Annotated in this window: 52 protein-coding genes and 5 pseudogenes (1 of these 57 running past the window's edge); 32 read left to right on the forward strand and 25 right to left on the reverse strand. The window is 63.4% G+C overall.

The genetic code is table 11. The features are described from left to right. The 5 genes from CAF53_RS21430 to CAF53_RS21455 form a co-directional block, all read right to left on the reverse strand. Positions 1–286, reverse strand: a 286-nt coding sequence (locus tag CAF53_RS21430) for a hypothetical protein (RefSeq protein ID WP_157801336.1), incomplete at its 3' end; no start/stop codon positions are given. Continuing rightward, positions 279–701 carry a hypothetical protein gene (locus tag CAF53_RS27200; RefSeq protein ID WP_157801337.1) on the reverse strand — a complete coding sequence of 141 codons (423 nt, stop codon included), beginning with the start codon at positions 699–701 and terminating at the stop codon, positions 279–281. The genes CAF53_RS27200 and CAF53_RS21430, both read right to left, overlap by 8 nt. Before the next feature lie 12 nt (positions 702–713). Beyond that, positions 714–1058, reverse strand: coding sequence for a hypothetical protein (locus CAF53_RS21440; RefSeq protein WP_014194368.1), 345 nt, complete (start codon positions 1056–1058; stop codon positions 714–716). A gap of 432 nt (positions 1059–1490) precedes the next feature. After that, a complete protein-coding gene (locus CAF53_RS21450) occupies positions 1491–1682 on the reverse strand; it encodes a hypothetical protein (protein ID WP_100239603.1) in 192 nt (63 codons plus the stop codon). Continuing rightward, positions 1679–2191 carry a hypothetical protein gene (locus CAF53_RS21455; protein WP_197707529.1) on the reverse strand — a complete coding sequence of 171 codons (513 nt, stop codon included), beginning with the start codon at positions 2189–2191 and terminating at the stop codon, positions 1679–1681. Before CAF53_RS21455 ends, CAF53_RS21450 begins: the two co-directional genes overlap by 4 nt. A 228-nt stretch (positions 2192–2419) precedes the next feature. On the opposite strand from CAF53_RS21455, the pseudogene CAF53_RS21460 reads away from it, so the two are divergent. Both CAF53_RS21460 and CAF53_RS21465 read left to right on the forward strand, forming a co-directional pair. Next, positions 2420–5376: pseudogene (locus CAF53_RS21460) on the forward strand (Tn3 family transposase). 119 nt (positions 5377–5495) lie between these two features. After that, positions 5496–6229, forward strand: a pseudogene (locus CAF53_RS21465) (IS5 family transposase). A gap of 180 nt (positions 6230–6409) precedes the next feature. Here the strand turns inward: CAF53_RS21465 and CAF53_RS21470 are convergent. Together CAF53_RS21470 and CAF53_RS21475 are read right to left on the reverse strand one after the other, a co-directional pair. Further along, a pseudogene (locus CAF53_RS21470) lies at positions 6410–7071 on the reverse strand (integrase); the annotation flags it as partial. A 70-nt stretch (positions 7072–7141) separates the two neighbouring features. Further along, complete coding sequence (locus tag CAF53_RS21475) at positions 7142–8434, reverse strand: integrase (protein WP_232307637.1); 1293 nt, start codon at positions 8432–8434, stop codon at positions 7142–7144. A 262-nt stretch (positions 8435–8696) separates the two neighbouring features. On the opposite strand from CAF53_RS21475, the gene CAF53_RS21480 reads away from it, so the two are divergent. Then, complete coding sequence (locus tag CAF53_RS21480; RefSeq protein WP_157801338.1) at positions 8697–9893, forward strand: hypothetical protein; 1197 nt, start codon at positions 8697–8699, stop codon at positions 9891–9893. A gap of 290 nt (positions 9894–10183) precedes the next feature. On the opposite strand, the gene CAF53_RS21485 is transcribed toward CAF53_RS21480, so the two are convergent. The 4 genes from CAF53_RS21485 to CAF53_RS28305 form a co-directional block, all read right to left on the reverse strand. Continuing rightward, entirely contained in the window at positions 10184–11488 is a 1305-nt protein-coding gene (locus CAF53_RS21485; RefSeq protein ID WP_046765158.1) for a TniQ family protein, read from the reverse strand. After that, complete coding sequence (locus tag CAF53_RS21490; RefSeq protein ID WP_046765159.1) at positions 11485–12327, reverse strand: TniB family NTP-binding protein; 843 nt, start codon at positions 12325–12327, stop codon at positions 11485–11487. The genes CAF53_RS21485 and CAF53_RS21490 overlap by 4 nt, the downstream gene beginning before the upstream one ends. Continuing rightward, the gene (locus tag CAF53_RS21495; RefSeq protein WP_046765160.1) at positions 12324–13997 is read right to left on the reverse strand and encodes a Mu transposase C-terminal domain-containing protein; all 1674 of its coding nucleotides are present in this window, start codon (positions 13995–13997) and stop codon (positions 12324–12326) included. The genes CAF53_RS21490 and CAF53_RS21495 overlap by 4 nt, the downstream gene beginning before the upstream one ends. 224 nt (positions 13998–14221) lie before the next feature. Next, positions 14222–14485: a hypothetical protein gene (locus tag CAF53_RS28305; RefSeq protein WP_226870530.1), complete on the reverse strand. Its 264-nt coding sequence runs from the start codon at positions 14483–14485 to the stop codon at positions 14222–14224. A gap of 153 nt (positions 14486–14638) precedes the next feature. On the opposite strand from CAF53_RS28305, the gene CAF53_RS28310 reads away from it, so the two are divergent. Further along, positions 14639–15103 carry a hypothetical protein gene (locus tag CAF53_RS28310; RefSeq protein WP_242443564.1) on the forward strand — a complete coding sequence of 155 codons (465 nt, stop codon included), beginning with the start codon at positions 14639–14641 and terminating at the stop codon, positions 15101–15103. Positions 15104–17041: 1938 nt separating this feature from the next. Here CAF53_RS28310 and CAF53_RS21505 read toward each other — a convergent pair. The 4 genes from CAF53_RS21505 to CAF53_RS21520 all read right to left on the reverse strand — a co-directional run bounded on the left by CAF53_RS21505 (position 17042) and on the right by CAF53_RS21520 (position 20906). Beyond that, the gene (locus CAF53_RS21505; protein WP_020819382.1) at positions 17042–18172 is read right to left on the reverse strand and encodes a replication initiator protein A; all 1131 of its coding nucleotides are present in this window, start codon (positions 18170–18172) and stop codon (positions 17042–17044) included. Between the two features lie 80 nt (positions 18173–18252). Then, complete coding sequence (locus CAF53_RS21510; RefSeq protein ID WP_025160828.1) at positions 18253–19323, reverse strand: ParB/RepB/Spo0J family partition protein; 1071 nt, start codon at positions 19321–19323, stop codon at positions 18253–18255. Further along, a complete protein-coding gene (locus CAF53_RS21515) occupies positions 19320–20516 on the reverse strand; it encodes an AAA family ATPase (RefSeq protein WP_015460581.1) in 1197 nt (398 codons plus the stop codon). Before CAF53_RS21515 ends, CAF53_RS21510 begins: the two co-directional genes overlap by 4 nt. Before the next feature lie 207 nt (positions 20517–20723). Continuing rightward, positions 20724–20906, reverse strand: coding sequence for a hypothetical protein (locus CAF53_RS21520; RefSeq protein WP_020819384.1), 183 nt, complete (start codon positions 20904–20906; stop codon positions 20724–20726). Positions 20907–21077: 171 nt separating this feature from the next. Between CAF53_RS21520 and CAF53_RS21525 the strand changes: the two genes are divergently transcribed. Next, positions 21078–21926: a toprim domain-containing protein gene (locus CAF53_RS21525; protein ID WP_066521295.1), complete on the forward strand. Its 849-nt coding sequence runs from the start codon at positions 21078–21080 to the stop codon at positions 21924–21926. Next, the gene (locus CAF53_RS21530) at positions 21923–22366 is read left to right on the forward strand and encodes a hypothetical protein (protein ID WP_020819387.1); all 444 of its coding nucleotides are present in this window, start codon (positions 21923–21925) and stop codon (positions 22364–22366) included. The genes CAF53_RS21525 and CAF53_RS21530 overlap by 4 nt, the downstream gene beginning before the upstream one ends. A gap of 39 nt (positions 22367–22405) precedes the next feature. On the opposite strand, the gene CAF53_RS21535 is transcribed toward CAF53_RS21530, so the two are convergent. From CAF53_RS21535 to CAF53_RS21550, 4 genes are all read right to left on the reverse strand, one after another. Next, the gene (locus CAF53_RS21535) at positions 22406–22699 is read right to left on the reverse strand and encodes a type II toxin-antitoxin system RelE/ParE family toxin (protein ID WP_020819388.1); all 294 of its coding nucleotides are present in this window, start codon (positions 22697–22699) and stop codon (positions 22406–22408) included. Beyond that, positions 22696–22965 carry a ribbon-helix-helix domain-containing protein gene (locus CAF53_RS21540; protein ID WP_020819389.1) on the reverse strand — a complete coding sequence of 90 codons (270 nt, stop codon included), beginning with the start codon at positions 22963–22965 and terminating at the stop codon, positions 22696–22698. Before CAF53_RS21540 ends, CAF53_RS21535 begins: the two co-directional genes overlap by 4 nt. Positions 22966–23329: 364 nt before the next feature. Further along, the gene (locus tag CAF53_RS21545; RefSeq protein WP_020819391.1) at positions 23330–26779 is read right to left on the reverse strand and encodes a YhaN family protein; all 3450 of its coding nucleotides are present in this window, start codon (positions 26777–26779) and stop codon (positions 23330–23332) included. Between the two features lie 3 nt (positions 26780–26782). Continuing rightward, complete coding sequence (locus tag CAF53_RS21550) at positions 26783–28036, reverse strand: DNA repair exonuclease (RefSeq protein ID WP_020819392.1); 1254 nt, start codon at positions 28034–28036, stop codon at positions 26783–26785. 298 nt (positions 28037–28334) lie between these two features. On the opposite strand from CAF53_RS21550, the gene CAF53_RS21555 reads away from it, so the two are divergent. After that, positions 28335–28688: an NAD(P)H-dependent oxidoreductase gene (locus CAF53_RS21555; protein WP_079640273.1), complete on the forward strand. Its 354-nt coding sequence runs from the start codon at positions 28335–28337 to the stop codon at positions 28686–28688. A 33-nt stretch (positions 28689–28721) separates the two neighbouring features. Beyond that, complete coding sequence (locus tag CAF53_RS21560) at positions 28722–29333, forward strand: PAS domain-containing protein (protein WP_020819394.1); 612 nt, start codon at positions 28722–28724, stop codon at positions 29331–29333. Between the two features lie 204 nt (positions 29334–29537). Here the strand turns inward: CAF53_RS21560 and CAF53_RS21565 are convergent, their stop codons facing one another. Then, complete coding sequence (locus tag CAF53_RS21565) at positions 29538–30404, reverse strand: arginase family protein (protein ID WP_021222983.1); 867 nt, start codon at positions 30402–30404, stop codon at positions 29538–29540. 152 nt (positions 30405–30556) lie between these two features. On the opposite strand from CAF53_RS21565, the gene CAF53_RS21570 reads away from it, so the two are divergent. Both CAF53_RS21570 and CAF53_RS21575 read left to right on the forward strand, forming a co-directional pair. Continuing rightward, positions 30557–32671: a ParB/RepB/Spo0J family partition protein gene (locus CAF53_RS21570; RefSeq protein ID WP_020819396.1), complete on the forward strand. Its 2115-nt coding sequence runs from the start codon at positions 30557–30559 to the stop codon at positions 32669–32671. 81 nt (positions 32672–32752) lie between these two features. After that, on the forward strand, positions 32753–33814 hold the full coding sequence (locus tag CAF53_RS21575; protein ID WP_081796477.1) for a zincin-like metallopeptidase domain-containing protein: 1062 nt from the start codon (positions 32753–32755) through the stop codon (positions 33812–33814). Here CAF53_RS21575 and CAF53_RS21580 read toward each other — a convergent pair. Then, a complete protein-coding gene (locus CAF53_RS21580; protein WP_020819407.1) occupies positions 33703–34629 on the reverse strand; it encodes a cysteine synthase family protein in 927 nt (308 codons plus the stop codon). The genes CAF53_RS21575 and CAF53_RS21580 overlap by 112 nt on opposite strands. Positions 34630–34793: 164 nt before the next feature. On the opposite strand from CAF53_RS21580, the gene CAF53_RS21585 reads away from it, so the two are divergent. The 4 genes from CAF53_RS21585 to CAF53_RS21600 all read left to right on the forward strand — a co-directional run bounded on the left by CAF53_RS21585 (position 34794) and on the right by CAF53_RS21600 (position 36802). Beyond that, complete coding sequence (locus CAF53_RS21585) at positions 34794–35405, forward strand: hypothetical protein (RefSeq protein WP_067738952.1); 612 nt, start codon at positions 34794–34796, stop codon at positions 35403–35405. A 32-nt stretch (positions 35406–35437) separates the two neighbouring features. Beyond that, positions 35438–35644 (forward strand): hypothetical protein, encoded by a 207-nt coding sequence (locus CAF53_RS21590; protein ID WP_020819411.1) that lies wholly within the window; start codon positions 35438–35440, stop codon positions 35642–35644. 118 nt (positions 35645–35762) lie between these two features. Next, entirely contained in the window at positions 35763–36242 is a 480-nt protein-coding gene (locus tag CAF53_RS21595; RefSeq protein ID WP_020819412.1) for a hypothetical protein, read from the forward strand. A 53-nt stretch (positions 36243–36295) separates the two neighbouring features. Beyond that, complete coding sequence (locus CAF53_RS21600) at positions 36296–36802, forward strand: thermonuclease family protein (protein WP_020819413.1); 507 nt, start codon at positions 36296–36298, stop codon at positions 36800–36802. A gap of 35 nt (positions 36803–36837) precedes the next feature. Here CAF53_RS21600 and CAF53_RS21605 read toward each other — a convergent pair whose 3' ends face one another. Continuing rightward, a complete protein-coding gene (locus tag CAF53_RS21605; protein ID WP_020819414.1) occupies positions 36838–37332 on the reverse strand; it encodes a hypothetical protein in 495 nt (164 codons plus the stop codon). Positions 37333–37360: 28 nt separating this feature from the next. Between CAF53_RS21605 and CAF53_RS21610 the strand changes: the two are divergent. Further along, positions 37361–38032, forward strand: a pseudogene (locus CAF53_RS21610) (hypothetical protein); the annotation flags it as partial. A 76-nt stretch (positions 38033–38108) separates the two neighbouring features. Here the strand turns inward: CAF53_RS21610 and istB are convergent. After that, positions 38109–38969: an IS21-like element helper ATPase IstB gene (gene istB, locus CAF53_RS21615; protein ID WP_067739292.1), complete on the reverse strand. Its 861-nt coding sequence runs from the start codon at positions 38967–38969 to the stop codon at positions 38109–38111. After that, complete coding sequence (istA, locus tag CAF53_RS21620; RefSeq protein WP_067739295.1) at positions 38966–40228, reverse strand: IS21 family transposase; 1263 nt, start codon at positions 40226–40228, stop codon at positions 38966–38968. The genes istB and istA overlap by 4 nt, the downstream gene beginning before the upstream one ends. 137 nt (positions 40229–40365) lie before the next feature. Here istA and CAF53_RS21625 point away from each other — a divergent pair, with 137 nt between their 5' ends. The 3 genes from CAF53_RS21625 (at position 40366) to CAF53_RS21635 (ending at position 43058) form a co-directional block, all read left to right on the forward strand. Then, complete coding sequence (locus tag CAF53_RS21625) at positions 40366–40746, forward strand: hypothetical protein (RefSeq protein WP_347337869.1); 381 nt, start codon at positions 40366–40368, stop codon at positions 40744–40746. Between the two features lie 61 nt (positions 40747–40807). Beyond that, entirely contained in the window at positions 40808–41452 is a 645-nt protein-coding gene (locus CAF53_RS21630; RefSeq protein ID WP_020819416.1) for a hypothetical protein, read from the forward strand. Between the two features lie 262 nt (positions 41453–41714). After that, on the forward strand, positions 41715–43058 hold the full coding sequence (locus CAF53_RS21635) for a hypothetical protein (protein ID WP_335339766.1): 1344 nt from the start codon (positions 41715–41717) through the stop codon (positions 43056–43058). Positions 43059–43291: 233 nt separating this feature from the next. Here the strand turns inward: CAF53_RS21635 and CAF53_RS21640 are convergent. Beyond that, positions 43292–44289: pseudogene (locus tag CAF53_RS21640) on the reverse strand (IS110 family transposase). 87 nt (positions 44290–44376) lie between these two features. Here CAF53_RS21640 and CAF53_RS21645 point away from each other — a divergent pair. From CAF53_RS21645 to CAF53_RS21705, 14 genes are all read left to right on the forward strand, one after another. Further along, a complete protein-coding gene (locus CAF53_RS21645; protein WP_067738861.1) occupies positions 44377–44601 on the forward strand; it encodes a hypothetical protein in 225 nt (74 codons plus the stop codon). Next, positions 44594–44869, forward strand: a complete 276-nt coding sequence (locus CAF53_RS27210; protein ID WP_025160948.1) for a hypothetical protein — start codon at positions 44594–44596, stop codon at positions 44867–44869. Before CAF53_RS21645 ends, CAF53_RS27210 begins: the two co-directional genes overlap by 8 nt. 4 nt (positions 44870–44873) lie before the next feature. Then, a complete protein-coding gene (locus CAF53_RS27215) occupies positions 44874–45044 on the forward strand; it encodes a hypothetical protein (protein WP_020819421.1) in 171 nt (56 codons plus the stop codon). 98 nt (positions 45045–45142) lie between these two features. Beyond that, positions 45143–45409: a hypothetical protein gene (locus CAF53_RS21655; protein WP_025160949.1), complete on the forward strand. Its 267-nt coding sequence runs from the start codon at positions 45143–45145 to the stop codon at positions 45407–45409. Positions 45410–45601: 192 nt separating this feature from the next. Further along, positions 45602–46942, forward strand: a complete 1341-nt coding sequence (locus CAF53_RS21660; protein WP_020819423.1) for a ferric reductase-like transmembrane domain-containing protein — start codon at positions 45602–45604, stop codon at positions 46940–46942. 81 nt (positions 46943–47023) lie between these two features. Then, entirely contained in the window at positions 47024–47419 is a 396-nt protein-coding gene (locus CAF53_RS21665) for a hypothetical protein (RefSeq protein WP_020819424.1), read from the forward strand. Positions 47420–47482: 63 nt separating this feature from the next. After that, positions 47483–49627 (forward strand): TonB-dependent receptor, encoded by a 2145-nt coding sequence (locus CAF53_RS21670; protein WP_020819425.1) that lies wholly within the window; start codon positions 47483–47485, stop codon positions 49625–49627. 3 nt (positions 49628–49630) lie between these two features. Next, positions 49631–50317 carry a TonB family protein gene (locus tag CAF53_RS28315; protein WP_242443565.1) on the forward strand — a complete coding sequence of 229 codons (687 nt, stop codon included), beginning with the start codon at positions 49631–49633 and terminating at the stop codon, positions 50315–50317. A 78-nt stretch (positions 50318–50395) separates the two neighbouring features. Next, positions 50396–51097: a VIT family protein gene (locus CAF53_RS21680; RefSeq protein WP_020819427.1), complete on the forward strand. Its 702-nt coding sequence runs from the start codon at positions 50396–50398 to the stop codon at positions 51095–51097. A 71-nt stretch (positions 51098–51168) separates the two neighbouring features. Continuing rightward, complete coding sequence (locus tag CAF53_RS21685) at positions 51169–51903, forward strand: cytochrome b/b6 domain-containing protein (RefSeq protein WP_020819428.1); 735 nt, start codon at positions 51169–51171, stop codon at positions 51901–51903. An 85-nt stretch (positions 51904–51988) separates the two neighbouring features. Further along, entirely contained in the window at positions 51989–52666 is a 678-nt protein-coding gene (locus tag CAF53_RS21690) for a response regulator transcription factor (RefSeq protein ID WP_020819429.1), read from the forward strand. Next, positions 52663–53679, forward strand: coding sequence for a HAMP domain-containing sensor histidine kinase (locus tag CAF53_RS21695; protein ID WP_037485648.1), 1017 nt, complete (start codon positions 52663–52665; stop codon positions 53677–53679). The genes CAF53_RS21690 and CAF53_RS21695 overlap by 4 nt, the downstream gene beginning before the upstream one ends. A gap of 58 nt (positions 53680–53737) precedes the next feature. Further along, complete coding sequence (locus CAF53_RS21700; RefSeq protein WP_037485649.1) at positions 53738–54850, forward strand: efflux RND transporter periplasmic adaptor subunit; 1113 nt, start codon at positions 53738–53740, stop codon at positions 54848–54850. A gap of 9 nt (positions 54851–54859) precedes the next feature. After that, a protein-coding gene (locus CAF53_RS21705; RefSeq protein ID WP_100239605.1) for a CusA/CzcA family heavy metal efflux RND transporter crosses the window boundary here: on the forward strand, positions 54860–57671 show its 5' portion. It continues 260 nt past the right edge of the window; 2812 of the gene's 3072 nt are visible here — the first part of the coding sequence; it begins with the start codon at positions 54860–54862; the stop codon falls past the right edge of the window.

Consider the following 57671-nt stretch of genomic DNA (forward strand, 5'->3'; position numbering starts at 1 on the left):
GATGTTCGCTGGGGCTGGCCGTGGTGATGTAGCGATCATCCCACGGCGCGGCCCCTGCCAGCGCCAAATCGACCGGCCCCCCGATCTGTTTGGCGATACGGCCCGCCTTCGCCCGCGCGGCGCTATGGCTCGCCATGCGCTCGGTCGTAATCGTCGGTTGCGCCGCGATCACGCCGGATTCGTCCCCGCCATAGGCATGGAACTCGAATTGCAGCATGGGAGGAAAGCTAGTCTTACCCCCGCCGTCGCGCCGAAAACGGCCGGTGTGGCCCATAGCGTCACTCATCCCTTGATCCCTTCGGAGCATCATTGCTCGCCATTCTCTCCGGCCTGCTTCTTCGCCGCGCGATCCCACTCCCACGCTTCATCAAGCATGATCGGGGCAGGCTTGCCCCAAAGGCTTGCTCGATAGCCTTGGTGGCGGTGCCTCGATCGACGGCACCGGCATCGCCAGAATCGGAAGGCGGCCGATCGCCGGGGAAGCCCTGCTTCGCCAGCTCCTCGCCTATGATGATGCGGGCGCGGTCGCGCAGCTCGGCGGGCAAGTCGCCCATAATGGCCGTGAGGGCTTGCGAGGCGGCGAAGGCCCGCGCGACCTCGCCCCGCATTTCCGTGAGGGCCTTCGTCTCGCCAGATTCCGCAAGGCGGACATACAGCAAGCCGATTTCGCCCCATGTCGGCGTCAAGTCGATGGTTTCCATAGCAGGCGCTCCTTATCCGTGCCGCGTTTCCAGCTTGTCGGCTTCGGCCTTCGCCCCCGCCAGCTCGCTTTCAAGATTGGTGGTGTAGTCGCTCATCACGTCCCAACCTTCGTTGCCGTAGATGAAGCGGGCATAGCCCTGCCGCTCCATCTTCCCGGCCTCGTCGGGCTTCATGGCGAATAGATAATCCTCGTCGGTGGCGAACATGGCGGCCATGATCGCCTTAACGTCCGTGGACGCCTCCAAGGCGATTTCCTCGCCGTCATAGACCGACACGGCATAGCCGCCCGCAATCAGCCCCTCGGCCGCTTTCCGCGCAATCTGGCGCTCGATCGTCTGCCGCGTCTCAACCTTCATCGCTCTACCTTCCTTCGCCCTGTCTATAGGTCCAGCTCGCCTTGTCTGAACTCGGCGGGTTCCTCGCCCTCGCGCCCCTGCCAGAGAATCTTGTCACCCGGCCCCAGATGGTGACAAAGCCTTGCCCGCTGGGTCGATAGGCAGGCGGCGGCTTCGCCTCGTAGTTATAGCAACTGCTCCGGCCCATCGTGCCCGAAAATGAAAGCGGGCCTCCGGGCCTGTGCATCACGCGGAAGCAATGGCCGCTCGGCTCCTTCACGCGCCGCCCGCGCCCCGTCATTGCCCAATAGCGATAATCGGATTCCTCCCGCTCGCTGGGCGGCGTCCAATGGATGCAGCGCACGCAGGCGGCATCATAGGGCAAACGCGGCGGAGCTGGCGGGGTATCGTCCAGCGCCGGGCCTCCGTTGTGGCCGAAAGGCGGGCGGCCCGTCACGCGGCCTCCCTCTCCGCCAGCTCGCGACGGGCGCGGCGCTTTTCCAGCACGCGGCGCGCGGCGTGCGTCGACTCTAGATCGGGGTGGCCATTGGCGATTTCCTCAAGGGTCGCGCGAGGCGGTGCAATGATCGTTCCCGCGTCGATCGCCGCTTGATAGAGGCTCGCGGTCCTGCCTGCCTCGATCAACAGGCGGCGCGTTTCGCTCTCATACCATCTGCGGAAAGTCTTGGTCGTCGGCGCTGAACGCAACCCGGCGTGGATATGGCCCGCGCCTCGGCCATCGTCACCAAGCCGCGCTCGCGGGCGAAGGCATCAAGGCTCTGGACGGGAACGGCCCCGGTCGTGTCGCGGTCCACGGCAAGCCAGCGCCGCAACTGCTGCCGGTGGATGCCGATCCCTCCGCCGTCCGTCTCTGCGATGCTCGGATGCTGGCCGATCGCGCGGCGCATCGCGTCCCGGTAAATGGCACCCCCTGCGAGGAGGATTCTATCAGCGCCCCGCGCCGCTTCCGCGAAGGCCGCATGATTGGACGTTGGGAGCCGGAGCAATTCAGCGGCCCGGCTCGGCGTCATGCGCTGCTCATAGTCAGCGATCCGCATATCTGCCGGATGAAAGCCATAGCGGGCGGACAGGAACCAGATTTCGGGGCGGCATCTTCCCCCAGCTCGGCCAGCGCCGCGCGCAGCGTGCGCCACATCGGACCATCATAGCGATCTATGGCGGGCATCGCCTCCTCGCCGGGGCGTTTGGTCGATGAACAGCCATCACGATAAGCGCGGTCATGGTTGCGTGCCTCTTGTGTCCGTTTTCTGTCCGTAAATCTAATGTGTCCGTAAACTCATTGCAAGCAATAAAAGGCGGACAAAATGCGATTGTCCGTAAAAGGACCGTCTGACGGACAAGGACGCGGAAGGAGATAGTGCTTGGCGAGACGGCGACTGGTGAGCGCGGAAATCTGGGCAGGGCATTATGGCGCGCCGCTCGATGAGCGCGAGATTGCGCGGCACTATACGCTGACCGGTGACGACCTGGAAATTGTCGGCCGCCGTCGCGGCGATGCCACCCGGCTCGGCTACGCGATGCTCCTACTCTATATGAGATGGCCTGGCCGTGCGCTGGAAGCGGGTGAAGTCCCGCCCGCTCCTGTGCTCGCCTATGTGGCGCAGCAACTCGGCGTCGCGCCCGAAGCCTTCGCGGACTATGCCCATCGGGACCAGACCCGTCGCGAACATCTCGTTGAAATCCGACGATCGCACGGGTTCAGGATTTTCGACCGCAAGGCTTTCCACGAAGTTGTCGCATTCTCGATCCCGATCGCACAGACCATCGTCCACCCCGGCCAGATGGCGGGGTCATCGTTGACGAACTTCGGCGCCGGCAGATCCTCCTGCCTTCTTCATCGGTTCTCGAAGCGGTACTCCGGCGTGCTCGCCAGCAGGCCGAACAGCTTACCTATGAAGTGCTCACGAACGGCCTGCGGCCCGATACGCTGCAGGGGCTGGACGATCTGCTGGCCCGACGAACAGGGCAAGCCGCGACATGGCTATCCTGGCTGCGCAATGCACCACAGTCGCCGGCAGCGCGCAACATCCTACGCCTGATCGAACGGCTCACTCATATCCGCGCGCTGGATCTCGATCGCGCCCGTGCCGACATGATCCCGGCTTTGACTTTTGACAGGCTGGCGGACGAAGGCAGCCGGATCACACCCCAGCACCTTGGCGAACTCAATGCCCTGCGCCGCCATGCGACGCTGGCGGCGCAGGGCATCCGTCTTGAGGAAAGCCTGACCGATGCCACCCTGACGATGTTCGACAAGCTGTTGGGCAGCATGTCGCGTCGCGCCGAGAACCGGACCCGTGACAAAGCCCTCAAGACGGTGCGCGAGTTGCAAGGCCATCTCCGGACGCTCACAGGGTCTTGCCGCATTCTCATCGAAGCGCGCACCAACGGTGTGGACTCTCTGGCGCAGATCGAGGCGCTGGATTGGCAGCGCTTCGCCGTGGCGGTCGCGCGGGCCGAAGTACTCGGGCGACCGGAAACCGTCGATCGCACCGCTGAATTGATCGAGCGGCATCGCACGGTGAAGCTCTTTGCCGGTGCCTTTCTCAACACCTTCGAATTTCGCGGCGCCGGTGCGGTGCAGGGACTCCTGTCGGCGCTTACCATCATCGCGGAGCTATACCGGACCGGCAAACGGCGCTTGCCTGATCGCGTGCCGCTGCGCTTTGTGCCCTCCGCATGGCGGCCGTTCGTCCTGCGGGACGGCATCGTCGATCGCGCCGCCTATGAACTATGCGCCTTGTCCCAGCTACGGGAGCGGTTGCGAGCGGGAGACATATGGGTCTCGGGAAGCCGCCAGTTCCGCGATTTCGATAGCTACCTCATCCCGCCGGCCACCTTCGACGCGCTTCGCGAGAAGGGGCCGTTGCCGCTCGCCATCGAAACGGACTTCGATCGTCATATCGAGGAAAGGCGCGCCAGGCTCGACACGGCGATCGAACAGGTGACGGTCCTCGCCCGACAGGGCGAGCTGCCCCAGGTCAGGCTTGACGAAAGCGGCCTTATCATCTCGCCGCTGAAAGCGGCAACGCCACCCGCCACCGAGATTGCCCGTCGCGCTGCCTATGACCGACTGCCGCGCGTGAAGATCACCGATCTCCTGCTTGAGGTCGATGCCTGGACCGGGTTCAGCGAATGCTTCATCCATCGGCGTTCGGGCCGGGAGGCCGACGACCGCAATGCGCTGCTCACCGTCATCCTTGCCGATGGCATCAATCTCGGCCTCACACGCATGGCGGAAACCTGCCGAGGCGCAAGCCTGCGCCAGCTCGCCCATCTCCACGACTGGCACATCAGCGAGGCCGCCTATGGTGAAGCGCTGGGAAGGCTGATCGACGCCCATCGCGCCATGCCGCTCGCCGCGCTGTGGGGAGACGGCACCACCTCGTCGAGCGACGGACAGCAATTCCATGCCGGGGGCCGTGGCGCCGCAATCGGCGACATCAACGCGCGCAGCGGCAACGAACCGGGCGTTGCCTTCTACACCCATGTCTCGGATCGATATGACCCCTTCGCGACCCGGGTAATCGCGGCGACCGCCGGCGAAGCTCCCTATGTGCTGGATGGCTTGCTGTATCAGCAGACCGGCCTGACAATCGAGGAGCACTACACCGATACAGGCGGTGCATCGGACCATGTGTTCGGCCTTATGCCCTTCTTCGGCTACCGCTTCGCGCCGCGCCTGCGCGACATCAAGCAGCGTCGTTTGCACCTCCTTCCCGGCCAGGAAGCCGGCCCCTTGCTTGCCGGCATGACGGCCGAACCGATCGCATTGGGTCATGTCGCGGCGCATTGGGATGAACTGCTGCGGTTCGCCACATCGATACGCACCGGCACCGCCACCGCTTCGGCGATGCTTCGCCGCCTGTCCGCCTATCCGCGACAGAACGGACTGGCCCTCGCGATGCGCGAGCTGGGCCGCCTCGAACGCTCGATCTTCATGCTCGACTGGCTGCGCGACATTGATCTGCGCCGGCGTACCCAGGCGGGCCTCAACAAGGGCGAGGCCCGCAACGCGCTCGCACGCGCGCTCTTCTTCAACCAGCTCGGCGAATTGCGTGATCGGCGGTTCGAGAACCAGACCTATCGCGCCTCCGGCCTCAACCTGCTCGTCGCCGCCATCATCCTGTGGAACACCCGCTATCTCGAAGTGGCGCTGGCTGATATCGGCACGCCCGACGAAATCGCACGTCACGTCGCGCCATTGGGCTGGGAACATATCTCGCTCACCGGCGACTATAGCTGGAATGTTGAAGATCGGCCCGATCCGGATGTCCTGCGGCCACTGCGCGCCATCAGTTCGTTGCTCGCCGCGTAACGTTCACCATACGTTCGCGCTTAGCGTGCGGATGCGTCACTTTCGTGTAGTCACCCCTTTTGGAGGCAGGCTTGAGCCGGGGCGATCTGACTGAAGCGGAATGGCGTGTTTTGAAGGGTTTGCTGCCTATTGAGCCAGCGAACCGAGGGCGCGGACGCCGTCCTGAAGAGAGCCGCGCGATCATCAACGGCATACTCTGGCGGCTTCGCTGCGGAACTCCGTGGCGTGATGTTCCGCCCAAATACGGCAACTGGAACACGATCTACCGGCGGTTCCGGCGCTGGAGTGAGGCCGGGGTCTGGGAGGCCGTCTCAGTGACGCTGGCCGAGATCATGGCCGACAGCGGCCACTACAGCATCGATAGCACAACGGTTCGCGCCCATGTCTCGGCAGCGGGCGGAAAAGGGGGGCTTGTCGACGAGCTCTTGGCCGCTCGCGGGGCGGGTTCACCAGTAAACTTCACTGTCTGGCTGATGGACGAGGACGACCGCTCGCGTTCCACCTGACTGTCGGCGAAGCTGCTGACTGCAAGGCTTATGACACCCTGATCGCCTTGCCGGAACAGGCACCCAAGGCGCTTCTGGCCGATAAGGGCTATGATGCAGATGCTATCCGCGTCGACCTTGCAAAACGCGACATACAGGCCGTCATCCCGGGACGATCCAACCGCCGCGTGAAGATCCACCACGACCGCGAACTCTACAGGCAGCGCAACCAGATCGAGCGCTTCTTCGGACGCCTCAAAATCAATCGCGCCATTGCCACCCGCTATGACCAACTCGCAGACAGCTTCCTGTCCATGGTCCATATCGCGTCAGCAAAATACTGGCTCAAATTTGTCCACGCCGCCTAGAGGCGCGTGGCGATCACGGCCTTGTCGCGTAAAAGCGATGACCTCCCCGTCGTCGATCGTATTTCTGGGTGACAATCACCCGATCCCGCCGGCTTTGCCGTTACCCAAATCCGATTCTATGATCGACAAACCAGTTTGTGTGCAGAAGATGATCATCAATTGGGCCGGAGCGAACAGACCCTATGCCAGCTTCGCCATGAGCCGCCCGGCGGCCCCCTGTTCGGCGGCGAGATTGCGATTGTAAGCGAGCGGCATGCGCGGGCTTTTCCAGCGCAGCGCGTCCATGATCCCGGCCAGCTCCTCACCGCTGACGAACAGATCCTGGTTCAGCCCCACCCGCGTCGAATGCGCGCTGATCCCCCGGAGCAACCGTGTCAGATCGTCGGCGGTGAGGTCGGGCAGCGCGCCGCGGTCGAACGCCCGGCGGATGATCGTGCGCCAGAGCGGCCCGATCGATCCGGGATGCAGCGCCGCCGCGCCAACATCATAGGCGGTGCGCGCCGGCTGCGCAGGCTTACCCTCCCCTCGCATCAGCACCAGCCTGCCTTCCGCGTTGAGCCGGGCGATCCCCTCCCCGCCACCGCCGCGCGTGCCTTGATCCGCCGCACCTGCACCCGGCGAAACAGCGGCCCTTCCGCAATGTCCGCCGCCTCGAGCCAGGCGGTGATCGCGCGTACGCTGCGCGCGCTGAGAAATGCCGTCGCCCCCTCCCCTTCGGGATCGCCCTTCGAACGCGGGACCCGCAGCAGCCGCGCTTCGGGATCGGTCGCCTCGAGAAGGTGCTCGACCTGGATCGCGACCAGTTCGGAGGCGCGCAGCCCGGTGTCATAGGCGGTTGTGACCGGACAAAGAAGACTGCATCCGGCCCCATTTCCCCGTTTTGCCGGACGGACAGAATTCGCTGCAGCGGCCTCACTTTCTGACGCCCTTCAGCATGCGCGCCGCGGCGTTGGAGGACGGCGCCAGCTTGCGGCCATAGCGTAGAGCAGTCGCGGTAGAGGTCCAGCGCAACGCCTGCGCAATCGGCCCCGCGTCCTCGCCATTGGCGAACAGGTCCTGGGTCAGCCCGACCCGCAGCGAATGCGTGCTCAGGGCATTGATCGCCTCGGCCAGATCGGCTCCCATGAGATCGACCAGGCCCTGATCGGCGGCTGCGAGCGCCGTCCGCTTGATGATCAGACGCACAGCGGCGGGTGTCAGTGCGTCTTCCCCAATTTTGTATGTCGCGGTGGCAGCGCGCGCGGGCCGCGCGACCATGCGGTCGCGATCGACCTGGGCATGATAGGCCAGATCGCTGATGGTACGTTCGCGCCGGGCTTCGCTTGGCTTTGTCCTGGTCACCGCCACCCTGCGGAACAGGACGCCCGCGCGTATGGAGGCTGCCTCCCGCCACAAAGCCACACGCCGCATCGTATCGGGCGAGAGCCACACCAAGGCCCCTTTCCCGTCCTGGTCGGTTTTCGAGCGTGCCAGCTCGAGCAGAGCTGAGCCGTCCTCTTGCCCTTCAATCTGTTCGAGCGCGACCGCCGCCAGTTCCGACACCCGCAGACCGGCATCATAGCCCAGCGACAGGATTGCCGCATCGCGCAGTCCCACGACATCGCGCCCACAGGCATCAAGCATGACCGCAAGCGTGAACCCCTTGACCGGCTCCGGCCCGACTCCGTCGCCGAACCGCAAGGGGCCGGCCTGGCGCTGCCTGACCCCGGCCCGGCGCCGCAGGCCACGAAGGGCATCGCGGACCACCCCGGCACCGACGAGATTGGGAACACCCAGAAGGTGATGGGCCACCGCCAGCGAAGACAGGCGCCGGGACACGGTGGCCGGCTTGAACTTACGCGTCTCGCAATAGTCGACATAGGCCACGAGCCGAGCTTCGCTGGCGGGCAAACCGATCCCGCCCTGCCCTGCCGAAAAGTGCGCGTAGCAATCCAGGTCGACCGCGAGCGCCTTGATGCTGGCGGGCGCCCGCGCCTCGAGACTCTTCTTGAAATTGAGTTCGACCAGACCAGCGCCTTCACCCGTCAGTTCCTGGAGCAAGGCGACGAGCTGGGCTTCGCGATTCCGCGCGGACCCGGAACGCCGACGGGGCAGTTTGGTCTCGCCCGGCGGCAGGATCGTCACGATCTCCCCGGCAACCGCCGCCTTCGGTTGTGCCAGGCGCGGCGCCGGCGCAGACATCGGCAAATCTGATTTCTTGCTCATGGGCCAACCCGGCCTGACGCTGCGGGACAGCCTCCGGCAGGCCAGTCCGGCGTTATTGGCAAGAATCCGGTGTTATTGGGAAAAAAATATCGCCCAAAACCGCGGGCAGCGTGGAGTCCGGTCTTATTGGGAAAACGACACATGGACGGGATTATAGCTGCGAAAATGTGGCTGTCACTATCGATAACAACTCATTATCGTTAGTTCGAAAAAAGGCTGATCAAGGCTGGTGCAGTTAAGTCGATTTAACTAGACTTGGTGGATGGCAGACCCCTCGCCCCCCTTCCATCCGCTCCAGTCAGACGAGGATGCGCCCCTCGACGCGCTCATGGCGGCGCGGGTGCAGGCCACGCTTGCCTGGGGCCAACTACAAGGCAAATTATCACATGTGCCTCGCCAAGTGGCCCATCATTTTTGCGCCGCGCTCGTCCGCCTCATGCTCATCGAGGCCCTCGCCCAGTCTGGCTTTTCCGGCGCCGAGGGCTGGTTTTCCGCGTGGTTTTCCGGCCTCGCCCCCGTGCCTGACGTCACGACCCAGATCACCGCCCCGGCAGCGTTGGTCGCCGACACGCTGCTGTCTGAGCTATCCCTGTCCACCTGGGAACCGCTGGGGCAAGCGACCGCGCAGATCCGCGCCGCGGCGCGCTTCGATCAGGACAGGCACCATGCTGAGCCTGAAATCCCGCCGGCGTTCGCCGTCGAGGAAGCCACCAGGCTGTCCGAGTCCCTCGCATTGGGTCCCGAGGAAAATTGGCCGCTCGCCGCGCTGGATCGCCTGCACGACGCAGCCGCAGGCTCGCCGCATTTCGCGCCTGTCGAGCGGAACCGCCAGTTGCTTGCCCTGCCATCCGGGCCGATGGTCTTCGAGCAGGCAAGGTCCGCCATGCCGCTATGGGCGCTCGATCTTGTCGCCGGTCGTCTGATCGCGCAAAGCAACCCGGGCTCCCCTCCCCTCCCCTTACCCGGCACCGTGCGGGCCGAAGCGCTCCGGCCCGAATTGTGGCCGCGCGAGCGTGCCATTCTAGTGGCTGAGGCCGCCGGAAATGCCGCGCGCCGTGTGAGCGAACAACTGGATGCGGCCTATGCGCGGGTGCAGGTTATGCAGGCGGCTATTTCCCGCCTGCGCTCGACGTCGCGCGCGCCGCATCTGTACCGGCTGCTCGCCGGCTTTGGCCCGCTGCGCCCGCTGCAGATCGAGCAGGCCCTGGGCGTATCGAAAAACGGCGCGCGCGATCTTGTGGCAGCGCTCGTCAAAGCGGGCTTGGCCGAAACAACCGCTCCCCGACATCAGGCGGTCATTCGCGCCCTGCCGCCCCCACGCACTTATAATGTCCCGGCAGCAGAGGACGACGTCAGTGCCGACAGCCCTTATGCCGAACATGACGCGATCATGGCCGATATCGACCGCCTGCTCGCCCGCGCGAATGCCTCCTGTCGAGGAAATGATCTGGACGAGTGAGCCGGCTGCAAAACTCCAGGGCGAATGGAAATTTTCGCCTTGGATCCGCTGTTCAAGCAGCGTTGCAGGCCGCTCAGTCGGCAGATTTCAGGCAAATAATTGATTTTGAACCATAAAATAAAAGTGCCCGCAAAGGCCCCTAGAGCGCGAAAACGAGGCTCGGATAGGCCAAGGGTGCTCGGAGACCTTCAACACGCCCTACGAGGCTCTGAGGGCAAAATTGAGCCAAATGTCCTGTGGCCGGCATGTGTCGGCCGATTTTTGCATCGTGCGGCAGCGCAAGCTCCGTGTCATGCGCCCTTAAACGTCAATCCTGTCAGAAACGCCGCCGCTTTCATCTGGATCGGCGCGAGGCACTGTGTCCCCTCCAAAGCGTCGAAGCCGACGGGAAGACTTGGCAGATGGAGCAGGACGCGAAAGTCTGGATCGGCGAAGCACGCGGCGAGCCGCGCCCGCAAGCGATGGACATCCTCGTGGCAATCGTCCCAGCGATCGCCATCGCAACGCGCGACAGGATCAGTACCGTCCGCCAACCCGGCTTCCTGCAGATACACCAGCGCCTCCTGGAAGCCCCGCAAACAGGTCTGCGCGGAAATCTCACCACCAGCCATCTCGGCGGCGCGGCGGAGACTCACCTCGTGCGCCAGCGCCGCACGGCCCTTTCGCCACACACCCTGCCAATGCACAAAGCTGTAGTTCTCCTTGGCCCGCTCCAGTCGCTTGCAGACCTTGCCCAGTTCCCGGCACTTGCGCTCAAGCTGCCGCAGGCCGATCCTCGCGATCGTCTTCGCGAGGTCCGGGAGTTTGGGGCCAGACGCGCCCCGCGCCCTGCCCGTTGGCGCGCCGCGTCCGGGCCGCGTCGTGAAGCCGAAAATCTGCTCCCATTGGCCGGCTTGGAGTCCGTCTTTACTGTGGAGGGCCGCCAAGAGCAGATGACGGGCAGGTGCGATATGGAAGCAGTTGCCGACCAGCGCCGCCCGATAGCGTGCCGGCATAGCCCCGAAACTGGGGTCACTCCCGCGAACATGGGCGCGCGCAATGGTCCCATTCCAGGCGAGGCGGGTTTTGACCAAGGTAAAGCGGGCCATTTGCGCCCGGGTCCGATCCACATTCTCCTCAAGCAGCTGCCGCGCCGCGTTGCCATGCCCCCGGACCATGATCCCCCGCAGATCGGTCAGCAACAAGGCATGGGTTTCGCAACAGGCGGTCACGCGCAAAATCCAGCTCCGCTCGATCCGCCATGGCTCGGCGGACGCCAACCAATCGCGCCAGCACTGGGCGCAGCCGATCGAACGCAGCGGCAAAGGCAACAGATCGGCCTTCGGGCAGCCCACGAACGTCCCGGAAATCGCCTTCTCCGGTACCATCGTCGCCCAAGCCAACCGCTCAACCATGGCGTGACGCGGTTCCGCCGCGCCAGCGGCTGAGGATGCCAGATCGCGATCGGCCAGCGCCGCGTCGATCCCGAGATGGCGAAACAGTGCCTTGGGAGTGGTGTCATGACACTCGGCCAAGCGCCGCAGCCAGGATTCGAAACATTCTTCGGGCAGCGGCTTCACCCGAAACGCCAAGGGTTCGATGTCCCGGCCGCTCATTCCGGGCTGTAGGGCATGAAGAGCTGCAACGCCTGGCTGATGTCGTCCTGCGTCACCAGCGCACGGTCATGCCGCTTGGCGACCTTTCCTGACCAGCGCAGGATCCGCTTGAAATTTCCGGTCACCCCGCCGCTTTCGCGCCAAATGCGCTCGGCAAAGGCGGGGTCGGCCAGATGGTCGGGCTCTTCCATCCCCATGCCGCGCGCCAGCGCCCTGATCAGGCGCTGCGAGGGCTCGCCTGGCTCCCATAGCGGCAATTTGAGCATGATCGAACGGTAGGCCAGCTCGACATCGTCAGCAAAGATCTGCCGGGCGACATCGAGGCCCGCCACGACCAGGGGCACATTGCCCGCGCTCATCAGGAAACGGAACGCATCGAGGGTGTCGCGCCGCGCGACGCCGCTGGCCGTCAGCATCACGTGGACATTATCGATTGCGACCAGCCTCGTACCCTGTGCGGCCAGGAGATCGACCACCTTCAAATCGGCGGTTTTGTGCGTGTTCGTGCGGATCGGCCAGCCCTGTTTCCAGAGCAAGGCGAGGTTGATCTTGAGCGAGGTCGGACTCGAGGGAATGACCGTCCGCAACACTGGTTGATAGCGCGCCTCGCCCCAATGGGCAGGCTCGGGAAAGGCCTCGGTCAGGCGCCGCTGGGCTTCGCGCAAGATCGAGGTCTTCCCCATGCCGGACTGGCCGGTGAGCACGATGCAGGTCGGGCGTTCCTCGGGGTCGTCATGGGCGACTTCGACAATCGTCTCCACAGCGTTGTGGGCTTCTTCGAAATCGATCCAGAATGGGGATGCGGGCGCCAAGGAAGGCGGTGGTGCAGCCACGCTCATGTCCGCTCCTGCAACCAGTCATCCTCGCCCAGGTCCGCGACCGGTTTCCAGTCAACCGGCGGCCGTTCGGGCTTTCGGGCAACGCGCAGGTCCGCCAGTGTCGTCCCCTCCCCTTCCCGGCGCTTGGCCTGGCGCCTCGCCTCCTTCGTGCGGGCGCGCGCGTCGTGGATTTCCTGGTTGGCGGCAGCAACCGCCCGTGCGGTCGCGGCGCGACCGCCATCGGCCTGATAGGCCCTGCCCAAGGCCCTGACCCTCGCTCTGCCGGCTTCCCAGTCCGCCTCCCAAACGTCTGGATACTGGCCGATGACCGGCAGTTCCACATAGCTGCCGTCCAGGTCGGCATAGACATGCTGGATCGTCCGCTCATCCCAACTGATCTCGACCTTTTGGCCGATTCGGGCGGCGAGCGCCTGATGCCAGTAATGGCGATATTTGATCCGAACGCCCTTGGCATGGACCGTCAAGGACGTCGACGGCAGGAACTGGCGGAAGAGCTGCTCCGCATCGACCGACAGGGGCAGCAGCCGGCCGCGTCTGGCCGCTTCCCGCTCCCACATCTGAGCGGGGCAGAGGCCGCCCAGCGCGCTGTGCGGCGTGTGGTGATAGATCGCGATCTGGCACAGGAGCCATCGCTCGAATTCAGCCAGCGTCATCGCTGCTTCCGCTTCGGCATCGTACCCGTCGCGCGCCGAGACGTTCGATCCCGTCGCACCGGGCAAAAGTCTCAGTTTTCCGACCATTGTGCCGATCAGCCGCTCGATATGCCCGCCTAGATGGGCAGGCCCAGGCTTGCGGACATCGGGGTCTATCCCGTTGCGCACACAGGCCCGTCTGAAGCCCTCCGACCGATGCGGTTTAGCCTGGTCCGCATGCAAGCGGCTGAACAGGCCATACATTGGGTAGCTGACGTCCACTCCCAGATGATTGAGGATCGGCTCCTTGGGCAACATGGCACTCGCAACCGCCCGCCCGCACCGGAATATCGAAGGGTCGCCGAAGCTGACATAGTAGCCGAGGATCGATCGGGTCCAGATTTCGATGAGGAAGGTGATCCAAGGTCTTCCGAGCTGTTCCCGCCTCAGGCTATCGACCAGGATGACATCACCCCTGGTATGATCCATCTGAACCAGGTCGAGAAATCCGTCGCTGCAATATTCGCCGGGGTGTGGCTCATGGGCACTTCTGGTCTTTGATCCCATCGTGGCTTTGGCCCAGACGCGGCTCGGAATTTCACACAGCAGCCGATCGATCGTTTTCTCGCTTGGGATCAGATCGGCGGAAAACCCGTGATTTCCATTATCCGCGTGCAACAGGCCCCATATCTGCCGCGCCGCTTCCGCCCGCGACGGCGACACCATCTTGAGCGCAATTTCCTCGATCAACGTCTCGATCGCAGCCATCACCTCCGGATCAATCCGGTGCGATCCGAGAGTGGGTCCCCGCGGTTTTGGAGCAAGCGTCTCCGCGACCGGATGCGCCCTAAATCGCGCAGCCAATGTCCGTATCTGCCGCTCCTTCAAGCCTGTTGCCTCGGCAATCGCCGCGACCTGAGCTGCCGTCACCGGGCCGGAAAGGGAGATATGTTGCCGGAAGTGCGGGTATAGCGCCAAACCCGCCTCGAGCGATTTGAGACTTCGTCGGGGCGCGGGAGACGGCTTGCGCTCAATCATGGATGGACTCCACAACGATTTCTGCGTCGATGAAAATGTAGCTTACTTTGTCGACCACCGCGACGGACAAATCGAGCGAGACAGAATTGCTTGCAGTATCGTCGCTATAACCTTTTGATTTGACGATGAAACAGCAAAATGCAGTCTACTTTGTCCGCTGACACCTGGATGCCCGAATTTCCGTCAGTTCCGCCGCCTCGGCATGGAACCGGCGGGCTACCTGGTCAGGCTATGCGCGGGCGCTGCAACTGCAATCGGCCGAGGTCGACGAAATCGACGTATTTTCCTGGGGTTGCGGGCTCCAGATCCCCGGCCGGCCGCTGCGCTCGACCACCCTCGACCTGTTCGACCGCTTCGATGCGTGGGCCGCGGCGCTCGCCGATCCCGACCCGCTCGCCTGGCGCGATACGCTGCCCACCGCCATCAGCGCGCCGGCGGTTGCCACGCAGCACCCTGCCCTCGTCCGCGCGCTCGATCAGGTCCGCCAACACGCGCTGGCGGATGGCGGCATCCTGCCCTGGCTCGGCCTGCCGTTCGCGCTACGCGATAGCGGCCTCTCCGCGAGCACCCTCCCCTGCCTCGCCGGCGGCGCCAAGGCGTTCCGGCTGAAGCGCAAACCCGACGCCGATGATTGGCTGGCGGTGTTGCGGGCGCTCGAACGATCGGCGCGCGAGGGTCTGGAACGGCTTCACGATCTGGAGAAATTTCATCGCAACGCCCAACGCGCGATCGTCGAAGCGTTCCGTCCGGGCGCCCTCCCCCGGCTGCTCGCGCTCACGCATCATCGCCCGCTGCTATCGCCCCAGGGAGTTGCCGATGCGCTGGCCCTCAGCGTCGCCGGAGCGAGCAAGCTGCTGGAGCGGGCCGTCGCCGCGGATCTTCTGGTCGAGATTACCCAGCGGCGCAGCTGGCGGCTGTTTCTGCCACCGGACCTTGCGGTCGAATTCGGTTATGCAGCACCGAAGCGCGGCCGTCCGGCGAAGGAGCCCCCTCCCCTGCCCGCGAGCCGCGACCTCACCGTGGCTTTCGATGCATTTGATCAGGAAATGGCCGCCATCGACAAGCTGCTTACAAGCGCGCGCGGGCCAAAGCTTTCGTCGCCATGACAGGTGTTGCGAATCAAATGCGAATTTGCGGTGGGAGCAAGTGGGGTTCACAATCATGTGCGCTCTGATTTTGATCACAAACTTGTGACAACTGGCCCAAAATACGGCCCAGCCAGACGCCCGCACAGAGCGATTTGACGCTATTCATGAGGCCGTGGATGCCAGAAGGCCCAAAAGCGCCTGGTAAGGCTCTGGCGGCGTTTTAGGACTATTTCTCGGTTTGTTCCGATTTTGAGGGGTGCGCTGGATATGAAGCACCCTGGCTTCGGCGGTATGTACCCTAACATTTCACAAGCTGATCGAACGAGGTGATGTCGCGTGAGCGCTACGCCAGCTGGATGCCCGTTCGATGGCAGACGTTCAGCATCGAGGTAGATCCAGGCTTCCAACAGGCCCTCGAGAGTTTGGACTTCGATCTGGGCTCGCCGACATTCGATTCTTTCGAAGGCGTCGAGGCAGACCCGGTGATGAGGTAGGTCAGGCGACAGGATGAGGTGAACCGGGATCTCGTCCGCCATCGTCCGCGGGAATCAAGGCAGGGTAGCCAAGATGATGGGACCAGCTTCGAGTGCGCATCGTCGAGTGTTGTCGCGCTGATTGATCGGGAGGCGGGCGATGCACGGTTCGGCAGCGGATGTTGAACGCCATCCTCTGGATGCTCTATGCTCGTGCGAGATCGGGCACTGGGCCTTGTCATTGTGTTCGGTGCTTGCCGATGGCGTCCCCTCCCCCTTCAATCTTTTCAAAGAAAGGGAGAAGCGCCGCAGGCGCCGTTAATTCCTTTAGAAATAAAGATAGAAAGTTAGGCTGTGGATGCGCCGGACGCGACTCATGGATTCATCACGAGTCGGGGAATTCAGCGCGTTCCCGTAATACCGTCTGACCGTTCCTGAAATACCCTGTGCGGTGTTCCCATTGGACCGTGATTCGGTTCCCAATGTACCGTGCGCCGTTCCTGAAATACCGTGTGGGCGGGTCATTGGAGATCGGGGCGGAAAGGGCGGTAAAACGCGTTTTACTCGATGCTACATCCCTGATTTCCCGGAGTTTTGAGCTTCCTGACGACACAGGCGGACACAGTTGATAGCCACTCTTGTAGCCGCGATCATGACACTCGGGCACTTGCTGGCCGGGAAATCGGCAAGGCCTCCCGACTCTCCCACGGTATATTAGGAACGAAGGGCCGATCGAGACAGGCGGCCAGCCTCTGGAGCGGAGTTTCGCTCTGGTTTGAACTTCAATGACTGGCTGCCGGGCGCTTGAAACGGCGGTCGCCGGGCCATCATCTCCGGGCCTGGCGAGGCGTGAATACACGTCGATGGCGCGGTACTTTGGGAACGGCCGCCTATTGGGCTCGGCCGTTTGATCTCGTCTGCCATGGCGGACCGAGGCGGCGGAGTTTTCCTCCGCACGGTATTTCAGGAACGCCTGATCGATTGCCGCGGAGCCGATCTCGATGAACGATCGCAGCGTTCCCCCCTTCCCTTCCCTCTCGTTCCAGGAAGCGCCGGCACGAGATTGACCCGCCATCTGCTTTATCCGGCTTATATCCTGGTTGCTTGGAAACGACGTGCGATGATCGAAAGGGTGTCCGCGTTCCTGATGTACCCGGCGCCGGTCAACTGGTGGGATGATCGATGCCCGAGCCTGGCCCGGAAGGACGTAACGGCTTGGCCAAGGTGGCTGTGACTTCGGCCCGCACAGCGTAATAGGCGAAAATAATGGCGGCAACGCCCGGCCGCTGAGCCCCGCGTCATGGCTGAGATCTCATATTCTATGGGATAGCGTCCCGGTAGGACGGGGTGCTCGGTGGGGAGGGGCCGCGCAACTGCCGGCCCTTGTCCGTCGGTACTTCAGGAACGCAAGAACTATGCGCAACTCGGGTAGCGGAAGGTTGTTCCTGAAAGGCCGCGCTGTTCGAAGCGGCGCTGTAGCGCGCTACAGCGCCGCGCGTTGCTTCGAACAGAATGTTGCGAAGATCTGCGTGATGTTCCTGGCGTCGTATGCGATTTCGCGCTGCCTCAGGAATGACCGAAAGTCGTCGGCGACCATGCCGTGGTCACGCTGCGGTTCGGGCAGGTTGGCCCGTGCGATGGCGCCAAAGGCGCTATGGGCGATATGTCCATATTCCGGGAAGGCGATCGGCGGTTCGTCGATCGCCTTGTCTTGTGCGGAAGGAGTAGCCCGGCCAGGCGTGGGTGCAGTCTGGACCAGGGCAGGGGAGGGGGCTCCGGGTTCGCTCGTGAGGTTGCGCCTGACCATGCGCAGGAACGGTTCGGCCTCTGCGCGCAATTCCAGTTCGAGCGCGTAACCCGGCAGCGCGTTTTCCCGGACGATCTTGGTCATCTCGAATTTGAAGCGACGATAGTCACCTTCCGCGCCCGATTTTTCGAACAGCGTCGGCATGGAGATCGCGAAGCCGTCCGTTCCGGCGCCGCCGGCGTGCTTGCGCGCAACCCGGTACAGCCAGCGTTCTCTCCCCCCGGTGAGCGAGAAATAGGCGGGATCGATCGCGAGGACGCCGCCTTCCATCAGCACGCCGTCGTAAAACCACTTGGCGAGGGTGATGCGCATACCTCGCACGTTGCCCGTGCGGTCCTTGAGCTGACTGTAGCTGTCGATCCAGGAGAAAGTGGTTTCGACAGCGTCGCCCGAGCGGATATTGGTCTTCACCGTGGTTGACTGCAGACGGTCAAGCGCATTGCCCAGCAAGTCATAGGCTCGGCCGCCGACCTCGCGTTTGAGTGTCCTGAGCATGTCGTAGGGCACGACGTTCAAGGTTTGCGGAATGTCGTTCGCACCGCGGCGCTTATGTTCGATGAGCACCGAGGCGCAGTAGATCAGGATGTCGAGATCGTAGATCGTGGCGAGGCCATATTCCGAGTTGGCCGAAACATGGACGGTAACTTTTCGGTCCGGACTGACATAGTCGATCGGCTTCAGGCGCTTGCGCTTGGACAGGGAAAAGAATGGGCGTTCCATCGTTTCGCGCTGGTCGCGAAGCGGCAGTGCCGTCAGTTGCGGCAGAAAGAGGTCTACTTGACCGTCTTCGCGGTAGTCCTGTGGCATCTCATGTCCTGCAACACGCGTAAAACGCGTTTTACTCCATCATAACGATTTGAAAATAAAAGATTTATTGTGGATTCTCATTATCGCGCAAATCTCGCGCTCTCGATGACCGGACGCAGTGCGTCCAGAATCTCATCGACCGATGCGCGGCCTTTTGGATTGATGTTGATCGTGATGCCCTTCGCCTTGGTATCGGCGAGAACTTGTCCGATCTCCTTGCCCGAAGCTGCCGTCAGAGCCGGCTTCGCCTTTGGCGAAGGCGCAGGCCTGGAAGGTGTCACGGCCGCGGCCAGGCGTTCGCAGACTTTGCTGCCCTCGATCTTTTCCGCGCCGGCGGCCAGCAGCTCTTTCTGCTCGGCGGCGATTATGGCCGCCTCACCGAGAATGGCGTCGCGATAGCGCTCATCCTTGATGAGCGGCGACAGGCGCATGCCGTGACGGACCTTCAGGTCGCCTGGTTCCGCAAATGCGCTCACCACCTCGTCGGGGAGTTCGGCGAGTTGCAGCAGATTGTGAAGATTCTGCTTGGGGATCGCCAGGCGCTCGGCCATCTGCGCCCTGACGCCCTTATAATAGGCTTCCACCGCGTGCCGATAATTTCGGGCCCGCTCGAGATCGGTGACGTCCTCGCGCTCCCGGTTTTCCAGGTCCGCGAGACGGAAGGCGCCTTCGTCATCGAGCGTTTCGATCCGGGCTACGAGTTCGATCTCGCTATGGTTGTTCGCATGGAGCCAGGAGATCGAAAAATGACGACGTGTGCCGACGATCAGCTCATAGGGCTGTTCGGCATTGGGGGTTCGCCTGACGACCACCGGTTCGCGATTGGTTCCTTCCTCCCTGATCGATTCAATCAGGGAGGCGCAGCGGTCATAGCTAAGCGCCGCATAGTCGCGCGCATTGCCTGGCCAGATCGAGCATTCCGACGGCTTCAGGCGAATGGTGAGGCGCTTGACGGTGCGCGCGATCTCATCGAACGCAACCCCGCGCCGTTCGAGGAAGGACGGTGTCGCCGGTTCTTCGGCGGGCTTTTCTCGATCCGCGTGATCCCCGGCGACGGGACCATCGGCCGCGCGTGTCGGGGGCGGTGTCGTGCCGATGCTTTCGATGGCGTTCGCCAAGAGACTCCGCCGTCTGCCCCCCGCGCTGCTCATGCGGCCTCCGTCAACCGATCGGTGCCAAGCTGCGCCATCCGCGATGGCCACTGCTTGCAGATGTCTTTCTCTACCTCGCGGAAGACCATGTTGAGATTGTCGCGGCAGCGAACATAGGTCTGATGCGAGCCGTAGGGTTTGTTGATCTCGTAAATCGAAGACATCGAAAGTCCCGCATTCTTGATCTCTTCCGAGAGCAGAATCGGTGTCGAGAGCATTTGTCCGGCGTAGGTCTTCTCCATGACCTGGAGCATCTGCGCCTCGTTCGTGCGACTGGGCTGGAACATCGTGCAGACGACCCGAATGAAGCCATAGTCGATCGACGTGTCGAACTTGGAGACGAGATCCATCGCCTCGCGGCAGGTCTGCATGAAATGAATGGTCGACAGATAGTCGAGCTGCCGGGCAGGGACGGGGATCAACAGGCCATCGGCCGCAGTCAGCGTGTTCACGCCGAGAAACCCCATGGCCGGGGGAGGGTCGAGAATGACGACGTCATAGTCGTGACGAACTTCCTCCAGTCCGATCCGCAGCATGCGGAACGCGCCCGCGATCGCTGTCGGTCCTTCCTCGATCGTCGCGGTCAGTTCCCATTCGGTGTCCTGCAGGCCGAGGTTCGCCGGGCAGATGTCGATATTGGGCCAGGCTGTCTTCTGGATCGTCTTGCGCAGCGAATCCGCTTCGTCGATGCGCGGCGACAGGAAATTCGACAGCGTATGGGTCTCGTCGACCAAGGCCTCGAGATTGACGTCGAACATCACGCTCATCGAAGCCTGGGGATCGCAGTCCACGACAAGAACCCGGTAACCCCGCAGGGCAAGATAATCGGCAAGGTGCTTGCCCGTGGTCGATTTGCTGACACCGCCCTTGAAATTCTGCACGGCCACGACGACCGCTCGCTCGGACGGCAATTTGCCCATCTTGATACCGAGCGCTTCGCGAATCGCGATCAAATCCTCGACCGTGTAATATCTGCGCCCGTTGGCGGACGTCTTCGGCGCAGGAAGGCGTCCACGCGCTTCCGCCTTGGACAGGGCTTCGGGCGTCCTCCCCAGAAACTCCGCGGCGACCGAGGCCCCCATTGAAATATTGAGGGTTTTCCTGTCGGATGGATCTATCGCCGCTTGCCGCAGAACGGTTTTTGCATTCTCGCACGAGGTGATCATCGCATCGAGAATCTGACCCGACAGCATGGGCGTTGTCCCCCTTCTCAACCCAAATTGGCCTTGGTTCGTGAAAAAGGTCGAAAAAAGACCCCTTATCCCGGACAGCTATGCCAAAAGGATGGTGGTTAGTCAAATTGGTAGCAGCTGGCGCCATCATGCAAGGACAACGCTGCTCTCAGATGGAGAGTCCGGGATCATTCCGGGCGAACGGACAAGCTCCGGTTTCCATGCGAATCAAGTGATCGCCAGAATTGGCGGCAAGCATAGATCGGTCTTGTCGCCGCTTCGAGAATGGAACTCAAATTCCTTCCCGGCGGCATCCGAGTTGGCGGTGGTCCACGAATCGGACAGGGCCAGAACTGCCGCTGACGATGTTCTCCTGGCGCTCGAATAGGCGGCGACAAGGCCCACCGCCATCGAGGCATTCATTCCGCTCGCAGGAAATCCCATCCGCAAACCGGCCGTGCACCCCGGTGGCTATTCGCGCTTCCTCGATCCGCGCACGCAGCCCGGAGCACAGATAGACCGCGATCTGATGGCCGGGAGAAAGAGGGAGAGGGGCAGGGGCATGCAAGCAGGAGGAATGCCATGCCGCTTACAGCCCGACGACCATCCCAGGAACTCATCGATCTCGTAGGTGCTCTCGGTGGCACCTGGCATGGCCGCACCGCCATGTGCCTGTGCCCGGCGCATGCTGATAGCACACCAAGCCTCTCGATCCGTCAGGGCGATCGCGGTATTCTTGTCACTTGCTTTGCCGGTTGTGATCGCGAAGATGTCCTGCGCGAATTGCGCCGGATACCGATCCGGCAACACTACTCCTACCGGGACATGCCCGCGCGCGCTTCGGGCAATGCCGCACGGCTCTGGGAGGAGGGGCTTCCGATCCCGGGCACTCTCGCTGAGCGTTACCTGACGCTGCGGCATCTCGAGCCGCCTACCGATGATCTCCGATTTCATCCACGCTGTCCTTATCGTCCCAAGCCCTGGACCACGTTCCATCCCGCCTTGCTCGTGGCCGTGCGCGAAGGGCGGCGACTGACTGCCATCCAGCGCATCTTCCTCGACCGGGAAACCGGCAAGTACCGCATGAAGCTCATGCTGGGGCGGCCAGGGCAGGGGGCATGGCAAGGGGGAGGGCGGGCGGCTTCTTGCCTGGCGCTTGCCGAGGGCTTCGAAACCGCGCGGGCCTTCACCCTCATTCAAGGAGCTCCCTGCTGGGCGAGCTTGGGTGCACGGCGTCTCGATCAGATCCTGCTGCCGCAAGGTCTGACATCCTTGATCCTCGCCGTCGACAATGACGCCGAAGGTGAACTGGCGGCGGCACGCGCGGCGTTGCGATATGCTCGGCCCGGTCTTGAGATAACGTGGATGGCGCCGCGCGGCGTCAAAGACTGGGCGGAGGTATTGGAGGCGTCTATGGGATCATTGCGATGAACGAGGCCCGCAGGACGCATATCCGCTCGATCGCCCTGGACCGCGACGTGCGGTTCCTGCTGCATTTCACCCAAGCTGCGAATCTCACTGGGGTCGTGAAGCATGGCTTATGGCCGCGCCGCGATCTGGCAGCAGCCGATCATTTGGCATACGCCAGTGATTACGGCCGATTGGACGGAAACAAAGACGCCGTCTCTGTTTCGATTTTGTGCGTGAGCGAGCCGAGGTTCGCTGGCGGCGAAGAGGAGAGGCGAGACCTCGCACCCCATTTTCCCACCGACCGTGAAGCCGAAGTGCAAGTTTTTCAGCGGATCGAAGCCGACCACATTCCTGGTGCCATCGTCGGTCAACCGGGACTGGCGGAACCCGTGAGAGCTACTCTGAAATGGCTGTCCGGCCGACTGCGGCAGGTTGAATTTCAGGATTTCGGTCTGGTCTGAGGATAGAAGCGACTGCGGCGGTGGTCGATCGCATCCTCGCTACTGCTCCGATTCGAAGTTGCGGTTTTCGCGGCAATGCCAGAGGCGCAGTATGAAGATCGTTCCGGCCGCGATCTCGTAGCGCATCTCGTAGTTGCCGACGATGATCCGGCGGACCTCGCGCGGCTCATAGGCTTCCAGCTTCTCGCCGATCCTCGGATAATCGATCAGCCGATCCGGTGCGTGGGCGAGTTGCTGGACCACGCGCGCCGCCGCTTCGGGGGCGACCGGACCCAGATGCTCGTGCAGTCGCACAAGGTCCGACGACGCCTTGCTGGTCCACTGGATCTTCATTTGACCGGCGAGGGTAGCGGCTTGTCCGTCCCAAGGCTGTCGGCCCATGCCGTGATCGCCTGGTGGTCGATCACCCGTCCGGCATCGACATCCTCCAGGGCTTCGAGCGTCATCCGGTGACGCTCCTCCTCCTGATCGACCCAGGCGGCGAGCGCTTGCTTCACCACCCAGCCGCGCGAGCGTTCGAGTCGCGAGGCCATTGCTTCAACCTTTTCCGCGAGCCCCAGAGGGACATGCGCGGTCAATACCTTCGTCTCGGTCGCCATGTTTATCACCTGTTATCAGTCCGATTAAAATATAATCATACTGACGAGAAAACGCAAGTTGGGGAGCCGTGGAGTCGAGAACCGGGCGAAGGCGCTGGAGGCCGCGCTCCGCTATTTGCCGTCCTTCAAGGCGTCCTTGACCCGCTGCCGCATTTCCGCAGCCTCCGCCACGTCATGCGGCCTTAGATCGAAGCCGTCGGGCAATTGCCAGCGGCACCGATATTCGCTGGCGCGCATCGAATGGGACGAGGACAGGTGCCGCTGCAGGTTGCGTACACAAAGCGCCGAAAGAGTGTCGGAGCAGCGCGTTCCGGATTCGAACAGCCAGTCCAGGGCGGCTTGATCTGAAGGTCGCTCGGCTGTCTCAGGCCAGGGAGCATTCCGAGTGAAGGTCTTCGCCGACGACAGATCGGGCGATCGCCGCCAGATGGGGGTGATGGGTGAAGAACAGCACCTGCGTCGATCGCGCGAGTTCCGCCAGCACCCTGAAACCGGCCTCGGAACGCTCATCGTCGAAATTGACGAACAAGTCGTCCGCGAGGAAGGGCAGGCGAACACCGGCCGCGATGGATTGCTCGACAGCTGCGAGGCGAAGCGCGAGAAAGAGCTGGTCCGTGGTTCCCTCGCTCATCGCCCCGACGTCCACCACGGTCCTGCCATCGTCGCGCAACCCCAGGAGCCGTGAATTGGGTCCGTCGCTGTCGATCCGCAGCGCCGCATACCGCCCGATCGTCAGCCGGCGGAAGATCTCGCTTGCGCGCAGCAGCATGGGATCCTGATGGCGCTCGCGATATTGTTCAATCGCCCAGCGTAGCGTGACGGCCTCGGTTCGCTTCAGGATAAAATCTTCGGCAAGAACAGCGAGCTCGGCCCGGGCCTGCTCGGCATCCGAGGCCGCGTCGGCGGACGAGCCGCTTTGCGCCTCCAGACCGGCAAAGACTCTCCTGGCATCGCCGTGGGCGCTTGCGGCAGTGGCAACCTCATCGTTGAGCTGGGTCAGCTGCCCCGAGAGCGACTGGATTCGGACGGCCAGACCGTCAGCATCGACGTCTTCCAGGGACGCGACAAGCTCATCCAGTCCCTTGCCGTCGCCCGCCGCGACGATCGCGGCTTCCGCTTCGCTGACCGCGTGGCGCAGGGCGCGCGCTGCTCGCGAACGCTCGATGGCCGCACCCAGGCCCTGCAGGTCGGTAGCGCCCGTCTCCTCCAGAAGCGCGGTCAGCGAAGCCCAGGCCGCAGCATGCCGTGCGTCTTCGGCCGCCATCTCAGCGCTTCGGCCGGCAATGCTTTCCTCGAGTGCCTCCAGGACGCTTGCGGTCGAGCGCGCCGCCGAGAGCCGGGCCCGCATCCCTTCGAGTAGCGTCACTCCGCCGCCCGAGGCGGCAATCCCCAGCCTTTCGGTTAGGGCCGCAACGCTTTCGTCATGTTCACGCGCGTCTCTCGCTATGCCGTCGATGCGTGTCTGCAGGTCTCGCTGCGCGGCAATCGCGGCTCTGAGCTCGTCCAGGACGTCGAGAGTTGCCGGAGCGCTGGCTATGTCGAGATCGATGTCCGCTTCGACCAGCAGCGCGCGCCAGGCCTCCATCCGCGTCGCCATACTCTCATCGACACGCGTGCGGCGGCGCTGCAGACCTTCCGCATCCTGCCCGATTTGTACGAGTGCGGCCTCGTCGAGTCTGTGCTGCTCGGCGGCCGCCTCGCCGGCTTGCCGAATCCGTGTGGCGAAGGCGAGCAGCGGCAGGAGGTCTTCTCCCTTGGGCACCGACTCGTCTGCGAGGGCGGCGACCAGGCTGGCACGCAATTCATTGCGCCGCGCAACGATCGCCCTGGCATCGTCGTGGGCATCGATTGCCTCCTGATGTGCTGCTTCAGCCGTTTCCCGCTCGGACACCCAACCGAGGAACCGATTGGGCTCCAACGCCGGAAAGCCCGCCTCCGCCAACTTTCGTGCCCAGCCCGTCAGCGCGCTTTCGCGACGATCGCTTGCCGCCTGCGCGCGCGTGTCCGCCTGGTCAGCGGCCAGAAGGAGCCTGGTCCGGCGTTGACCCATGACCGTCAGACGGCTCGACTCGTCGGCGGCGGCGTAGCGGGCATCTCCGCGTTCATCTGCTCGAGCGACTGCCGTCTCATAAGCATCGACAGCTTCATCAGGGGAGGGGAGGGCCATGCCTTGCCGCATGTGCGCGCGCAGCGGTCGCCAGAACGCGTCGCGCTCGCTTCGAACCGCGGTGATCTCCTCGTCAGCCACCGCAGCGCCCGACGAGAGCTGCTCCATTTCGAGCGAGAGCGCCTCGGCCTCTTCGCGGGCGCGCGAAGCGGCGTCTGTTGCCCGCTGCAGATCGGTCTCGGCCTCGGCAAGGACGGATCGCACGTCTTCGATTTCGTGCCGTGCCAGTCTGGGAAGCGCGGCCAGGGCCGATGCGTCCCCGCTCCAGGGCGTGAGCCGAGCGAGCGCCACGTCCAGGCTGGCCGCGGCCCGGTCGGCTTTGCGCTGCGCCAGTTCGCAGCGCGCGTCCGCATCGGCCCCGAGGGTCCTGGCAAGGTCGATCGCCGTTACGATCGCGGTCAGATTTCCTGTTTGGGGGCGATCCGCAATCTTCCGCTCGATCGCGACACGCCTTTCAGCCAGGTCCTGCTCACTCTCGTCGATCTGCCGGAGCGCCGCGAGATCCTCGGCATGACCGAGCGCGATTTCGCGCAGTCTGGAACTTACGATCCGGGTGGGGGGATCGGAGGCGAGCGCGCCGGCTTCGGCGCGGAGCCGGGCGACAAGACCTCCCGATGCGGATCGCTCCTCGCTCAGACGCGCTAAGTCCTGTTGACCCTTTGTCACCGCGCCCGACGAAGCGATCAGCGCGTCGATTTCGGCGTCGTGGGCGAGGACCGACGGATCAGGAGAAAGCGCCTCGATCTGTGCCCGGGCTTCGTTCACCAGATTCTGCGCGGCGGCCCTTGCACGCGAAGCGGCCTCCATCTCGGCCATTGCCGCTTCGGCGGCGTGCTCGCGCTGCGGCCCGATATCAATCGTATCCATGTGGGCGGCAAGCGCCGCGAGATGGTCGCTGCGAAGACGGACGGCAGGCGCAATCCGGCGGATGCGCTCGAGGCGGCTGACCTCGGCAAGAACTTCGTCGCGCCGCCGCTGAACCTCTTCGAGCATCTGCTGGGCGTCCGCGACCGCGCCTTTGGCATCGAGCCAAGCCTTCGGCTTGAGGGCCTGGTCCCGGACTGCTCGGGTCTGCGCTTCGAAATCGCGTTGGGCCTGCGTGAAGCTCCGCCTCGCCGCGGCGCGTTGTCCCCAGATCGCATCGGCTTCGCTCTCGAGGCGAGCCAATTCGTCCGCAACACCCGTGAGCCCGGAGCCTGCGGCAAAGAGGGCTCGGCCCAGGTCGTTGCGGGCCTCGACCATGGCCCGCCCGCCCGCTCGCAGGCCATCCTGGTCGAGGCTGAAGGAGAGTGCGAATGTCTCGCGCGTCTGCCCCCGCAGCATGGCGAGCAGCATAGCTTCGTCGAGGAGACGATCCTCGGCATCGATCAGTGTCCCGGCCGTCCCCTTCTTGCGGCGACAAGCGAAGCTGTGCCCCTCGTCCTCGAGCACGGCCCCAACGCGCAGCAGGGCGTAGTCGTAGACGAAGTTGTAGGGAGACCGTGCCGGGAAACCGAACAACAGATCGGAGACCGCCGCAAGCGAGGTCGATTTTCCCGCTTCGTTGGCGCCGTACACCACGTGAAGATCGGGCTCGCCTTGGCGAAAGGAAAGCTCGCAATCCTCGAAACGACCATAACGCTCGAGTGACAGGGTGGCGAACCGCATCGCTCAGTCCCCCTTCGTCAAACGCGAGCGGAGCGCCTGGGCGGCGGTTCCGATGACCGCGTCCCACTTGCCGTCGCCGGCATAGCGGCGAAGGTCCGCTTCGTCGGCATCGGGGAGCAGGCTCTGCGCCGCGAGCAGGAAGGGCGCAAGGTCCGCGGCCAGCAGTTCGTGCAGTTGAGGATCGGTGGCGGCCCGATCGATCAAGGCAGCGAGATCGTCGCCGACAATCACCTCACCGGCGGCGGCGGGCTTCGTCACGAGCAGCTTCACTTTCTCGATGAAGAGATTGGGCGAGATCGAAGCGGCCACGGCGCGCGCGACGTCGCGCAGGTCCGCGGCGCTGTCGATGAGCGCGCCGGCGCTGTCGGTCTCGCCCGTCAGCACAAGCCGCGTAACGAGCGGCAATCCATCGCCGCCGTGCTGCCACGCTTCAAGAAGCGCCGAGCGCATGCGTTCCGCAATGCTATCGGCCGGCACGTCGGTACAGTCGATATCGACCGCGAGCCAGCGGATCACATCCAGATCCAATCGATCGATGGAGGAAACCTGACCATCCTCCACGGTGACGATCACCGCGCCCTTGGGGCCCGTCTCGCGGATCGTGCGACCCTGGATGTTGCCCGGGAAGACGACATGAGGCGCCTCGCACACGATCTCGTGTTGATGGACATGGCCGAGCGCCCAGTAGTCGTATTGCTTGGCTTTGAGATCATCCAGGCTGCAGGGCGCGTAATCGGCGTGGCCCTTCCGGCCTGCCAGCGCGGTGTGCAGCATCCCGATATTGAAGTGATGCTCCGCAGCGGCGGGATAGGACGGAACGAGATTGTCGGTGACAGCCGGTGTCGAGAAGCTCTGTCCGTGGACCGCGACCTGGAGCTCGGCAAGCAGATGGGTTTCCGGTCGGCGCGCGCTGAACAGGCGGACATTGGGCGGCCAGGGAATGCTGCGGGTGATGACGGAGGCGGCATCATGGTTGCCGGCGAGAAGGAACACCGGGATTTCGGCCCGATCCAGGCGGCCCATGGCGCGGGCGAAATAGAGGCCGGTGCTCATGTCCTTCCACTCACCGTCGAAGAGGTCGCCAGCGATCACGACGAAATCGACATCTTCGTCGATGGCGCGTTGTACCAGATTGTCGAAAGCCGCGCGGGTGGCTCCTCTTATGTCGTCCTCGGGCAGACCTTCATATCTCGACAGGCCATGGAGCGGGCTGTCGAGATGAATGTCGGCGGCATGCAGGAAACGAAAATCGCTCAAAACTCTTCCCCCCTCGAAAGCGGCGATATTCTCTGGGTCACCGCGATCCTCCGTTTGTGTAGTGCCCCATGGGAGAACACCCCCAACATGGCCGCAGAGCTATTGGCCATGCGTTCCGCACAGTCGCATGTATTGTAATCAGGGTTCCTCCGCCAGTTTCCCGACTCTTGCGAGGAAGAAACGCTCCCCCTCATAGCTCAAGTGATTTCATCTCGGCTGGCCGGTGCCTGTCGCCACCGACACTCCGGGATAATCCCAATTGCACGACGATGCGTGGATGGCGGATTCAGGAGATGTCATGACCCGCATCACGATTATCGATGGGCATCCCGACCCAAACGGGACCCGGTACGTTCATGCGCTTGCGGATGCCTATGCGGCGGGCGGCGAGGCGGCAGGCCATGAAGTGCGCCGGATCGAGATTGCAGAACTTGATTTCCCTATCTTGCGATCGGCCGGGGAGTGGCGGGACAATGCGCCCGCCGCCGCCATTCACAAGGCCCAGACAGACATTCGCTGGGCGAATCATGTGGTCATCCTTTACCCACTATGGCTCGGAGACGTTCCTGTGCTCAGAGGTCATTCAGTGTATTTATTGCGTTGCAGATGCCAGCGAGTCGGGGAAACTTCTCGGGACCGGAGAAGTTCATAGATCCGAGGCACAATTGAAACCTTAGGGGGTAATGTGCAACGCTTCATCCTGCACGAAAACTTGAAGAAATTCAGGGCCTGCCTGGGCGCAGACGTTGCCGACACCGAGCGCAGCTATCTGCTGCAGCAGATCCGTTCAATTCAACGCGAGCTTGCATTGCTCAACGCCGCCGCACTTGGCGTGCAGAGATATCCTATTGAATTTGGCGCGCTATCATCATGTGATCGGAGCCTTTTTCAACGCCTGACGGAGACCTCTACCCAGCCTACGATGATCATCGATCCGAGGGCTGGTATGCGAATCCTCGACGTCAACGATGCGCATACTGCCATCACCTATACCGAGCGCAGCAGAGTGGCCGGAGAAAGGCTCTTTGACGTCTTTCCGGATAATCCGGATCTTGAGGATGCAACCGGCGTCGCAGGCTTGTTTGATTCCATCCGCATCGCGGCACAGGGACGGCGCCAGCATGCCATGAAAGCACAGCGCTATGACCTGCGGGGTTCCGATGGCCGGTTTCTCGAGCGCTATTGGCAGACGGTGTCCGTTCCGATCCTGAATGACGAAGCGCAGCTGGTGTGCATTCTGCATCAAGCACGAGATGTCACCGAAACAGTCGGCACTGCGGGTTTCGTTGGTCATTGACACCCTCTAATGACGTCTCATCGGCGGTCAGCGCCGCTCTCACAGGAGAAGTCCGTCACATTCAGATTGTGAAGCATCGCGTAGCGGTGACGACGTTTACCTCGAGATCGGGGGGAAGGCGTGTCCAAAGCGGCGAGGATAGCTTCGCGAGTGGTGCGCCATTGGTATTCCGAAACTCGGGGCGGTTTCAGCCCACAGTGAGTTTCATGATTTCATGATGGGTAACTCGGCAAGGCTGTTTCTCAGGCGCAGCATGTCCCATGGCAGATGTTCGGCGATGGCAAGGCCAACCATATCCACTGCCGCGCCGATCTCTTTCAACAGGCGCACCACCTGGTCCAGCTGCATACGGCCTTGCTCTATTCCATCGAAGGCCCCCTCCGGCATGCCCGGCCTGTTGAACAGCAGCGGAGAAAAATGAGCCGGATCGAGGACATCGAGGTCGAAATGTACCGCAAGATGCGTGATTCCCTCGGTCTCGATCCAGTCGAGGATCGGCCGGCTGCTGTCAGCAAGGACGGCTGGCGGGATATGCCGGATGCCCAGTTCCTTCAGGATCAGGTCTTCATCCGCGTTCCATCCCTGCATGCCGGCGATCATCACACGCCGGGCGTCCAGCTTGCGGGGCACTTCTGCCGTGAAAGCCTCGTCGCCCCGGCCAAGCAGCAGGGCAAGCACATGGGCATGGGCGTGCGAAAACTCGGCAGCGCTCATCACGTCGGGATGGGCATCGAGCCAGAGAACGCCCAGCTTTTCACCATATCTGCGGCTTAGATACGCCATCGGCGCAAGATCGACCAGGCAGTCGCCGCCAAGCGTCACGATCCGATCGGGCGCATGCCGCTCGATGGCTTCGCGCGCCGCTCTTGCTTGAGACAAGAGGGCGGCGCACCACTTGATGCCACGGCTAACCGGCGGGGAGCTTCCGTCCGGTTCCGGAACCGCCACGGTTTCCTCGGGGCCGTCATGCGGCGGGGCAAGCCAGCGCAACAATTCGGAACCAAAGCTATAGGCGGGTTCATCGCCACCCTGCCATTGCGGCATGTTCAAACGGAGCGTCGTGGAGGTCACCGCAGATCATATTCTTTCGAGGCCGGAAGAGAAGACAATGTAGGTTGTCCGGCGGAAAAAAGCCACGCCCACGGGGCGCCCCGGGGTTCGAGAGGGAAGGGGGAGTGATGCTGGTGTCCGGGCTGATCCGGATGCCAGAAGGAGTTCCTCCGATGACCACGACCGTTAAGCTCTCGAAGCTTACGCTTTCTCCCATCAATGTCCGCAGGCGGCCCGACGACCTGCTGGAAATACCGCAGATGGCCGCCGATCTCGAAGCTCGCGGCGTACTCCAGAACCTGCTCGTCACGCCTGTGAAAAAGCCGCGCGGCACTTTCGAGGTCTTCGATGGCGGTCGCCGCCTGCGCGGTCTGCTCATGCTCGCCGAGCGCGGCACCATCGACCCTGAAACCTACGATGTTCCCGTCAAGGTTCTCGTCGGCGACGAGGCGACCCTGTCCGAGACCTCGACCGCGGCCAACTTCCATCAGCTCAAGATGACGCCTGCCGAGGAATGCCGCGCGTTCCAGTATTTCATCGGTCTCAATAATGATATCGACGGTGTCGCCAAGCGCTTCGGCCTCACCCGTCGGTTCGTCGAGGGCCGCCTGCGGCTCGCGACCCTGGCCGAGCCCATCTTCGAGGCGCTGAGCGAAGGCACCATCACGCTGGACGTCGCCAAGGCCTATGCCTCGACCGAAAACCAGGAGAAGCAGCTTCTCGTCTGGAACAGCTACGGCACCAGCTATGCCAATGCCGACACTATCCGCCGCGTCATCGCCAACGAAACGATGAAGTCGACCGATCCGGTCGCGATCCTGGTCGGCGAGGACCGCTATGCCGAGGCTGGCGGCAAGATCGACCGCGACCTTTTCAGCGACAGCGGCGACAAGTGGGTGAACCCCGAGATCGCGCAGCGGCTCGCCGCGGACATCATGGAAGCGGAAGCCAAGCGGATCGGCGAGGAACTCGGTCTCGCCTGGATCCGGCCGATTGCGTCGAACTACACGCATAGCGCGGCGACCGGCCTCTACCGGGTGATCCTGCCGCAGCCTGATTTCACCGAGGCGCAGCTGGCCCGCCTCGATGCGATTGCACAGCGGCAGGAAGCCATCGCCGAGGAGATGGATGACGAGACCATCGATGAGGATGCCTACAAGGCGCTCGACCAGGAATATGATGCCCTGTCCGAGGAAGAACACGCGCTCCACAACATCCCGCCGGTGCTGCCTGACGAGATCAAGCCGCTCGTCGGCGCGTTTCTCAAGCTGACGCCCAGAGGCGAGATGGTCCTCGACACCGAATATTATAGCGAGGAACCGGTCAGCATCGGCGGCGCTGATGAAAACGGCGAGGACGACCACGGCGATGGTGCCGGCGGTGGCGGTTCGACCGGCCCGGGCGGCAGCTACACGCCGCCTGCTCCGCCGCCCGAAGCGATCGCCCCGGGCGGCAAGCCGCTCAGCGCCCGGCTCTACGATGAGCTGGCGATGCAGCGGCGCGACGTGCTCGCAGCGACCCTGCTCAGCCATCCGGCCCTGGCGCTCGACTATGCGCTCTTCGTCATGATTGACGATCGCGCCAGCACGTTCAGCGCCTATGGCTCGACCATTCGCGCTCGCTCGCCGCAGGATCCGGTGAGTGGCGACCAGCCGACGACCCGCGCGCGGGGCTATCTCGCCGAAGCCCATGACGGGCTCGATGCGAGTTGGCTGGAGCACAAGTCCGAGGTCGACCGGTTCGAGGCGTTCCGGGCGCTCGACGACGACAGCAAGGCGGCCTGGCTCGCCTACATCGTGGCGATGTCGCTCGAAGCGAAGGCGAGCTACCGCGCCGAGCAGTGTCCGCTCCACAACCGGTTGGCGACGATCATGGATGTCGATGTCGCAAGCTGGTGGCGGCCGACATCCGAGAACTTCTTCGACCGCATCAGCAAGGGCTCGATCCTGACGCTGCTCGCCGATGTCGGCGGCGCGGCGCTGACCGCGCGCCACGCGACGATGAAGAAGTCGGAGATCTCGGAATCGTGCGCGAAGCTCTTCGCGGGCGAAGCGATCGTCGAGCCCGAGGTCCGGGACGCGGCGCTTGCCTGGGTGCCCGACGCCATGCGCTTCCTCGACAAGACCGAGGCGGACGATCTCGAACCCGCCGAAGGCGATCCTGAAGAGCAGGCGATCGTCGAGCCCGAGGATGCCGAAGAGGTTGGCGTGGCTGGCGTCGACGAGACAGTGTCCGGTGCCTGCGAAATCGAAGCGGAATCGCCCGATCAGGACGCTCTCGCGGCCTGACGCCGCTTTCTCCTGGATGCCTTGCCGCCGGCGCGTGGTCCCGTGCCGGCGGCCTTTTCCCCTTCCGCACGGAGAAGCGCCATGTCCCTTGCGAAACGCACGAGCCGCGATGTCGCCGCCGAAATCACCGACCTCATCATCCGCAAGCTCGAGGAGGGTGTTCCGCCCTGGTCGAGGCCCTGGCGGCTGAACGGGGCGGGCGGACGCCCGCTGCGTCATTGCGGCACGCCGTATCAGGGCATCAATACGCTTTATCTCTGGGCGCTCGGCGATGCCCAGGGTTATCGTTCGCGTTACTGGATGACCTGGCGCCAGGCGGAAACGCTAGGCGGGCACGTCCGCAAGGGTCAAACCGGCGCGCTTTCGGTTTATTATTCCTCGTTCAAGAAGCGTGAGGAGCACCCCGAAACCGGCAAGCAAGTGGAGCGGAGCATCCGGTTCCTGCGCCATTACATCGTGTTCAACGCCGATCAGATCGACGGTCTTCCAGCCTATTTCTACCCCTCTGACGAACCGGAGCAGCCTCTGATCCCGTCCGAGCGGCAGGCGGCGATCGACGCCTTCTTCACGGGAATCCCTGCCGACGTTCGCCATGGCGGAAACCAAGCCTACTTCACACCGACCTTCGATCATATCCAGCTGCCGAACCGAACGGCCTTCCGCAGCATGGATCACTATGCGTCCACGCGTTGCCACGAGACGGTTCACTGGTCGGGCCATTCCAGCCGACTCGCACGGACCTTCGGCAAGCGCTTCGGCGACAAGGCCTATGCGTTCGAAGAACTGGTCGCCGAGATCGGGGCGGGGCTCTGCTGTGCTGACCTTGGTCTGCCCAACGTCCTCCATGACAGTCATGCGAGCTATGTGGCGCATTGGCTCGGTATCCTCCGCGGCGACAAGACCGCGATCATCCACGCTGCCGCCAAGGCTGAACAGGCTTTCGCGTATCTCAAAAGCTTCGGCGCGGCGAGCAAGGCGCAGCCGGCAGCCGACCGGATGCACGTCCATCGGGGCCACCCCCACGCCGAGGTTCAGTATTTCAGGCCGGTATCACAAAGCACCGTTGCCACGACGGCATCAGCCGTCAACCGCCCCGATGCCAGCAGCTTTGCCGCGGCGCAGACGTTCGCAGCGGCAGAATAGCCGACGTACAGGCCCTCGCGATGGGCCAGAGTACGCCGCCACTCTTCAGCTTCATCATCGCTGATGCCGACACTCATATCCATCAGCGACGGATCCCAGTGCGGCGGAACCGTGCCATAACCGATGCCCTGGAGTTTATGCCGGGCGTCGAGCACCGGTTCTCCGGCCAGCGGCCGCGCGTTCAGCGGTTCGACAGCGGCGCAGACCGTACCGGGATTGGCGCGCTTCAACGCCTTTGCAACGCCCACGAAGGTGCAGCCCGTGCCGACCGCTGCAACCCATCCGTCGACCGGGCCACCGAACTGCGCCAGGATCTCCGGGCCTGTCGTGGTCTCGTGCGCTGCGATCCCCTCTGCAGCGTTGAACTGATCGACGTAGAAACCGTCACGCGCCCGGGCGATCGCGCAAGCCGCCTGTGCGGCAGCATTGACATCGGAACCCGTCACCTGGCCCGGGCTTCCATCCACCTGGGCGATGAGCACCACTTCGGCGCCGAGTCCTTCGAGCATCTTCGCTCGCGCCGGACTGTTGCCTGCCGACATCGTGACGACGAGGGGATGGCCGAGCGCGGCGCATGCCACCGCCAGTCCGGCGCCCATGTTTCCGCTCGTCATTTCCACGACCGGCATTCCCGGCTTCAGCCGGCCATCCTCTCTTGCGGCAAGCAGGATCGCCTTGGCGGCACGGTCCTTCACACTTCCCCCGGGCAGCAGGAACTCGGCCTTGGCGATGATGCGACCAGGACCCGTGTAGATGCGATCCAGTGCGATCAAAGGCGTGCCGCCGATTATCTCAATGGCCGACGCGGCGAGCATGACTTCTCCGACAATGACGGGTGCGGAAGGTCACATCCGCACGACATGAAAATACTGCGACTTTGATACGCGGGCGTTCGCCTGCTGACCAGCGCTCGCGGCCCGACGATCCTCAAACCGGAAACGGCCAGCGGCCGGTTTCCTTCCTCAAGAAAGGACTCATCATGGGATGGCTCTTCATGCCCTTTACGTCGATGGGCGGCCACAAGACCGCCAAATCCTATCTCGACGCGCAGCTTACCTACGAAAACACGCTCGAGGACGGCACGAAACGCGGCCTCAGGGTGCTCGCGTCCTCCTGTCCGGGAAATCGGACCTATTACGCCGCAGCCCAGGAAATCGTGGACGGCATTGCCGGCAACGTTTTCGCGGTAGTGTGCCTGGTGCGCTGGAATCCACGCTCGCGCGATGGCCACCAGTTCGGGTACAAGGATATGACCGAAAATATGGGGCCATGCGAGGCCGACTGCCCCGCGGCGATCCTCGATCTGCTGAGCCCGACCGAGCATGAATATGCGCTCGATTGGCGCGCACGTTGCCGGGCGAACCTTGCGCACCGCGCGCGCAAACTCGCGGACGGGGATCGCATCCGGCTTCCCGAGCCGGTGACCTTCACCGACGGTAATGTCGCGCAGGAGTTCGTCGTCTGCAAGCGCGGCCGGAGGCTCGTGCTTCGCGATCCGCAGAATGGCTGCTTCTACCGGATCAGTCGCCTCATGACGCGCGCCTGGGTGGTCGTACCGGTCACCAAGATCCACAAGACGCTGTTTGCATGAGCGTCAATCCTCGAGGAGAAAGGGATCAGGTCATGACGACGGCCATCGACAGGCGTTGTCTGTCTCCCAAACGCCAGTTGCTCTGCAGCCGCGAGAATGCCCTGCGCGTCGCCAGCCGGATTTTCGATCATTCGCAGGGTAAGGTAAGCATCCTGCGCACTACCGATCCGCTGCAGCCTTTCCGCATCTCTACCGACCCTGCGTCGTCGGGCCTGATCGTCCTCGAGATGGTCGCCTGAAGCCCTCTCCATTCATGTCTTCCGGAGCAAAGCCCATCCGCATGCTGACCGCCGCTGCAACGCAGCCAGGCCCATGATCCCGCCGCTCGCGACCCATGGCAAGAGGGAAGGGGGATGAATGACGGTGTTCTCCAAGCTGGAAGGATCCGCCATGGACACTAACTTTTACATTACCGCGCGGTCTTCGAAATTCCCCCTCGACTACGCACACAGCAGGGAGGACGCAGCCGCGCTGCTCGCGCGTCACCGCGATCGCCATCCCGACGCTGTTGTCGAGTCCACCAACGCCTATTTCGAACGCACGCGCGCCGAAACATTGGCGTCATTTCCTCTCAGCCGGATCACGCAGCGTTTCTACGACGCTATGCTGGGCGTTCTCCCGCCACAATATATCAAGGGCGTTGCGGGCTTCTTTCTCTCCGAAGCGGCGACCCAGAACATCCACGCCCAGTTCATCGTGCATGGCGGCTGCACCTACGGTGGTTACGCGGACCTGGCGCGCGAATCCCGCAAGATCTGGACCATTGCCGACGTCCTTGAACTCGAAAGCCGGGCCGGCGCGCGCACCTTGACGTTCGACTGGTTTCCTGGGGACTGAACTTCGTGTTCGACGCAATGGAAAAGATCAGCGCCCTTTGTCATAGACATCGAATGTATCGTTTTCTGTGTTTCCTATTCCTTGTCTCCGCATGCGACGTCCGGGGTGCTCCCGTCAATGAGCCGGGGTTTACCGCATCCGCTCGCGCGCTCGATGGCGACACGATTGCAGCCGATTTCCGTCTCCTTGGTGTCGATGCGTTCGAGCGCCGTCAGCTCTGTGAACGGGCGCGGTCGTGCTGGGAATGTGGCAAGGCGGCTCAGGATCATGCCGCGCGGATTCTGGGCGAAGCCGACGCCCAAATCCGGCTCACCAACCGCTCGAGCTATGGTCGGCCGGTGGCGACTGTGACCGTGAAAGGCCGCGATCTCGGAGAGACGCTGATCCGCGCGGGTCTCGCCATTCCCCAACCCCAATTCCTGAAAACCGATCCGGCGCGTGCGAAGCAATATACCGAAGCCTTTGCCGCCGCGCAGCGAAACAAGGCTGGCGCGTTCGCTGGCCAGTGGATCGAGCCGGCTCGGTGGCGGCGCGGCGACCGCCTCGCTTGTGAGCGGTGATCTCCAAGGCTGGAGCGGCGTACCGCGCGGTCCCGTCAGGCAGTGAGGCCGGGATCGGCCCACCAGGAACGGCCTTGCCTGAAGTTCTCGGTTGAGGCGACGACAGGGCCATCCGGTTCGTCAGCTACATAAGGCGAGACCAGCGGACGTGCCCTGATTTTCCGGCGGTGGATGCTGCCCGCGACGCGGCCGCGCGCTTCGAGCAGCTCTTCGAGCCACATCAGATCGTCGAGCATCTCGACGATGCCGCGGCCAGCGAGGCAGAAATAGATGCAGCGCTGGAAATCGTCGCCTGCCGGATTGCTCAGGATGGACGCGAGCTTGCGCTTGCCGCCCGTCTCACCCTCATGGACCCAGGACATCGCCTCGCGCAGTTCGCGCACCGAATAATAGGCATCCTCGACATGCATACCGATCGCCGCATTGGCCAGCATGCGGCGGGTGGGGCGGTTTTGATCGTCAAGCGCGGCATCGCGCAGCGTCACATCGAGATCGAACGGTTCAAAATAGCGGGCGGCCTGCTCGGTCATTAAAAATCTCCCTTGAATGGAACATAACATGAACAATTATCCGGTCAAGTCACGCTCGATCGCTGTCATGGTGGGACTGCCGCACCTTGCTGATGGGGTGCTCCTGCGGCGCGCCCGACAGCTTCAGCAGCCCGTCCTGATTTCCGCCAATGCCCTGTCGCGCTGGTCGACGAAGCGAGGTTGGCGCGAATGGGCCGGCTGGACGACGCGGCCACTCATGAATGCGCATGGTCTTCGCAGCCTCAGCCTCGACAGCGCGGGGTTCAGCGCAATGGTCACCTATGGGCGCTATCCCTGGACGGTCGATGATTATGTCGGCCTGGCCGCAGCCTATCCATTCCGCTGGTGGGCAAGCCTCGACTATTGCGTCGAGCAGGAAGTGGCCAGCGATCGCAACGAGGTGCTCGACCGCATGTCCCGTACCATCCGGGCCAACATCGAATGCCGGCTGCGCGCTGAAAATGCCGGGATCGATGCGACCTTCATGCCGGTCATTCAGGGACGTCATCCCGGTGATTATGAACGCTGTGCAGTGGCGCTCGCGCATATGATCGAGCGCGCCGGGCTTGTCGGTGTCGGCAGCATGTGCCGGCGCCCTGTCCATGGCGCGGATGGACTGATCGCCGTCGTTGATCGTCTCGACCAGGTGCTGCCAAGGCAGACCCGTCTGCATCTCTTCGGCGTCAAGGGCGCCGCCATCTGTCAACGGGCGCCGAAGATTCCGCAAAAGTGGGCATCTAAAATTCCCTAGTTTGGCGGGACGGTTGTGTCGGTGATCAGCCGTGATGGAGATCGGGATTTTCCTTTGCTGGCGGGCGGCCACGCCGTTTGGGCAAGGGCGGCGGGTTGATGGACGGTGCCATGCGCGCATGCTCGGGCAGCAGGTCAGCGTGCTGTCGCATGCGATAGCTGGAGCCCTCGATCTGGATGACCACCGCGTGGTGAAGGAGGCGGTCGAGCAGCGCGGTGGCCACCACCGGATCGCCAAAGACATCACCCCATTCGGCAAAGCCGCGGTTGGATGTCAGGATCATAGCGCCCTTTTCGTATCGGGCATTGACGAGTTGGAAGAACAGGTTGCCACCGCCCGGCGTAACAGGGAGATACCCGATCTCGTCTACGACGAGCAGCGCGGATCGGCATAGGAAGCGGATCCTTTCGCGCAGCGTGCCCTCCCGTTCCGCCTTGGTCAGTGAAGCGATCAGATCGGCGAGCGGGATGAAGTAGACGCTCTTGCCCGCCTTCACGGCCTCGACTGCAAGAGCAGTGGCGATATGGCTTTTTCCGGTACCGGGCGGACCCAACAGATGCACCACCTCGGCCCGGTTGATGAAGTCCAGGCCAGCGAGCGCCAGGATGCGGTTCCGGTCGAGCGATGGCTGGAAGGAGAAGTCATATCCGTCCAGCGTCTTGATGATCGGCAGCCTTGCCATGCGCAGGGCCGCCTTGATCCTGCGGTTCTCCCGGAGCGATAGTTCTTCGTTCAGCAATATGTCGATGGCCTCGATGCCATCGATTTTGCCCTGCTCTATGCCGCGCAGGGTGGCGTCGAGCATCTCCAGAGCGCGTGGCATTTTGAGATGGACCAGGCTGCGGCGGATATTATCGACGCGGGATGCGGCACCCCCTTGGTTCATGGCCGTTCTCCCCGCGCCAGTTGGCTGCCGATCGCCTGATAGATGGCCAGGGAGCGCACAGCGACATGCTCGCCTATACGACCGATGGCGATTACCTCTTTGCCATGGATACGGCGCTTGGCGCCGCTGCCGCCTGTCCGATGCGCAGGATCGATCCTACACTGCCGACGCCCCTCAAGAACCGGGTGCTCGGCAATGACCTGGCCCAGGTCTACGATCCTGATCTTGTCAGGCAACTGCTGGATTTCGACGACGCGCCGAGTGCGATCGGGAACGCTGTAGTAATTGCCGCCGACAGAGACCATCCCATCATGGCTGACGCGGCGCTCCAGCTTCAGAACGGCGTCAAAGCGACCCGCCGGGAGCAGCTGCAACTCAGGCTGCTCGGCGGCGAAGGCTTCAACAATAATCCGCTGCGTCGTCCCGTGGACACGGACATTGGCGACGGTATCGAGCCAGTCGATTAGCTGGACATTGAGATCGTCCAGATTGCGGAAGCTGCGGCCCAGGAAGAAGTCCTTGCGGATATAGCTGAACGGCCGCTCGACCTTTCCCTTGGTCTTGGCCCGATAGGGACGGCAGGCGCGTGGCACGAAGCGGTAATGCCCCGCCAGGGCCAGCAATGATCGATTGTAGATGATATGGCCCTGATCATCTTCGCCGGTTACGGCGGTTTTCATGCGATCGTAGAGGATTTCGATCGGGACGCCACCGAGCGCTTCAAAGGCCTGCATATGACAGCGCAACAGAGTTTGGAGATCCTGGTGCATGACGTAGCGTGCAAACAGGAAGCGCGAATGTCCCAGCACCAAGCTGAATAGCCAGACGATCCGGCTGACGCCGGGCTCATCGGTAAATTCGACGACGAACCGGGCAAAGTCGACCTGTGCCTGCACGCCAGGCGGCGTCTCGAACCGAACCTCGAAGGGCTTGGGGCCGTTTTCCGGTCGAATCGCTGCCAGGAACCGCTTTACCGCAGTATAGGCGCCCATATACCCCAGCTCACGGATTTCCCGCGTCAGACGCGCCGCCGTCAGATCGGGAAAGGCCACCACTCGCTCACGCAAAAATTCTAGATAGGGTGCCAGTTTGTTCGGTCGACCCAGCATGCGTGGGCCGTAAACCGGGGCCTCGACACCCCGTTCGATATATTTTCGGATGGTCTTGGGATCGCGACCAGTGCGTCGGGCAATGGCGGATATCGATACGCCCTGCCGATGTAATTCGAGGATCATCATCAATTCTCCAAGTCGGATCATCGGCCCCGTCTCCGCGTCTGCAAAGGAGATGAGGACAATGTCGGCTCATCTCATTCTGCCGGGGCTAGCCCCGGCAGAATGAGATGAAGGGGCCACCAACTAGGGAATTTTCAAAGCCCACTTTTGCGGAGAATTGCATGACCGATGACACCATCCCCTATCTCACCGCCTTCGCCCATCGTATCGCCTCGATCGACAGCCAGGCCTATGGGGTCAGCGCGCGCATCGCCGCGCGACGTTGTGGTCAAGCCAAGACCGACCGCTTGGTGGCGGACCATATGACGCAGTGGTTGCTCAGACAGCATGCTCGCCTTGATCGGCCTTCGCGACAGTTGCCGGTGCAACCTGAGGTGCCGCCACCTCCCGAACCGGCAGACCCCTGGGAGCGGGTGATCGCACAGGCGCGCCGCGAGATACGCGATCTCATCGAAACCGGCGATCTCGACCATGACGAGATGACGGCCCTGTGGACCGAGCAATGGGCAGCGGACATCTACGGCGCAGCATCAGCGGACTGAAGGTGAGGAGAGGGGGAACGGAGGTGTGAGCGGCCGAACCGCTCGAGACCCGGAGACTCTCATGAATTATGATCTCGCCTTCCGCTACAGTCAGGCTCTCGATCCCAGCGCGCTGATCACGATCGGCACGGCGCTGCATGCGATCCACGCCGCCATCACCGATTGCCGCAACGCCGGCATCGATCTCGAACGTGATCCGGCGGTTATTCTGCTTGCGCGCCATCTGGGGACGGTGTGCGAAACGCGTGCACCGGACGCGGATCTGCGGCGCGACTGCATCGCGCGGATCGCCGAGCTGCGGAACCGGCCGGTTCTGAAGACGCTCGCCTATCGCGGCGTTGCCCATGACGAGCCCGCCAAGCGCCTGTTTCATTCGGAGGGGCGCGCCGCCATGCGCCGCCTGGCCGACGCCCTCGCGCTCGACGAGGGCAGTTTCGATATCCGGTCCAACAAGGGTGGTCCCGCCGTGTCAGGCGAAGTGACGCTGCACGGCGAGGATGTCTGGGTGCAACTCTCGCTCGGCCTCTCCGGTCCCGATCGGGAAGTGTGCTTTCGCAAGGTGCAGGGCCGCGACGATCATCTTGGAGACCGTAATTGTTGGGCGTCAATCCGCGAACTTGTCGACCCGGGCCGCTTCGCCGCACGAATCCGGCGGGAGCTTCGCTTGTCCACATCGCAGCCCGTTGTTCCCCGTCTCGTCGCCTGAACGAAGGCGATCATGCGCATTCTTTTCGTCCGCGTCAGGATCGGCGTCCAGGAGTCGGGCTATTCCTATCGCCTCTATATACCTTTCACGGAAAGTTCGTTCGAACGGCAAGCGTTGATCTCGGTGCATTCCGATTTCGGGCGCGGGCTTGCGCGCGCGTATGCCAGTTGTGGGTGTGATCGAGAAACTGTCGGAGCGGTACGCTGTCCCCTCCGACCATCGCCGCCACGTCTCCTGGGATTCGCATCGAAGGAGACCGATGATGTCAGAGCCGTTTGACCCCGCTGACACCGACGCATGGATTGCCCATGGTCGAAGCCCGGTACAAGCAGCGGCGCTCGCTGATGCCTGGCGCCGCTTCCCGGACCTTGCGAACGATTCCCCACTCGATCAGCGCATGGCACGTATGCGCGAGCGTGTCACGGCACTGCGGCCGGTGATGGAAGCGATGGCGCACATGGTCGAGGCGGAACGACAGGCCCGCAATTTCGCCTTCACCGCAAGACGAGTCGCCGAGGGACGGGGGGATGATCGCGATCGTGCCATTCTGCGCGCGCGCGATCTCCATGGCCATGACTGGGATCGATCGGTCCGCTATGCCGATGGCTGGTATGCCGCGCATGCGGGCTGGGATCCCGAATGCCGCAAGCCTGGCCCACTCGATGCGGGCGCCGAAGCCTATGATCACGGCTTTTGCGATGGTGGCGGCAACCGCGATGACCTCTTCGACACCGCGCGCCGCGCCTTGATGGTGGATCGCACACCAACGTCTTCGGCCATTTTGCCCGCGCGGCCTCGTCCCAGCGAATGGCTCAAGCCGACTGACGTGCCGCGGCCGGCACGCTGGCATCGTCGCCTCCTCCTGATCGGTGCGCCCGAAGCCGGACTGGTCGCCGCGCCGGCAAAAACGGCCCTGCTTCGTCCGGCTCTCGATTCCTGCTCGGGCTGCGGGGAGGCGACCATCGTCGTCATTTCCGGAGCCGGTTTTCACCCTCTCGATAGAGCCGATACGGCGCTGCCCCTCGGTGGTCCCGAAGCACTGGAGGTACTCGCGTCCGATCGCGCACTCCAGGCCTGCTTGCGGGCGCTGCTCGGTGATCGCGACTTTGATGACATCCTTGTCGCTGCCCAAGGGTATTATCTGGCTTTGCTCGATGCACATGCTGCAGCGCTTCCGCTTTGCCGGACAATGGAACGAACGCGGAACACCGCGCTCCAGCAACGGACGCACTTTCGTATCTGGCTCGACCGTGGGTTTCTCGCGGGCCAGACGGTCGGGGCAGGCCACATTCGTTGGGGCAAGGCCGTCAATGGCCTGACGGGCCGGCTCGGAGAATTTACGGCCCGTTATGCCGGCAAGCTTCCCCCGCGCGGCCACCGCATCGTCATCGAAACCGCCGACGGTAAGCCTGCCGCGGGCTTCGTCACGGCGCGAGGCGAGCCATTGGCATGGGAAACCGTCATCGCAAATCGCGCCCGTCTGCGCAGCACGATGGCAGCGCGCCTGCGGGCATTCGGCGGTGCAACGCGGCTGGCATGGCCAAGGCCAGCAAACACGTCAATCCAGGGAAGGAACGATTCTATGGACGCCTCCCGCGCAAGGTAGTTTCTCGATGTTGCTCCGGCATTGGATGCGTGAATCTATCCGGCCTGTTGATTGAGGTGTTTTCGCCCCTGGCCATGATGGGAATCCGCGCGGTTCAGTGCCTTTTAAGATGAGCGGCCTCGAGGGCCATCGTTCCTTACAGGCTGTGAAGCGGCGGTCCGTGCCGTTACACCATCAAGTCTTCACCTCGCATTTGTAACCTCTGATCAGATTGCGGCCCGCTGCCCGAACGGTCACGCCATTTTGTAACTTTCGCCGCTTCGCAACATCGCCCAGGCCATGCGAGCAGTCTTGTTTGCCATGGCGACGAGTGTCTTGTTGTGGCCTGCCCTTGATTGCAGTTCCTGCGCCCATTTTGAACGCCGGTCGTCATGCTTGGCGATCCGCAGCAACGCAGACCGTGCACCATGTATCAGCTGGCGCCTCAGGTAATGATTGGCTCTGTTCCCGATACCACCGAGCCTTGGCTTTCCGCCGGTCGTGTATTGTCGCGGAACCAGTCCAATCCAGGCAGAAAGGGCTCGGCCGGATGCGAAGTGTCGGCCATCGTCAATTGCGGCGATGAGGGAGGTTGCGACAATCGGTCCTACCCCGGCAGCGTAGTCAGACGTTTGCAACGATCGTCTCTCCGGCAGATATCAACCAGCATGTCATCCAGAGTGGATACTCTGGCATCCAAGTCGCGATACTCCTCGACGAGCTTCAGGAACAGGTCCTTCGCCAAGTGCGATAGTTCGGCAATTTCGATCATCTTGTCGACCTGCAGCCGGAACCGGGACGCACCTGCCGGCATGACGACGCCATACTCGGCCAAAAGACCACGAGTGTGATTGATCAACGCGGTGCGCTGCACGATCAGTCTGTCACGCGTTCGGTGCAGAGCTTGCAGATCCTGCTGTTCGACGCTCTTCAGCGGCACGAACCGCATGGTTGGCCTGTTGGCAGCTTCGAAAATGGCTTCGGCATCAACCGCATCATTCTTCGATCCCTTCACGAATGGCTTGACGAAACGCGGATGGATCAGGCGAACGGCATAACTCAGCGCCTCGAAGACGCGGCCCCAGTGGTGTGAACTGGCGCAGGCTTCCATCGCGACCGACTGCGGTTGCAATCTGGTCACCGCATCGACCAGCTTTGCCCTGCTAACCTTCCGCGAGATTACCTCACCTTCGCAAGTGATCCCGTAGATGTGAAAAGACTGCTTGCCCAAATCGATCGCTAGCATTTGCATGTGATGAACTCCTCTTCCCGGTCGCTGTGGCAACATGCTCGGCCCGCTTGCGGGAGGCGTCCATCCCATAAGATGAAAATCCGAAAGGTGACTATTGGCGTCACGCTGTTGATGCATGACAGCGATGAGGATCGCCTCTCGACCATGAGCCTCGCCCGTATCGGCGAGGAAATGGACTTCGGTGACATGGTTGGCGCCTTCGCCATCACATCCGCCGACGATGTCCCACCCCATGCCCTGCAGGCTGAACTCACCGCGCTCGGCAACGACGGCACCTTCTTTGACGACAGGATGGAGCACGCAGATGACTGACGGATCGTCCATGACGAAAGCATGCACAGTCGCCGCAGTGCTGTGCGAGTTGCTCGAGACCCACATGCAGGCATGCGACGTGGGAGGGCGGCCGTCAGGGGATCACCACCATCATATCGTCTCGGCTGTGCATGGAACCCGTGCTGACGTGGAAATCCTCTCCAGCTGTGAAAATGAAGACGGTGTCGAGATCGGGTTGACGCTCAATGATGGCGCCACCTTCCGGATACAGGTTGAGAGCCTGTCCGCATCTCCTGGTCAGGAATAGCCCCATGACCGAGGACGAATTCGATCAACTCGTTGATGATGCGACGCATGCAGTCAACAATCTAATCCCGGATCTCTATCTCGACGGCATGGGCGACACTGCCCATAGCGGTGTGCTTTACGCGATCAATGATGCCCTCAGCACTATATTGCGGGACGTCATCGAACCCCGCTGATGACTTCGGCCTCGATCGGGGCTGACGATGTCGGCCGTGCGCCAAGGCATCTGGGCCTGTCACCCGCGATCATTCCAATGCCTCAAAGGGAGATCAGCATGTCTGCGCCAACCCATTTCGTTCACGTCTATGCCACCGTGCGCGTCAAACTGGGCGTGACCGCACATGACCAGTTTGCAGCAATGAAGGAGGCAGATCGCCTTCTCTTTGCCAACGGTTTCGGTGTTCGTCTGATTCCGAGTGCTACAGGAGTGCTTGAAGCGGACTACGCCGAAGAAGTGTCCGGCTATCTTGTCGACGAAGCGGGCGACCACGAATACGACCGGAGCCGGACCTATGCTGCCGATGGTGCACCCATTTCGTGAAATATGTCACGCTGCGAGGCCTGACACTATCGAATTTGGGTAATGCTCGTCAGGCTTTCGTCAGACTTGTCGGCGATGTTCGCATGCGCCGAGCAAGGGGTTCTGCCTTCTTGTCCGAAATCAATCCCACAGCTGGGCCGATCGCTACAGGGCGAAGGGAACAATTGACGCAAGGGCCGGACAAGGATCGAAATGCGCAACCTGCGACTGACATTCTGGGGCCTGGCCGCCTTGGTCACCATGTTGTGGCTTCTTGCGGACCTGTCCATATTCCGGTCGTCCGGCTTTTTCGCGATCCGCAGCGCGGCGGTGCAGTATAGCGGCGCGCTGGCGATCGCCTGCATGAGCGTCGCGATGATGCTCGCCATCCGCCCCCGCTGGCCCGAACATGGGCTGGGCGGACTGGACAAGATGTATCGTCTCCACAAATGGCTCGGCATCGCGGCACTGGTCACGGCCATCGCGCACTGGCTGTGGGCGAAGGGTCCGAAATGGGCCGTGGGGTGGGGCTGGCTCGAACGACCGTCGCGTGGCCCGCAACCGCCCGCAAGCAATCCTGTCGAGGCCCTGTTCGCCAGTCTCCGCCACACGGCGGAGGGTCTGGGCGAGTGGGCCTTTTATGCCGTGGTTGCGCTGATCGCCGTCGCGCTCATCCAGCGCATTCCCTACCGCTTCTTCTATCGAACGCATCGGCTTCTGGCGCTGGCCTATCTCGTGCTGGTCTTTCATGCCGTGATCCTGACGACGTTCAGCTACTGGCTGTCTCCGTACGGCCTCACGCTGGCGGCGCTGCTTGCTTGCGGCACCGGGGCGGCGATCCTCATTCTGTCGCGCCGCGCAGGCCGGGACCGGCAGGTGCCGGGCAGGATTGCCGCCATCCACCATTATCCGGGCGTGCGGGCGCTCGAGACCATCGTCGACATGGGGGAGGGGTGGCCCGGCCACCGACCCGGCCAGTTCGCCTTTGCCGTGTCGGACCCGGCCGAAGGGCCGCATCCCTATACCATCGCGTCCGCCTGGCGCGAGGATGAGCGGCGGATCACCTTCATCACCAAGGGACTGGGGGATCATACGCGGCGCCTGCCCGAAAAACTCCATGTCGGCCAGGAGATCAGGATCGAGGGGCCTTATGGATGCTTCACATTCGACGATGATAGCGCCCGTCAGATCTGGATCGGTGGCGGGATCGGTATCACGCCGTTCATCGCCCGCATGAAGTATCTGGCCCAGAGTCCCGAAGGCGCGCGCGCGGAGATTGATCTCTTCCACTGCACGGCCGAAGTCGACGAGGAGGCTCTGGGCAAGCTGCAAGCGGATGCGGCGGCTGCCCATATTCGCCTGCATGTTCTGGTCGATGCACGCGATGGCCGCCTCGATGGCGAGCGAATACGCGCCGCCGTGCCGGAATGGCGGGAGGCGAGCCTCTGGTTTTGCGGCCCCCTTGGATTTGGTGAAACGCTGCGCCGGGACTTTGCCGCGCTGGGCTTTCCGGTAGCGAAACGTTTCCATCAGGAGCTGTTCGCGATGCGCTAAGTCAAGGCGATGTATGCGAAAAAATCCGACTTGTCACCTCGACATCAGCAGGACCGATTTCTAAAGACCGCTCCCGTGACCATGATCCGCTCCTTCCTTGCCCGGCATCGCTGGCTGGCCATCTGGCTGGCCGGGGCCGCGCTCATGCTGAAGGTGCTGGTGCCGGCCGGGTTCATGCCGACCGTCTCTTCGGGTACGATATTGGTCCAGCTCTGCTCGGGCCAGGGTCCGCAAACGGTCATGATGGAGCTTCCGGGCAGGTCCGGCGATCATGATCCCGCGGATCACAAGCAGGCCGACATGCCTTGCGCTTTCTCGGGTCTGTCGTCGCCGGCGCTCGCCGCCGCCGACCCGATCCTGCTGGCGCTCGCCATTGCCTTCATCCTGGCGATGGGCTTTCTTGGCCTATCTTTCGCCCTGCCCGGTGCCTCGCCATTTCTGCGGCCTCCGCCAATAGGACCGCCAACAGCCGCCTGATCCCTTTCGCCGTTCGTTTTCAACGGCGCGCGGACCGCCGCGCGCCCGGATCAGGATCCATCCATGTCTGTCATTTCCAAAGCCGCGAGCGCGGCTGCAATATTCTATGGCCTGTCGGCCGCGAGTGCCTTTGCGCAGGATACACAGGTTCTTCCGTCCATCGGGATCGATTCCGAGGATCGCCCTGCCGGTCCCGTGTCGTCCGAGATCCTTTTGCGTGACAAGGTCGCACCCCTGCAATCGGGAACAAGCGATACGGCGGCGCTGATCGGCCGCCTGCCGGGGGGCAGCAGCTTCGGCGCCGGTGGCTTTTCCAGCCTGCCGGTGATCCGGGGCCTCGAAAGCCAGCGGCTGACCATATTGGTCGACGGCGTGCCGATCGACATCGCCTGCACGAATGCGATGAACCCGCCTTTGTCCTACACCGATCCGCAGACGATCGACGCGATCAGCGTCATCACGGGCGTGACGCCGGTCAGCATGGGCGGTGACAGCATCGGCGGCGCGATTTCGGTGGAAACCCTGACACCGCGCTTCGCCAAGGCGGGCAAACGATTGCTGACGGGCGAACTGTCCACCTTCTACCGCAGTAACGGCGACGGCTTCGGCGGCGCACTTTCGATCACGGCGGCAAGCGACCGGCTCAGCCTCAGCTATGCCGGTTCCTTCACCCAGTCCGACAATTACAAGGGCGGCGGCCGTGACGGCACCGTCCGTTCGACTGAATACAAGAAGACGGACCATGCGCTGAGCCTGGCCGCGCAGACCGATATCGGGCTGTTCGAACTGAAGGGCGGCTACCATTTCTCGCCGTACGAGGGCTTTCCCAACCAGTATATGGACATGACATCCAACAAGAGTTGGTATCTGAACGGTCACTGGAAGGGCGCCTTCGACTGGGGCGATCTGGACCTGCGCGCCTTCTATCGCGACACCGATCATCGGATGAACTTCCTGGCGGACAAGGGCGGCACCGCGACCGGCGGCATGCCCATGAACACCGAGGTTCATAGCGCCGGCTATACGCTCAAGGGCGACATTATGCTGTCCAATCGCGACACGCTGCGTCTCGGGAGCGAATTCCACCACCAATGGCTCAATGATTACTGGCCGGCGGTCGCGGGCCACATGATGATGGGGCCCAACACCTATATCAATGTGAACGGCGCGAAGCGCGACCGGCTTGGCACCTTTGCCGAATGGGAGGCGAAGTGGACGCCGCAGCTCACCACGCTGGTCGGCGTGCGCAACGATCAGGTCTGGATGAACACCGGCGAGGTCCAGCCCTATTCCACCTCGATGATGAATATGGCCGACGCGATGGCGGCCACCGCGTTCAACGCCGCGGATCGCAAACGGCATGACAGCAACTGGAGCGCCACGGCCCTTGTCCGCTATGCGCCGAGCGATCAGGCGACGCTCGAATTGGGCTATGCGCGCAAGAGCCGTTCACCGGGCGTCTATGAGCGCTACAGCTGGGGACGCGGTTCGATGTCGAGCCGGATGATCGGCTGGTTCGGTGATGGCAACGGCTATGTCGGCGATCCCACCCTGAAGCCCGAAAGGGCTGATACGATAAGTGCCGCGGTCAGTCTGAAAGGCGCCGGCGCCAATGGCTGGACGCTCAGGATCGCACCCTATTACACGCGCGTCCATGATTATATCGATGTCGTGAAGCTGGCCGATTTCACCAATATGATGGGCACGCCGACGGGGTTCGTGCAGCTTCGGTTCGCCAACCGCGAAGCCGAGCTATATGGCGTCGATGTCTCGGGTTCGCTTGCGCTGTGGCAGTCGTCATCGGCCGGCACGGCGAAACTGACCGCAACGGCAAGCTGGTTGCGCGGGCGCAATCTGGACGACGGCGGGTCGCTCTACCATCAGATGCCGTTCAACGCGACGTTTGCGCTGGAGCATCGGCTCGGGGGCTGGGAGAGCGCGGTCGAACTGACGGTCGTGGCGGACAAGAACCGGGTCGACGCCACGCGCAACGAACCCCGAACGGACGACTATGCGCTCGTCAATCTTCGGACCGGCTATGCCTGGGGCAATTACCGGCTGGGCCTGGATGTCCAGAACCTGTTCGACAAGGGCTATGATCTGCCGCTGGGCGGCATGTCGCTCGGCGATTACAAGGCGACCGGCGACTTGCGGCCGGTGCCTGGTCGTGGCCGCTCCTTCAACATCGGCCTGACTGCGAAATTCTGAGGCATGGCCGCCAGTCCAGCATACCGGCTGGCCCAGGCGAGCGATACGAGGGCTTTCGGGTTCCTCGTGTCGCTTGCCCTGCATGCGGGTGTCCTGTGGAGCCACAGTCCGCGTCTAATCCCCGAAAGGCGGGAGGAACCCCGCACGGTCACGATCATGACGCTGCCTTCGCTCGAAACCGAACAGCCGTCTGCCCGCCGGCCGAAAGCCGCCCCCAGACCGGCAAATCAGCTGACGCCCCCCAGTACAACGCCAGCGACACGCGCGCGGCAAGGGCCGCAGGCGTCGCCCGACCGGCCTGCCTCCGATCAGGCTGCCTTGACGCTACCTGTCGCACCGTCGCCCTTGCCTGCCCGCATGAACGTCGACATGCCGCATCCCCAACCTGCTTCGCCGCAGGCTGCGTCATCAACGCTCAGCACTGCGCGTGCGGCCTATCTTCGGCGGTTGTGGGAATGGATTGCCGCCAGACGCCCGGCGGGCCTTCATCTTGAGGGTGAGGCGCTGATTAATTTTTCCATCGGTGCTGACGGCGCCTTGCGCGAGATCTCGCTCGCGCAATCCAGCGGCAATGCGCAGCTTGACCGGCTCGCCCTTCGCACGGTTCGCCTGGCGGCGCCCTTTCCGCGCCCGCCTGAAAGTCTCGGCGTGGGAACGCTCGATTGCGTCCTGCCTTTCCATTTCAATTAGCGCCGGAAATCACATTGCGTCAGGAGCTGGTCAGCAAATGCGGTCATGGTCTTGTGCCGACCCTTGGCTGGAGGACCCATGACCCGCTTGCACGCTCACCCCGAACGACATGCGGTATCACGTATCGGCTGGCTCCGCGCGGCGGTCCTTGGCGCCAATGACGGTATCGTTTCCACAGGAAGCCTCATTGTCGGCGTCGCCGCTTCGGGAACGGACCGATCAGGCATCCTCGTTGCCGGCATCGCGGCGCTTGTCGCCGGCGCCATGTCGATGGCCGCCGGCGAATATGTCTCGGTCAGCTCGCAGGCCGATACCGAGAAGGCGGACCTCGCCCGCGAAACGGCGGAACTGACAACGCAGCCCGGGCTCGAGCGGCAGGAACTGGCGGACATCTATATGGCGCGCGGCCTGGACCCCGATCTTGCGCTCAAGGTTGCCGACCAGCTCATGGCGGACGATGCGCTTGGGGCGCATGCCCGCGATGAGCTGGGAATTTCCGACATATCCACGGCGCGGCCGTTGCAGGCGGCATTCACATCCGCCGCGACGTTCAGCGCCGGGGCGATCATGCCGCTGGCGGTGGTTGCCGCCGCGCCGGGACAGCAATTGATACCGCTCGTCGTCGCCGTTTCGCTTCTGTGCCTCGTGCTGCTCGGGGCGCTTGGCGCGAAGGCGGGCGGGGCCCCTGTCATGCGGTCGATCGTCCGCGTCACGTTCTGGGGCGCCCTGGCGATGGCGTTGACGGCAGGCGTGGGCAGCCTGTTCGGAGCGGCTGTCTGACGTGATCGCTGCCCCGCGTTCGTCAGCGCGCCGTCAGCAATCTCTCTTATGGCCAAAGGCCAAGGAGACAAATGATGCTCATGGCAAAAACGAGCTACAGTGATAGTTTCAGGGTTTGGGATGCCCCGCTCAGGCTTTTCCACTGGCTGCTGGTCGCGGCGATCACGATTGCCTTTTTGTCCTCGGAAGGAGACAGCGGAATCGCGGACTGGCACATGGCGGCAGGCTGGACCGCCGCTGTCCTGCTTGTCTTTCGTCTTGTCTGGGGGTTTATCGGCGGCGAGCATGCGCGTTTTGCCAATTTCGTGCGACCGTCACGCCTTCTGTCCCACGTCCGGGAACTTGTGACGGGTCATCCACAACGCACGATCGGGCACAATCCGCTGGGGGCGCTCGCTGTTCTGGCCATGCTCATTGCAACCGGCGCGGTGCTGTGGACCGGCATCCAGGTCGACGCGGGGCAGGCCGACGAGGATCTTCATGAGGCGATTGCCTATGGCCTGCTGGCGCTCATCGGCGTTCATGTCGCAGCGGTGGTCCTGATGTCCGTCTTCACCCGCGAAAATCTCGCGCGCGCCATGGTTACTGGCCGCAAGAGCGTCGCTCTGCACCCTGGCGCCCACGATGCCCGTCGGCCGGCCGTCGTCGCGGTGCTGCTGGCCGTCCTGGTGATCGGGATGACGGTGTTTGGCATCCTGCGCTACGATTCCGCGGCGTTCAGTGCGCAGTCGCACGGCGAGGCAAAGCAAGGGCATGAAATCGAAGGTGGAACAGCCGTTCAAGGCGAGGATAATGACCGGGATTGAGACGGCCTCTTTCGATCCCCGCGCGGGACTGGTCAGATTGCAGGGCGGGAATTGAGGCGGGATCGTGCTAGGAAAGCCGGCATAGATGCGCGTTCTTGTCATAGAGGATAATGACCGGCTGGCGAAGCTGGTTGCGGACGGCCTTCAGCGCCGGGGCTTTTCGTGCGACATCGCCACGACCCTGTCCGATGCGGACAGCGCACTGGGTGGCGCGGTCTATGACGCGATCATACTCGATCTCGGCCTGCCGGACGGCGATGGCGTCGCCTGGCTGGCGAACCGTCGCCAGTATCGGCAAATGCCGCCCGCGATCATCCAGACCGCGCGCGGCGCGCTGGAGGACCGGGTCACGGGGCTTGACGCCGGCGCCGACGATTATGTCGTCAAGCCTGTCGAGATCGATGAACTGGCCGCGCGCATTCGCGCGTTGCTCCGCCGCCCCGGCCCGCGCGCGCAACCTGTGCTGGAAGCGGGCTGCCTGCGGTTCGACACGGCGGCGCGCACGGCGCACTGCGGGGACTACGCCATCGATCTGTCCCGCAGGGAGGCCGACCTCCTGGAATTGCTGCTACGGCGGGCGGGAACCGTCGTCCGCCGCGAGACGATCGAGGATGCGCTCTACAATTTCAACGAGCCGGTGACGCCCAATGCCGTGGAAGCGGCGGTCTCCCGCTTGCGCCGGAAGCTGGACGAGGCTGGTGCCACTGGCGCGCTCCACACCATCCGCGGCGTCGGCTATATGCTGAAGGATGTCGCGGCGTGACCTATCGGCGCTCCGTGTCGCGCAAACTTGCGCGAGGGCTTGCTCTCGTCGGCCTTGTCGGCACCATCTTGTTGCTTGCAGCGGTCGTCTTTTTCTACAGCCTGACATTCGACGATCTGACGGCGCAGGACGCGCTGATCAAGGCCGTGCGCGAGATGCTGGAGCATGTCGCGCTTCCACTGGTCGTGCTGATGGTGCCCGTCGCCTTCGTCGTGCGGCGCGTGATCCGACAGGCTTTTGGCTCCCTTGAGGAAGCCGCAACCGCGATCGAGGCCGCGCGTGGGCACGAACGCGGCTTTCGCATAGACACGTCCCATCTGCCGGCCGAAGCCCTGCCGTTCACGGATGCCGTCAATGATCTGCTCGGCCGGCTTGACGACGCCGCCATGCGCCAGGAAGCCTTTGCCGCCGATGTCGCGCATGAACTGCGCACGCCGCTCGCGGTGCTGTCGCTCGAATTCGACCGGCTCGATCATGACGACGCCGCGCGCCTCAAGAACGATGTCGCCGGGATGCGCCGCCTGGTCGACCAGCTCATGCTGCTAGCCCAGGTTGATGCCACAGCTGCCGCACAATTCCCGCTGGAATCCGTGTCCCTTGTCGAGATTGCGCGCGATGTCGTCAGCCTTCTTGCCCCGGCCATCATCGCGGAAGGGAAAGCCATCACGCTCGATGTGGGCAGCGGGATCCCAATGGCGCGGGGCCGGCGTGAAGCAATCGCGGCCGCCTTGCGGAACCTTATCGAGAATGCTGTCCGGGTGACGCCGTTGGGAGGCACGGTGAATATACGGGTTGGCCCGGATCCGGTGATTGCGGTGGGCGATGGCGGAGAGGGCCTTTCACCCGAACGCCTTCGCGAACTTGTGCGGCGGCACAGCCGGGCGGACCATGCCAGCACCAACGGCGCCGGGCTTGGCCTGGCGATCGTCGACCGGATCATGGCGGCGCACGGCGGACGGCTGACCACCGATCCCGCCGTGCGGGAATTGTCCCTGCATTTCCCCAGCGCCTGAAGCGCCGAGCATTGCGACCCGTCAGGGTCTCGTCAGTTTCGCGCACTAGGCGAAGCCCATGTCGAAGCGGAATTATATCCTTGCCGGCTTTGCCGTCATCGCGCTGGCGCTTGGGATCTGGTGGCTTGCCGGGTCCGGCACGGCGCCTGAACCAGCCCCTTCATCCCCCGAAGCCGGGAAAGCGGCGCCGGGCGTTCTGCCCGTTGACCGCAGGCAGGCCGCGCAGCTTGGTATCCGCCTGGCGCCCGCCCTCACCGCGAGCGAAGCCCCCATCGCCGTCATTCCGGCGGTGATCCAGCCGCCCGCCAATGCGCGCGTGGCCGTGGCCGCGACCTTTCCCGGCGTGGTCATGCGGACGCTGGTGGTTGAAGGCGATACCGTCCGGCAGGGCCAGCCGCTCGCGGTTATTTCCAGCCGCGACGTGCTGACGATGGGGGCCGACCTGACGCGCGCCAATGCGCGGGCAGGGGTCGCGCGGTCGAACGCGGCCCGGCTCTCGCAGCTTGCCCGCGAAGGCATCATCGCCGGCGCGCGCGCTGATGAAGCCCATGCACTGGCGGCCGAAGCAGGCGCCGATGTCGCCGAAAAGGCGCGCATCCTCAAAATGGTCAATGGCGAGGGGAGGGGCGGCACCTATACGCTGACCGCGCCGATCGCCGGGCGCGTCACGACCGCCAACATCCAGACGGGCAATCCCGTGGACGGAACCACCGCGCCTTATGTGATCGACGCCGCCAACCGCTATGAGGTTGTCGGCCAGTTGCCCGAGCGGCTCGTCGGCGCGGTCCGGCCCGGCATGACCGTAGTGATCGAACCCGACATCGCCGGGCGCGTCACCGCCGTTGGCTCGACGATAGACCCCGCCACCCGTTCCGCCATGCTCAAGGCCGAGATTCCCGCCGGGCCGGGCATCGTCGCGGGGCGCACGACCAGCATGTCGCTGTCCGGCCCGGCGCCGGCCGGCGCCGTCAGCGTGCCTTCCGGCGCGACCGCCATGATCGGGGACAAGACTATCGTCTTCGTCGCCACCGGCGGCGGATATGCGATCCGCGACGTGAAGATAGGCGGTTCCGTTGGGGGACAGACCGTGCTGCTGTCCGGCGTCAGGCCGGGCGAGCAGGTGGTCGTTTCCGGCACGAGCGCGCTCAAGGCGCTCGCTTTGTCGCGATAGGTCCGGGCCATGTTGCGTTCGCTGGTCGCCGCCTCGCTCTCCTGGCGCCTGCTCGTCATCGCGCTGGCGCTGGCCGTTGCCGGGCTGGGCACCTGGGCCTTCATGACGCTTCCCGTCGATGCCTATCCGAACATCGCCCAGACGCAGGTGAAGATCATCCTCAAGGCGCCGGGCATGACGCCCGAGGAGGTGGAAAGCCGCGTCATCACACCGATCGAGATGGAAATGCTCGGCATTCCCGATCAGGCGATCCTGCGCTCCACCGCCAAATACGCCATCGCCGACATCACCATCGATTTTGTCGACGGCACCGACATCTATTGGGCGCGCCAGCAGGTGGCGGAGCGACTGTCGAATGTGATGCGCGATCTGCCCGCGTCGGTCAGCGGCGGCCTTGCGCCGATCTCTACGCCGCTTTCGGACATCTACATGTTCACGATCGAGGGGCCGCTCTCGCTACAGGAGAAGCGCGAACTGCTCGACTGGACCATCCGTCCGGCGCTGCGCACCGTTCCCGGCGTCGCTGACGTGAACGCGCTGGGCGGCTATGTGCGGACCTTCGAGGTCAGGCCCGATCCTGTTGCGCTTGCGGCGGCAGGCCTCTCCATCGCGGACATCGAGACGGCGATCGAAAGCGGCAACCGCAACGATGGCGCGGGACGCCTGAAAAGCGGCGAGGAATCTCTGATCGTGCGCGCGGTCGGCGCAATCCGGTCGGTCGAGGATCTCCAGCAACTCGTTGTCGTCAGCCGGAACGACCGCATCGTTCGGCTGGGCGATGTCGCGACGGTCGGCACCGGCAGTCTGACGCGCTATGGCGCGGTGAGCAAGAATGGGCGGGCCGAAGCCGTGCAGGGGCTGGTGATCGCACTGCGCGGGGCCGATGCGCGGCAGGTGGTCGATGGTGTCCGCGCCCGCCTCGCGGAAATCGAAAGCACATTGCCCGCCGGCACCCATGTCGATGTCTTTTACGATCGGTCCGACCTGATCGCGCGCGCCGTCGGCACGGTCGAGAAAGCCCTGCTCGAAGCGGCCGTCCTTGTCGTCGTGCTGCTCATTCTGTTCCTGGGCGACTGGCGCGCGGCGGCGATTGTCGCCGTCACCCTGCCGCTGGCGGCGCTCATCACCTTTCTGTTCATGCAGGGCATGGGCCTGTCCGCCAATCTCATGAGCCTTGGGGGCCTGGCTATCGCCATCGGCCTGCTGGTCGACGGGTCGATCGTGGTGGTGGAAAATATCGTCGAACGGCTCGGCCGGGCGCATGAGGAGGGAACCCCGCGCCTTAACCTCGTCTATCAGGCGGCAAGCGAAGTCATCGTGCCGGTCTCGGCCGGGATCGCCATCATTGCGCTGGTCTTCCTGCCGCTGCTGTCATTGCAGGGCCTCGAAGGCAAATTGTTCGCGCCGGTTGCGCTCACCATCGTCTTCGCGCTCGCCGGTTCGCTGCTGCTCGCGCTCACCCTGGTCCCCGTGCTTGCATCCTTTGGCCTTAAAAGCGGCCATCATGGCGAGCCGTGGCTGATGCGCCAGCTCGGCCCTCGCTACCGGGGGCTTCTCGACGGCGCCTTCGCGCGCAAGCGGCTGGTCTACGGGCTGTCGGCGGCGGGGCTCGTCCTCGCCGGCATCGCCTATGGCGCGGTCGGCAAGACCTTCATGCCGACGATGGATGAAGGGTCGATCATCGTCCAGCTCACCAAGCTGCCCTCCATCGATCTCGACCAGTCGGTCCAGGGCGACATGGCCGCGCAGCGCGCGCTGATGCGCGTGCCGGAAGTGCAGGACGTGATTGCGCGCGTCGGATCGGACGAAATCGGCCTCGATCCGATGAGCCCCAATGAAACCGACAACTTCGTCCGCCTGAAGCCGCGCTCCGAATGGCGCGGCGACAAGGATCTCATCGTCGAGGACATGCGCAAGGCGATGGCGGACCTGCCCGGCATCGAGCCGAGCTTCACCCAGCCGATCGAGATGCGCGTTTCCGAAATGCTGACCGGCGCGCGCGGCGATCTTGCCGTCAAGATCTTCGGGCCGGATCTGGCGACGCTGGGCGAACTTGCAGATCAGGTGCAGCAGATATTGTCGAACGTCGATGGCGCCTCCGAAGTGCTGACCGTCGCCAATGACCGCGTTGATTATCTCCAGCTCGACATCGACCGCGCCGCCGCCGGGCGCTTCGGGATGCCGGTCGACCGCATACAGGATGCGCTGCGCGCGCAGGTCGAAGGCGCCCATGTCGGTATCGTCGCCGATGGCCAGAAGCGCGTGCCGATCGTCATTCGCGGCGACGAGGCGCTGCGCGCCGATCCCGCCCGTTTTGCCGATCTGCAATTGCATACGCCGACCGGCATAGTCGCCCGGGTCAGCGACATGGCGCGGATCGAGCGGACCGAGGGGCCGGTCAAGCTCGACCATGAGAACGGGTCGCGCTTTGCGCTGGTGCAGGCGTTCGTCTCGGGGCGCGACCTGGTCGGCTATGTCGATGAAGCGAGAGGCGAGGTCGGCGCGAAGGTCAAACTGCCCGCCGGCTACAGCATCGTCTGGAGCGGGCAGTTCGAAAACCAGCAGCGCGCCTCGGCCCGGCTGGCGGTCGTGATCCCGATCGCGCTGCTCCTGATCTTCTTCGTTCTGCTGGCGACGCTGCGCTCGATGCGCGCCTCGGTGCTCATCCTTGTCAACATCCCCTTCGCCATGGTCGGCGGGATCGTCTCGCTCTGGGCTTCGGGAGAATATCTGTCGGTTCCCGCCTCGGTGGGCTTTATCGCCCTGCTCGGCATCGCGGTGCTCAACGGACTGGTCATGGTCACCTATTTCCGCCAGCTCC

The sequence above is a fragment of the Sphingobium sp. LB126 genome (assembly GCF_002795205.1).
Lineage (GTDB): Bacteria > Pseudomonadota > Alphaproteobacteria > Sphingomonadales > Sphingomonadaceae > Sphingobium > Sphingobium chungbukense.

Excerpts from the sequence above, each read along its gene's own strand:
- CAF53_RS21655 (WP_025160949.1), top strand. The coding sequence starts at position 45,143 with ATGTCTGCGCCAACCCATTTCGTTCACGTCTATGCCACCGTGCGCGTC.
- CAF53_RS21485 (WP_046765158.1), bottom strand. The coding sequence starts at position 11,488 with ATGAGCGGCCGGGACATCGAACCCTTGGCGTTTCGGGTGAAGCCGCTG.
- CAF53_RS21490 (WP_046765159.1), bottom strand. The coding sequence starts at position 12,327 with ATGAGCGTGGCTGCACCACCGCCTTCCTTGGCGCCCGCATCCCCATTC.
- CAF53_RS21545 (WP_020819391.1), bottom strand. The coding sequence starts at position 26,779 with ATGCGGTTCGCCACCCTGTCACTCGAGCGTTATGGTCGTTTCGAGGAT.
- CAF53_RS21625 (WP_347337869.1), top strand. The coding sequence starts at position 40,366 with ATGACCGATGACACCATCCCCTATCTCACCGCCTTCGCCCATCGTATC.
- CAF53_RS21595 (WP_020819412.1), top strand. The coding sequence starts at position 35,763 with ATGACGGTGTTCTCCAAGCTGGAAGGATCCGCCATGGACACTAACTTT.
- CAF53_RS21585 (WP_067738952.1), top strand. The coding sequence starts at position 34,794 with ATGGGATGGCTCTTCATGCCCTTTACGTCGATGGGCGGCCACAAGACC.
- istA (WP_067739295.1), bottom strand. The coding sequence starts at position 40,228 with ATGATCCGACTTGGAGAATTGATGATGATCCTCGAATTACATCGGCAG.
- CAF53_RS21510 (WP_025160828.1), bottom strand. The coding sequence starts at position 19,323 with ATGAGCAGCGCGGGGGGCAGACGGCGGAGTCTCTTGGCGAACGCCATC.
- CAF53_RS27215 (WP_020819421.1), top strand. The coding sequence starts at position 44,874 with ATGACCGAGGACGAATTCGATCAACTCGTTGATGATGCGACGCATGCA.
- CAF53_RS21605 (WP_020819414.1), bottom strand. The coding sequence starts at position 37,332 with ATGACCGAGCAGGCCGCCCGCTATTTTGAACCGTTCGATCTCGATGTG.
- CAF53_RS21440 (WP_014194368.1), bottom strand. The coding sequence starts at position 1,058 with ATGAAGGTTGAGACGCGGCAGACGATCGAGCGCCAGATTGCGCGGAAA.
- CAF53_RS27200 (WP_157801337.1), bottom strand. The coding sequence starts at position 701 with ATGGAAACCATCGACTTGACGCCGACATGGGGCGAAATCGGCTTGCTG.
- CAF53_RS21495 (WP_046765160.1), bottom strand. The coding sequence starts at position 13,997 with ATGATTGAGCGCAAGCCGTCTCCCGCGCCCCGACGAAGTCTCAAATCG.
- CAF53_RS21525 (WP_066521295.1), top strand. The coding sequence starts at position 21,078 with ATGCCGCTTACAGCCCGACGACCATCCCAGGAACTCATCGATCTCGTA.
- CAF53_RS21580 (WP_020819407.1), bottom strand. The coding sequence starts at position 34,629 with ATGCTCGCCGCGTCGGCCATTGAGATAATCGGCGGCACGCCTTTGATC.
- CAF53_RS21635 (WP_335339766.1), top strand. The coding sequence starts at position 41,715 with ATGTCAGAGCCGTTTGACCCCGCTGACACCGACGCATGGATTGCCCAT.
- CAF53_RS21555 (WP_079640273.1), top strand. The coding sequence starts at position 28,335 with ATGACCCGCATCACGATTATCGATGGGCATCCCGACCCAAACGGGACC.
- CAF53_RS21575 (WP_081796477.1), top strand. The coding sequence starts at position 32,753 with ATGTCCCTTGCGAAACGCACGAGCCGCGATGTCGCCGCCGAAATCACC.
- CAF53_RS21690 (WP_020819429.1), top strand. The coding sequence starts at position 51,989 with ATGCGCGTTCTTGTCATAGAGGATAATGACCGGCTGGCGAAGCTGGTT.
- CAF53_RS21505 (WP_020819382.1), bottom strand. The coding sequence starts at position 18,172 with ATGCCACAGGACTACCGCGAAGACGGTCAAGTAGACCTCTTTCTGCCG.
- istB (WP_067739292.1), bottom strand. The coding sequence starts at position 38,969 with ATGAACCAAGGGGGTGCCGCATCCCGCGTCGATAATATCCGCCGCAGC.
- CAF53_RS21520 (WP_020819384.1), bottom strand. The coding sequence starts at position 20,906 with ATGGCGGTGGGCCTTGTCGCCGCCTATTCGAGCGCCAGGAGAACATCG.
- CAF53_RS21590 (WP_020819411.1), top strand. The coding sequence starts at position 35,438 with ATGACGACGGCCATCGACAGGCGTTGTCTGTCTCCCAAACGCCAGTTG.
- CAF53_RS21630 (WP_020819416.1), top strand. The coding sequence starts at position 40,808 with ATGAATTATGATCTCGCCTTCCGCTACAGTCAGGCTCTCGATCCCAGC.
- CAF53_RS21680 (WP_020819427.1), top strand. The coding sequence starts at position 50,396 with ATGACCCGCTTGCACGCTCACCCCGAACGACATGCGGTATCACGTATC.
- CAF53_RS21530 (WP_020819387.1), top strand. The coding sequence starts at position 21,923 with ATGAACGAGGCCCGCAGGACGCATATCCGCTCGATCGCCCTGGACCGC.
- CAF53_RS21600 (WP_020819413.1), top strand. The coding sequence starts at position 36,296 with ATGTATCGTTTTCTGTGTTTCCTATTCCTTGTCTCCGCATGCGACGTC.
- CAF53_RS21570 (WP_020819396.1), top strand. The coding sequence starts at position 30,557 with ATGACCACGACCGTTAAGCTCTCGAAGCTTACGCTTTCTCCCATCAAT.
- CAF53_RS21660 (WP_020819423.1), top strand. The coding sequence starts at position 45,602 with ATGCGCAACCTGCGACTGACATTCTGGGGCCTGGCCGCCTTGGTCACC.
- CAF53_RS21540 (WP_020819389.1), bottom strand. The coding sequence starts at position 22,965 with ATGGCGACCGAGACGAAGGTATTGACCGCGCATGTCCCTCTGGGGCTC.
- CAF53_RS21700 (WP_037485649.1), top strand. The coding sequence starts at position 53,738 with ATGTCGAAGCGGAATTATATCCTTGCCGGCTTTGCCGTCATCGCGCTG.
- CAF53_RS27210 (WP_025160948.1), top strand. The coding sequence starts at position 44,594 with ATGACTGACGGATCGTCCATGACGAAAGCATGCACAGTCGCCGCAGTG.
- CAF53_RS21480 (WP_157801338.1), top strand. The coding sequence starts at position 8,697 with ATGGCAGACCCCTCGCCCCCCTTCCATCCGCTCCAGTCAGACGAGGAT.
- CAF53_RS28315 (WP_242443565.1), top strand. The coding sequence starts at position 49,631 with ATGGCCGCCAGTCCAGCATACCGGCTGGCCCAGGCGAGCGATACGAGG.
- CAF53_RS21475 (WP_232307637.1), bottom strand. The coding sequence starts at position 8,434 with ATGAGCAAGAAATCAGATTTGCCGATGTCTGCGCCGGCGCCGCGCCTG.
- CAF53_RS21535 (WP_020819388.1), bottom strand. The coding sequence starts at position 22,699 with ATGAAGATCCAGTGGACCAGCAAGGCGTCGTCGGACCTTGTGCGACTG.
- CAF53_RS21515 (WP_015460581.1), bottom strand. The coding sequence starts at position 20,516 with ATGCTGTCGGGTCAGATTCTCGATGCGATGATCACCTCGTGCGAGAAT.
- CAF53_RS21685 (WP_020819428.1), top strand. The coding sequence starts at position 51,169 with ATGATGCTCATGGCAAAAACGAGCTACAGTGATAGTTTCAGGGTTTGG.
- CAF53_RS21670 (WP_020819425.1), top strand. The coding sequence starts at position 47,483 with ATGTCTGTCATTTCCAAAGCCGCGAGCGCGGCTGCAATATTCTATGGC.
- CAF53_RS21665 (WP_020819424.1), top strand. The coding sequence starts at position 47,024 with ATGATCCGCTCCTTCCTTGCCCGGCATCGCTGGCTGGCCATCTGGCTG.